General features: G+C 48.3%; 48 protein-coding genes, 2 tRNA genes and 4 pseudogenes (1 of these 54 running past the window's edge). 34 read left to right on the forward strand and 20 right to left on the reverse strand.

Annotated features, from left to right (window positions below; all coding sequences use genetic code 11):
- Positions 1-2037 (forward strand): invasin domain 3-containing protein (locus AC2A06_RS16215; RefSeq protein ID WP_484380953.1); only part of this gene is annotated, 2037 nt, incomplete at its 5' end.
- A 182-nt stretch (positions 2038-2219) separates the two neighbouring features.
- Here the strand turns inward: AC2A06_RS16215 and AC2A06_RS16220 are convergent.
- Positions 2220-4094: a beta-L-arabinofuranosidase domain-containing protein gene (locus tag AC2A06_RS16220; RefSeq protein ID WP_484380954.1), complete on the reverse strand. Its 1875-nt coding sequence runs from the start codon at positions 4092-4094 to the stop codon at positions 2220-2222.
- Positions 4094-5356, reverse strand: a complete 1263-nt coding sequence (locus tag AC2A06_RS16225; RefSeq protein ID WP_484380955.1) for an MFS transporter — start codon at positions 5354-5356, stop codon at positions 4094-4096. Before AC2A06_RS16225 ends, AC2A06_RS16220 begins: the two co-directional genes overlap by 1 nt.
- A gap of 1120 nt (positions 5357-6476) precedes the next feature.
- Between AC2A06_RS16225 and AC2A06_RS16230 the strand changes: the two genes are divergently transcribed.
- Complete coding sequence (locus tag AC2A06_RS16230; protein WP_484380956.1) at positions 6477-7121, forward strand: acyl-homoserine-lactone synthase; 645 nt, start codon at positions 6477-6479, stop codon at positions 7119-7121.
- On the opposite strand, the gene AC2A06_RS16235 is transcribed toward AC2A06_RS16230, so the two are convergent.
- Positions 7122-7838 carry a helix-turn-helix transcriptional regulator gene (locus tag AC2A06_RS16235; RefSeq protein ID WP_484380957.1) on the reverse strand — a complete coding sequence of 239 codons (717 nt, stop codon included), beginning with the start codon at positions 7836-7838 and terminating at the stop codon, positions 7122-7124.
- A gap of 801 nt (positions 7839-8639) precedes the next feature.
- Here AC2A06_RS16235 and AC2A06_RS16240 point away from each other — a divergent pair.
- From AC2A06_RS16240 to AC2A06_RS16260, 5 genes and pseudogenes are all read left to right on the forward strand, one after another.
- Positions 8640-8713 (forward strand) — tRNA-Cys (locus AC2A06_RS16240).
- A gap of 7 nt (positions 8714-8720) precedes the next feature.
- Positions 8721-8807: transfer RNA gene (locus AC2A06_RS16245), tRNA-Leu, on the forward strand.
- A gap of 381 nt (positions 8808-9188) precedes the next feature.
- The gene (locus AC2A06_RS16250; protein ID WP_484380958.1) at positions 9189-10295 is read left to right on the forward strand and encodes an AAA family ATPase; all 1107 of its coding nucleotides are present in this window, start codon (positions 9189-9191) and stop codon (positions 10293-10295) included.
- Entirely contained in the window at positions 10292-10936 is a 645-nt protein-coding gene (locus AC2A06_RS16255; RefSeq protein ID WP_484380959.1) for a DUF4276 family protein, read from the forward strand. The genes AC2A06_RS16250 and AC2A06_RS16255 overlap by 4 nt, the downstream gene beginning before the upstream one ends.
- A 465-nt stretch (positions 10937-11401) precedes the next feature.
- Positions 11402-11686 (forward strand): annotated as a pseudogene (locus tag AC2A06_RS16260) (SIS domain-containing protein); the annotation flags it as partial.
- On the opposite strand, the pseudogene AC2A06_RS16265 reads toward AC2A06_RS16260, so the two are convergent.
- Positions 11672-12061: pseudogene (locus AC2A06_RS16265) on the reverse strand (acyl-CoA thioesterase domain-containing protein); the annotation flags it as partial. The pseudogenes AC2A06_RS16260 and AC2A06_RS16265 sit on opposite strands and share 15 nt — an antisense overlap.
- Before the next feature lie 293 nt (positions 12062-12354).
- Here AC2A06_RS16265 and AC2A06_RS16270 point away from each other — a divergent pair.
- Both AC2A06_RS16270 and uhpC read left to right on the forward strand, forming a co-directional pair.
- Entirely contained in the window at positions 12355-13164 is an 810-nt protein-coding gene (locus AC2A06_RS16270) for an inositol monophosphatase family protein (protein ID WP_484380960.1), read from the forward strand.
- A gap of 35 nt (positions 13165-13199) precedes the next feature.
- Positions 13200-14546: an MFS transporter family glucose-6-phosphate receptor UhpC gene (gene uhpC / locus AC2A06_RS16275; RefSeq protein ID WP_484380961.1), complete on the forward strand. Its 1347-nt coding sequence runs from the start codon at positions 13200-13202 to the stop codon at positions 14544-14546.
- Between the two features lie 193 nt (positions 14547-14739).
- Here uhpC and speD read toward each other — a convergent pair.
- Together speD and AC2A06_RS16285 are read right to left on the reverse strand one after the other, a co-directional pair.
- Positions 14740-15331 (reverse strand): annotated as a pseudogene (speD, locus tag AC2A06_RS16280) (adenosylmethionine decarboxylase); the annotation flags it as partial.
- A pseudogene (locus AC2A06_RS16285) lies at positions 15329-15502 on the reverse strand (spermine/spermidine synthase domain-containing protein); the annotation flags it as partial. The pseudogenes AC2A06_RS16285 and speD, both read right to left, overlap by 3 nt.
- A 390-nt stretch (positions 15503-15892) precedes the next feature.
- On the opposite strand from AC2A06_RS16285, the gene AC2A06_RS16290 reads away from it, so the two are divergent.
- The 3 genes from AC2A06_RS16290 to AC2A06_RS16300 all read left to right on the forward strand — a co-directional run bounded on the left by AC2A06_RS16290 (position 15893) and on the right by AC2A06_RS16300 (position 19551).
- Complete coding sequence (locus AC2A06_RS16290; RefSeq protein ID WP_484380962.1) at positions 15893-18094, forward strand: DUF4401 domain-containing protein; 2202 nt, start codon at positions 15893-15895, stop codon at positions 18092-18094.
- On the forward strand, positions 18084-18623 hold the full coding sequence (locus AC2A06_RS16295) for a GDYXXLXY domain-containing protein (protein WP_484380963.1): 540 nt from the start codon (positions 18084-18086) through the stop codon (positions 18621-18623). The genes AC2A06_RS16290 and AC2A06_RS16295 overlap by 11 nt, the downstream gene beginning before the upstream one ends.
- A gap of 430 nt (positions 18624-19053) precedes the next feature.
- The gene (locus tag AC2A06_RS16300; protein WP_473197577.1) at positions 19054-19551 is read left to right on the forward strand and encodes a hypothetical protein; all 498 of its coding nucleotides are present in this window, start codon (positions 19054-19056) and stop codon (positions 19549-19551) included.
- A 211-nt stretch (positions 19552-19762) separates the two neighbouring features.
- Here the strand turns inward: AC2A06_RS16300 and AC2A06_RS16305 are convergent, their stop codons facing one another.
- The 8 genes from AC2A06_RS16305 to AC2A06_RS16340 all read right to left on the reverse strand — a co-directional run bounded on the left by AC2A06_RS16305 (position 19763) and on the right by AC2A06_RS16340 (position 29587).
- Positions 19763-21223 carry a TrkH family potassium uptake protein gene (locus AC2A06_RS16305; RefSeq protein ID WP_484380964.1) on the reverse strand — a complete coding sequence of 487 codons (1461 nt, stop codon included), beginning with the start codon at positions 21221-21223 and terminating at the stop codon, positions 19763-19765.
- Positions 21224-21514: 291 nt separating this feature from the next.
- Positions 21515-23236 carry a potassium/proton antiporter gene (locus AC2A06_RS16310; protein ID WP_023490747.1) on the reverse strand — a complete coding sequence of 574 codons (1722 nt, stop codon included), beginning with the start codon at positions 23234-23236 and terminating at the stop codon, positions 21515-21517.
- A gap of 338 nt (positions 23237-23574) precedes the next feature.
- Entirely contained in the window at positions 23575-25128 is a 1554-nt protein-coding gene (locus AC2A06_RS16315; protein ID WP_484380965.1) for a peptide MFS transporter, read from the reverse strand.
- A 227-nt stretch (positions 25129-25355) separates the two neighbouring features.
- Positions 25356-25640: a YciI family protein gene (locus AC2A06_RS16320; protein ID WP_023492576.1), complete on the reverse strand. Its 285-nt coding sequence runs from the start codon at positions 25638-25640 to the stop codon at positions 25356-25358.
- A 22-nt stretch (positions 25641-25662) separates the two neighbouring features.
- Entirely contained in the window at positions 25663-26586 is a 924-nt protein-coding gene (locus AC2A06_RS16325; protein ID WP_484380966.1) for a Kdo(2)-lipid IV(A) acyltransferase, read from the reverse strand.
- A 510-nt stretch (positions 26587-27096) separates the two neighbouring features.
- Complete coding sequence (locus tag AC2A06_RS16330) at positions 27097-28191, reverse strand: NADH:flavin oxidoreductase/NADH oxidase (RefSeq protein ID WP_484380967.1); 1095 nt, start codon at positions 28189-28191, stop codon at positions 27097-27099.
- A 232-nt stretch (positions 28192-28423) separates the two neighbouring features.
- Positions 28424-29008 carry a YceI family protein gene (locus tag AC2A06_RS16335; protein WP_484380968.1) on the reverse strand — a complete coding sequence of 195 codons (585 nt, stop codon included), beginning with the start codon at positions 29006-29008 and terminating at the stop codon, positions 28424-28426.
- Between the two features lie 24 nt (positions 29009-29032).
- A complete protein-coding gene (locus tag AC2A06_RS16340) occupies positions 29033-29587 on the reverse strand; it encodes a cytochrome b (protein ID WP_484380969.1) in 555 nt (184 codons plus the stop codon).
- Between the two features lie 775 nt (positions 29588-30362).
- On the opposite strand from AC2A06_RS16340, the gene AC2A06_RS16345 reads away from it, so the two are divergent.
- Positions 30363-31421 carry an AI-2E family transporter gene (locus AC2A06_RS16345; protein WP_023492570.1) on the forward strand — a complete coding sequence of 353 codons (1059 nt, stop codon included), beginning with the start codon at positions 30363-30365 and terminating at the stop codon, positions 31419-31421.
- A gap of 10 nt (positions 31422-31431) precedes the next feature.
- On the opposite strand, the gene AC2A06_RS16350 is transcribed toward AC2A06_RS16345, so the two are convergent.
- From AC2A06_RS16350 to rne, 5 genes are all read right to left on the reverse strand, one after another.
- Positions 31432-32055, reverse strand: coding sequence for a LuxR C-terminal-related transcriptional regulator (locus AC2A06_RS16350; protein WP_484380970.1), 624 nt, complete (start codon positions 32053-32055; stop codon positions 31432-31434).
- A gap of 478 nt (positions 32056-32533) precedes the next feature.
- Positions 32534-32788 carry a biofilm formation regulator BssS gene (gene bssS / locus AC2A06_RS16355; RefSeq protein WP_037386300.1) on the reverse strand — a complete coding sequence of 85 codons (255 nt, stop codon included), beginning with the start codon at positions 32786-32788 and terminating at the stop codon, positions 32534-32536.
- 257 nt (positions 32789-33045) lie between these two features.
- Entirely contained in the window at positions 33046-33285 is a 240-nt protein-coding gene (dinI, locus tag AC2A06_RS16360; protein WP_023492207.1) for a DNA damage-inducible protein I, read from the reverse strand.
- 79 nt (positions 33286-33364) lie between these two features.
- Positions 33365-34417, reverse strand: a complete 1053-nt coding sequence (gene pyrC / locus AC2A06_RS16365) for a dihydroorotase (RefSeq protein WP_484380971.1) — start codon at positions 34415-34417, stop codon at positions 33365-33367.
- A 240-nt stretch (positions 34418-34657) separates the two neighbouring features.
- The gene (gene rne / locus AC2A06_RS16370) at positions 34658-37939 is read right to left on the reverse strand and encodes a ribonuclease E (RefSeq protein WP_484380972.1); all 3282 of its coding nucleotides are present in this window, start codon (positions 37937-37939) and stop codon (positions 34658-34660) included.
- Positions 37940-38554: 615 nt separating this feature from the next.
- Between rne and rluC the strand changes: the two genes are divergently transcribed.
- The gene (gene rluC, locus AC2A06_RS16375; protein WP_484380973.1) at positions 38555-39517 is read left to right on the forward strand and encodes a 23S rRNA pseudouridine(955/2504/2580) synthase RluC; all 963 of its coding nucleotides are present in this window, start codon (positions 38555-38557) and stop codon (positions 39515-39517) included.
- A 3-nt stretch (positions 39518-39520) separates the two neighbouring features.
- On the opposite strand, the gene AC2A06_RS16380 is transcribed toward rluC, so the two are convergent.
- Positions 39521-40102 carry a Maf family protein gene (locus tag AC2A06_RS16380; RefSeq protein ID WP_484380974.1) on the reverse strand — a complete coding sequence of 194 codons (582 nt, stop codon included), beginning with the start codon at positions 40100-40102 and terminating at the stop codon, positions 39521-39523.
- Positions 40103-40243: 141 nt separating this feature from the next.
- Here AC2A06_RS16380 and yceD point away from each other — a divergent pair, with 141 nt between their 5' ends.
- From yceD to AC2A06_RS16480, 20 genes are all read left to right on the forward strand, one after another.
- Complete coding sequence (yceD, locus tag AC2A06_RS16385; protein ID WP_484380975.1) at positions 40244-40765, forward strand: 23S rRNA accumulation protein YceD; 522 nt, start codon at positions 40244-40246, stop codon at positions 40763-40765.
- Between the two features lie 16 nt (positions 40766-40781).
- Positions 40782-40949: a 50S ribosomal protein L32 gene (rpmF, locus tag AC2A06_RS16390; RefSeq protein WP_004943042.1), complete on the forward strand. Its 168-nt coding sequence runs from the start codon at positions 40782-40784 to the stop codon at positions 40947-40949.
- A gap of 12 nt (positions 40950-40961) precedes the next feature.
- Complete coding sequence (plsX, locus tag AC2A06_RS16395) at positions 40962-41996, forward strand: phosphate acyltransferase PlsX (RefSeq protein ID WP_484380976.1); 1035 nt, start codon at positions 40962-40964, stop codon at positions 41994-41996.
- 6 nt (positions 41997-42002) lie between these two features.
- Complete coding sequence (locus AC2A06_RS16400; RefSeq protein WP_484380977.1) at positions 42003-42956, forward strand: beta-ketoacyl-ACP synthase III; 954 nt, start codon at positions 42003-42005, stop codon at positions 42954-42956.
- An 18-nt stretch (positions 42957-42974) separates the two neighbouring features.
- A complete protein-coding gene (fabD, locus tag AC2A06_RS16405) occupies positions 42975-43904 on the forward strand; it encodes an ACP S-malonyltransferase (RefSeq protein ID WP_484380978.1) in 930 nt (309 codons plus the stop codon).
- Between the two features lie 16 nt (positions 43905-43920).
- On the forward strand, positions 43921-44655 hold the full coding sequence (gene fabG / locus AC2A06_RS16410) for a 3-oxoacyl-ACP reductase FabG (protein WP_023492218.1): 735 nt from the start codon (positions 43921-43923) through the stop codon (positions 44653-44655).
- A gap of 154 nt (positions 44656-44809) precedes the next feature.
- Positions 44810-45046, forward strand: coding sequence for an acyl carrier protein (gene acpP / locus AC2A06_RS16415; protein ID WP_004719003.1), 237 nt, complete (start codon positions 44810-44812; stop codon positions 45044-45046).
- An 80-nt stretch (positions 45047-45126) separates the two neighbouring features.
- Positions 45127-46368 (forward strand): beta-ketoacyl-ACP synthase II, encoded by a 1242-nt coding sequence (gene fabF, locus AC2A06_RS16420; protein ID WP_023492220.1) that lies wholly within the window; start codon positions 45127-45129, stop codon positions 46366-46368.
- A 105-nt stretch (positions 46369-46473) separates the two neighbouring features.
- A complete protein-coding gene (gene pabC, locus AC2A06_RS16425; RefSeq protein WP_484380979.1) occupies positions 46474-47274 on the forward strand; it encodes an aminodeoxychorismate lyase in 801 nt (266 codons plus the stop codon).
- A gap of 10 nt (positions 47275-47284) precedes the next feature.
- On the forward strand, positions 47285-48313 hold the full coding sequence (mltG, locus tag AC2A06_RS16430; protein WP_484380980.1) for an endolytic transglycosylase MltG: 1029 nt from the start codon (positions 47285-47287) through the stop codon (positions 48311-48313).
- A complete protein-coding gene (gene tmk / locus AC2A06_RS16435) occupies positions 48303-48941 on the forward strand; it encodes a dTMP kinase (protein WP_484380981.1) in 639 nt (212 codons plus the stop codon). Before mltG ends, tmk begins: the two co-directional genes overlap by 11 nt.
- Positions 48941-49921, forward strand: a complete 981-nt coding sequence (holB, locus tag AC2A06_RS16440; protein WP_484380982.1) for a DNA polymerase III subunit delta' — start codon at positions 48941-48943, stop codon at positions 49919-49921. The genes tmk and holB overlap by 1 nt, the downstream gene beginning before the upstream one ends.
- A 250-nt stretch (positions 49922-50171) precedes the next feature.
- Positions 50172-50960 carry a metal-dependent hydrolase gene (locus AC2A06_RS16445; RefSeq protein WP_023492228.1) on the forward strand — a complete coding sequence of 263 codons (789 nt, stop codon included), beginning with the start codon at positions 50172-50174 and terminating at the stop codon, positions 50958-50960.
- Between the two features lie 394 nt (positions 50961-51354).
- Positions 51355-52788, forward strand: a complete 1434-nt coding sequence (gene ptsG / locus AC2A06_RS16450) for a PTS glucose transporter subunit IIBC (protein WP_023492229.1) — start codon at positions 51355-51357, stop codon at positions 52786-52788.
- Positions 52789-52950: 162 nt separating this feature from the next.
- Positions 52951-53301: a purine nucleoside phosphoramidase gene (gene hinT, locus AC2A06_RS16455; protein ID WP_023492230.1), complete on the forward strand. Its 351-nt coding sequence runs from the start codon at positions 52951-52953 to the stop codon at positions 53299-53301.
- Positions 53302-53345: 44 nt separating this feature from the next.
- Positions 53346-53924 (forward strand): penicillin-binding protein activator LpoB, encoded by a 579-nt coding sequence (lpoB, locus tag AC2A06_RS16460; protein ID WP_023492231.1) that lies wholly within the window; start codon positions 53346-53348, stop codon positions 53922-53924.
- Entirely contained in the window at positions 53905-54774 is an 870-nt protein-coding gene (locus AC2A06_RS16465) for a phosphotransferase (RefSeq protein ID WP_484380987.1), read from the forward strand. The genes lpoB and AC2A06_RS16465 overlap by 20 nt, the downstream gene beginning before the upstream one ends.
- Positions 54775-54793: 19 nt before the next feature.
- Positions 54794-55822 (forward strand): beta-N-acetylhexosaminidase, encoded by a 1029-nt coding sequence (gene nagZ / locus AC2A06_RS16470; protein WP_473197599.1) that lies wholly within the window; start codon positions 54794-54796, stop codon positions 55820-55822.
- Positions 55823-55888: 66 nt separating this feature from the next.
- A complete protein-coding gene (gene ycfP / locus AC2A06_RS16475) occupies positions 55889-56431 on the forward strand; it encodes an alpha/beta hydrolase YcfP (RefSeq protein ID WP_023492237.1) in 543 nt (180 codons plus the stop codon).
- Positions 56432-56827: 396 nt separating this feature from the next.
- Positions 56828-57671, forward strand: the 5' portion of a protein-coding gene (locus AC2A06_RS16480; RefSeq protein ID WP_484380983.1) for an NAD(P)/FAD-dependent oxidoreductase. Its footprint extends 461 nt past the window's final position; 844 of the gene's 1305 nt are visible here — the first part of the coding sequence; it begins with the start codon at positions 56828-56830; the stop codon falls past the right edge of the window.

The following is a 57671-nucleotide window of genomic DNA, read 5'->3' on the forward strand; positions in this document are numbered from 1 at the left end:
TTGACCCTGAGAGACGTCAACAACAATACGGTGAGTGGTCAAACCGTGACTTTCGCAACCTCGTTGGGGGCTATAAACACCGCGACAGAAACGGTGGCAGGTTCCGGTATTTATACGGCCACTCTGACTGCGGGTACGCAGGCGGGTACAGCGAATATCACCGTTAAGGTGAATAGCAATCCGCTGAGTAATACCGCGACGGTGACGTTGAACGGTGATAGCAGCAAGCTTGACCCAGCCAAGTCTACCTTGATCGCTAACCCGGTGAGTATCGTAGCGAATGGGACGGCGACCTCGGTGGTGACCTTGACCTTGAAAGATGTCAACGACAATACGGTGAGTGGTCAAACGGTGACTTTCGCAACCTCGTTGGGGGCTATAAACACCGCGACAGAAACGGTGGCAGGCTCCGGTATTTATACGGCCACCCTGACCGCCGGTACGCTTGCCGGTAAGGCTAACATCACCGTTAAGGTGAATGGCAATTCCCTGAGCAACACTGCGACGGTGACGTTGAACGGTGACAGCAGCAAACTTGACCCAGCCAAGTCTACCTTGACTGCTAACCCGGTGAGTATCGTAGCGAATGGGACGGCGACCTCCGTGGTGACTTTGACCCTGAAAGACGTCAACGACAATACGGTGAGTGGTCAAACCGTGACCTTCGCAACCTCGTTGGGGGCTATAAACACCGCGACAGAAACGGTGGCAGGCTCCGGTATTTATACGGCCACCCTGACCGCGGGTACGCTTGCTGGTAAGGCTAACATCACCGTCAAGGTGAATGGCAATTCCCTGAGCAACACTGCGACGGTGACGTTGAACGGTGACAGCAGCAAACTTGACCCAGCCAAGTCTACTTTGACTGCTAACCCGGTGAGTATCGTAGCGAATGGGACGGCGACCTCCGTAGTGACCTTGACGCTGAAAGACGTCAACAACAATACGGTGAGTGGTCAAACCGTGACCTTCGCAACCTCGTTGGGGGCTATAGATACGGCGACAGAAACGGTGGCAGGCTCCGGTATCTATACGGCGACCCTGACTGCCGGTACGTTGGCGGGTACGGCGAATATCTCCGTCAAGGTGAATGGTAATACCCTGAGCAAAACCGCGACGGTGACGTTGACTGCCGATCCATCTACTGCTGCAATCACCGCTTTGACTTCTACTGTACCTAAGGTTGCGGTGGCAGTAGTCACGGATAGTGGTAACAACCCAGTTCAAGGTATGACAGTCACATTCAGTGTGCCGGGTGGCAGTGGCGTATCTTTTGTCTCGGGTAATACCGCAGTCACTGATGCAACGGGTAGCGCTTCGATCAACTTTACTACTACCGATGCTGGTGCTGTTACTACGCTTACCGCGACGGTGACGAATAGCAGTAATCAAGTAAGCAGTAAAACTTTGAATATTGAGGTAGCGCCAAACTTTGCTAAAGCAACGGTGGATACCCAATTGAACTCTTCACCGTCACTGTTTGGTATCGCAAGTGGTTTCCCGACAACAGGGTTTACCAATGCGACCTTCCAGTTGGCACCACATGGTAGTACTGCGCAAAACAGTAATTATACCTGGACGAGTAGTCAGTCATCTGCCGTGTCAGTGTCTAATACTGGGGCCGTGACAATGGCTTCACAACCTAGTGGTGAGGTGACGATTACTGCTGAATGGAAGAGTGATACGTCAGTGGTCTTTACCTATAAGTTCACGGTTAAAACATGGATTTCCTATGTTTACAATGGGATATCCTCAGGTTCGGCGGATATTGCTACCCTCAACTGTATTAACAGTGGTTATGCAAGGATACCGACGATGAATGAAATGTTACTAACCACACCAGCCAGTGGTAATGGGCAAAGAGGGCTCGGCGCTGTTTGGGCTGAATGGGGTAATCTGGCGAACTATCCTGGTTCAGGTTTCCCGGGGGCCCAACAGCGGATCTGGGTAAAAACAGATTCAGGATCAGGTCAAGTTATGGTGACAACAGGAAATGTCTCCACAGCAATTCCTGCGATCTTGGCCTGTATGAAGTAACAGGATTGACGATGTTTAGCCGCCCTTACCAGGGCGGCTAATACTGAATATCAACAAAATTAGGGTATTGGAAATAAGCAGGCGAACTTACTAAGTTCGCCTGTTTTTGTAATCAAGACTCTAAACTGCTACTCCATTGAACTTGGGTATAGTCACCAAAGAACCCTTGGGGTCACTTCAGCTTACAATTTCTGGTACCAAGGCAATTCGCCCATACGCAGATGAGTACAGCCGAACGGGATCATAATAAGTTCGGTTTCCTCTCCTTGCACAGATAGCGGGCTCTGTGGTGGTGCGCTGGCGAGACAAGGTACGGCAGACTGCCAGTTGGGCAATTGAGTACCTTTGATCCGCATGGTGGATGGCGGGTTCTCTCGGCTAAAGGGGATGGCCCCCGGTATCGCCAAGGTGACCTCGACACTGCTGGGGTCGATTGCCCAGTTCCACGCTGAGGTGGGTGTCACGCTGTAGTCACAGTGCGGAAACTCACGGTACGGCTTATCGCTATTGATGCGTTGCCATTCCTCTTCCAGCGGCAGGGCATAGACCAATGGACCATAGCTGAGGGCCAGCGCCCCTTGCTCACGAGATTCTTGCTGTAACTGGAAGTCGAACTCGATGTCGATTTGATGGCAGCCTTGCCAGTTGCGCTGTATCACTACCTCTTGCCGCGCTCCGCTACTGAAAACGGCACCATCTAGCCGGATAACTGTCCGTTCTGACCAAGACGGAATGCGCAGGCGCACGGCAAAGTCAGCATCGTTATCGCACTCGAGTGTGATGCACACACGGTTTGCGAAGGGGTAGTGGCTGTTATTGATGACCTTGACCGCTTGCCCTTTGAGCTGGGTGGTGAACTCGAGGGGGATATAAGAGACCGCGACCAATTCCTCTGCACTTTGTAACCAGGCATGGGTAGCAAATTTGGGCAACCCCTGATGATAGTTTGAGGTACAGCAGCCGAAGTGCGGCATCAAACCGTAGGTATTGGCATCAGGGTCATTGGTATTCCATGGCATATCGGGGTCAACCACGCAGGCAACCTGGTTGACCTGCTGGTTATACTGGTGCGCCCACATATCCCGGGTGAAATAGCCCGGCAAAGCGTTAAAGGCGATCTTCTCAAGACGATCGGCAAAACTGAGATCCCCATAGATGGTGATCAGTTGCTCCAGCGAGTACATATACTCTACGGCGGCACAAAGCTCGGTACCGCGTAATGGGCTCTTACCTGCCAGGCATTCGTCACCGGTGAAGGTCCCCACAGCGGTACCATGGTGGCGATCCAGTTGGTTGATAAAGTCATAAGGTGTTTGCCGATCACGCGCTTCACCGGTCAATTTCCACACCAAAGCATAAGCCTTGACAGCCATGGCATTGTTGACCACATGGCTCATAAAGTTCCACGCCCCTTTGGGTGTGGCTTCAGTACAGGGCCAGGCAGCAATGAAGCGCTGCCAGTTGAACCCTTGTGCCTCCAGCTTGACACAGAGGTCCAACAGCCAAGGAGCCGGTTGGCGTTCATAGAGCCAGAAGATGGCAATAAAGGACTCGAACCAGCGGGCTTGACCCCAGTCGAACAGTGGGGTCCAGTTGATAGCGCCCTCTATCTTGCGCAGGGCCCGTTCCACGGCAGCTTCAACCCGCGCATCTTCGGTGAAGGCGTGGTATTCGATCAGCATTTTAACTGCCAGAAACTGAGCCCAGATATCGTATCCTTCTTTGGCTTCTGGATTGACCGTGTTGGCGTTCTTTGGGCCAAGCCAGCCATCTTCCTGCTGATGGTTGAGGATATAATCGACATAGCCAGTGATACGTGCGATTAGCCCCTCATCACCGCTCAACCAGGCAAGCGGAATGCTACCGTCGAGCCAATAGGGCGCACGTTCCCACCCTTCGGAATCGCCCCCGAACCAGGCGCTATCTTGTACATCGGGCCAGAATTGGTCGAGATGACCACTCATGCCGTTGCACTGGATGGCTAATTGGTCACGTAGCCAACCGAGCGGCTGTAATTGATGCAATGGAATACGACTATAGGCGTTCGCTGTAATCATCAGGATGCACCTTTGATATCTGACGGGCCCGATGGGGATTTACCAGACACTGAGCCCTTGAAGAACAGCATAAAGCTTACAGCTACTAGCAAGTTGAATGCGGCAAAGGCGATCATAATGCTACGCCAGTCACGAATGCCATCATGAGTAAAGAATGCGTCGATCATCCAACCACTGGCGAAGCCGCCGAGTGTTCCGCCGACACCGATAATCATCACCTGGAGCAGGCCTTGTGCCGTGGCCTTCATGCCGTTATCAACGTTGGTTTCGAGAAATAGGGAACCAGCCAGGTTGAAGAAATCGAAGGCGACGCCCCAAACCAGCATGGAGAGGATGATCATCCACCACAGCTCGCCGGGGTTACCAAAGCCGAGCAGCAACCAGCGGGCAACCCAAGCCAGCATACTGATGAGCATCACGGTTTTCACGCTGTAGCGAGTCAGGAAATATGGCACGAGCAACACAAAGAACATCTCTGACATCTGGCCGATAGAGACGATCACCGCTGGGAAGCGGATCATGATGCTGTCGCTGTAAAGAGGATTACTGGAAAAATCATGCAAAAAGGTACCGGCATAGGCATTGGACAACTGCATGCTAACCCCGAGCAAGCCGGAGAAGATAAAGAAGGCACCAAACCGTTTGTCGGCAAATAGCTTACCGAAGCTGAGGAATTGTTGTGCGACCGAGCCGGCAGTCGAACCGCTTGGGCGACACTGCGGCATGCTCATGGCGAGCACCGCTACAGCCAACGAAGAGGCTGCTGAAATATAAAACTGAAGGGGAGAGGTCTCTAACCCGGAGAGGCTGGTCAGCCACATGCCGCTGGCAAAGCCCAGGGTACCAAATACCCTAAGGGGCGGATATTCCTTGACGATATTCATGCCAGCTTGGGTCATGACACTGAAGGAGACCGAAAATGCAAGGGAGATGGTCGGGATATAACAGAGCATGTTAACCAGCATCAGCCAGAAGAGCTGTTGTGGCGTTTCCATTTGGGGGACCATAACCATGCTTGCGGCACAACCGAGTTGCAGTATGGCGTAGAGGCGTTCAGCGTTAATCCATTTGTCGGCCACGATCCCTGCCAGCGTAGGCATAAAAAGGGCGGCAATACCAATGGTGGCGAAGATGCTGCCAAATTCAGAAGCACTCCACTGTTTGGTGTGCAGGCAGTATGCACCGACTGATATCAGCCAGCTTCCCCAGGCCAGAAATTGTAAAAATTGCAGCCCTGCAATCTTGATTTTTAGTGGTTTCATATAATGTTACTCATATTATGTATGTGGCTGGGTTGATTGTTTCAGTCTACTTATGACCTGACTCTCTGTTTGTTCCCTGAAAAATGGCCCCAAAGGCATCTATAAGCGGCTAAGCCGGGCTTGGCCTGGGGCAGGCAGTAACGAAGGTGATGGTGGAGATCATCAAGAAAATGCCTAGGAAAATTTTACCTGAGGGATGGTAACTAAACTGTGATGTTGTTTGCAAAAGAGATGTAAGCGATTACAATTTATTGTTAGCCCCTTCCTTTATACCTGCCATTCGCCTCTTTTTATTCTGATTATTACTTTACAAACAGCATGATCACCTAGTATTAATTTAATAAAAACAAGTGGATATATTTTATTGTGCCGAGCATTCACAAAAAGGCTTATATCATAAATGACTTTGGTAACGATACCACCAAGTAAGCGTGATGATAAAACAGACGATGCCATGTTGGTGATGACTTGGGCGTTCACTGAATCCCCGGCGTTTTATCCAGTGAGATGAGTTTTAATGCTCAGCCCAGTAGGGCGAATAGATTGGCTGCCATACCCTGGCATTATCGTAGATACTCGCTGCCATCACCTATGCGCTTATTTCAATATGGTTTGAGCGAATATTCTGGCGGGTTGCGTAAAATTGCGTGGCGAATAGCTCTGTCCGCAGCAGAAAATGCAGCGCCTAGTGCAAGCGCAACCATGGATTCGCCAGTTTTATTGGCTGTAATAGGCGGATAGCGCGGAAACTGATACACAAAATTAGCCAAAGCAGACTAAAAAGATTTATCATCCCTATAGCTCGGCATGCTATTACTGAAACTTCACTGATTTTGTCAAATAAACTTATTTTTATCCATGTTTATTCAAGCTGCAGGAGGATAGTAATAGAGTGGTAAGTTGAATGGTCTGAAAGATCGGTTAATCACCGGTTTGAATATTACAATGTTACATCATTAGGGTAAATTAACAGGGAAGTGATTCCTGGCCTATTTAAAAACCACTTTCACTACTAACGAGTACGAGGCTAATTAATCCAATAACTTGATAGGGAATACTAGACTCACAAGTACACCTGCAACTTGATATATAACGGATATATACATATACAGGTGACACTATGTTTAATATTTATAGTACTAACTATCTATCCCTAAGTAATGAGGTGTTCGAAGACTTATCTATGTTAAGAAAGACCACATTTAAAGATAGATTGCAATGGGCAGTGACTTGCTCAGAAGACAAAGAAATTGATCAGTTTGATAATGAAAGGGCGAACTATATCTTTGGGGTTGAACAGGATATGGTTATATGCGGAACCAGGATTATTGATATGAAAGATAGCAATATGTTAGACAGTACATTTTCATCGTTTTTTAATAATGTAACAATCCCAGAAGGAAGTTATATTGAATCCACACGATTCTTCGTCGATAAAAAAAGAAGCCGCACCCTGTTAGGGAGTCACTTTCCTGTTACTATGGTGCTGTTCCTATCGCTGATTAATTATGCCCGGCTACATCATTATGATGGCATTATTGCCGTTGCAAGTCATTCAATGATGCAAATCATCAAAAGTTCAGGTTGGGATGTTACCGTGTTAGCGACCGGCATGTCTGAAAAGGATGAGCCTGTTTATCTATTACTGGGCAATGTCGATATTAACAGTCAACATAACATAAAGGAAAAAATCAACAGCCGGTATATCATGCCGGATGAAAAAATACTAAGCGATTGGCCGCTGTCATTTGAGCCTTCAATCTAATTAATCAACTGGTTTAATCAGTTGAAGTTCCATCCCTAGACGTATTGCATGCCGAGCATTCGTCACTCCCATTTTCTTAACGATGTTTGCCATATGAAATTTAACTGTAGACATCTTTATACCCAGGATAATCCCGGTCTCTTGATAGGTTTTCCCCATGCTTGACCAATAAAGGATCTCATTTTCCCTCGTGGTGAATTGATACCTGGTTTCACTGTCAGAGAGCTTTTTTTCTGATAACGAGGTTAATGCAAGATACATCTCATGTACTGAGGCTAATAATATTGAAATATCTCCTTTATTTTTGATTAAGGCTTGTGTGACTTCAGCACTGCGCTCTGGCGCAATAATAAAGGATAAAGTAACCAGATTGTTGTTAAAGTCATGTAATACAAAGGTATAGCCATTGGTTACAGAAAATTCACGGGACTTATTAAAGATTTCATGGGATTGATGCCCTGGAGCAATGGGCAGATTTTCATCCCATGAGAATGGAGTCAACCGGTTAAGCGCAGTGATGACAACGGGGTCAGTATATTGCAAGCCTTTTTCTTTATAATGGTTGACCCAATCGCTAGGGTAGTTGGTTACTCCATAGATACAGGACATATCCCTTTTAGATAAAACCACATAGGCCCAGACAAACTCACCAATAGCATTTAATGCTTCTTCAAGGTGCTGTCGAATAATACTACTGACATTATTTTCCTGTTCCATCAATAACTCCCAACTCGTCAAATAGCCCTATGTATACTTGCCTCACCCTCGCTGGACAAGGGCGGAGTGACAAGAAATTTCAGTCGCATCACTCATGTACTTCTAAAGAAAAAGACTTGGAGATAGGTGGCATTCCCCACTAAGGGTATAAAAAACAGTGGATTGTGTCGAGCCCTGACCACTAAAAAGTCAATATCGATTGCCTAAAGCACCGTCTCATAAAAATACATCGTCTATTTTTCCACAACAATAAAAGATAAGCCCTGTATGCGGTCACTAATTGGAATTGCATCTCGAGCACAAGTCAAAAAAACGCTCAAAAAACAAGCATAAACCGAACCGGTACCGATGCAATAAGTACGACGAGTATAGTAGGTTATATTGAAGAGAGATCAATTTTATCCCAAATAGAGCAAAACACTGCATTGCTGCACCGGTTCCAAGGGTGGCTGCCATCCAGTGATACCACCACCTTATTGCAAGTGGCAAGTTTCCTGCCATAGACAAATGTTCAAGAATGCATCTTTGTGAACGGAAAATATGCATTCAGAATGTCTGAGCGCGCTTTATTGAGAATAGGGGGTTGCTAAGGGAAAACTATTGGTACATAATGCAGACCGTGTTGACAGCCAATGTTGTTAAATAACGTTGAGTATCAACAAGTTGAACCAGAGTGTGGAAACCTTTCCTGCTTGTGGTTTCAAGTTAAAACAGATAATTATCAGCTTTAACTTGAAAAAGCAGATGTTTGAAAAAACAAATGCTTGAAGAAGAAATGTTTGAAGAAGTAAAGAGTACCAAGGCGCGTTAACAAAGCGGTTATGTAGCGGATTGCAAATCCGTCTAGTCCGGTTCGACTCCGGAACGCGCCTCCAATTTTCAGCCCGGGTGGTGAAATCGGTATACACAAGGGATTTAAAATCCCTCGGCGGCAACGCCATGCGGGTTCAAGTCCCGCCCCGGGCACCATTTCGAAATCATAGACGCAAAAAGCGTCTATTTTTTTGTCTCAACCTTCTGTTTTTACTCGTTTTCTACGCATCACTAACTCTCCGTAATTCAATACAGTTCAACCTACGTCAAGTTGTTTATGAGTACACATTTGAGTGTATACTCAAGTTCAATGTAGTTGCTTGACAAAACGCAGGGCGTAGTGAACAGCGTTTGTGCTTGCCCGAAGGGTGAAGCGGCGAATAACTGTAGCCAGCAGGGCTACAGCTTCATTGGTGATGGGCGATACGCTGATTCTGTCATTGGAGACAGTTGAGCTCAACAATCCACGGAACCCCATGTGGAAGAGTGAGCTGCGGTAACACGGTAAATGGTTGCTGACGAATGTGAGGCTACGGCATGAAGGACGTTACCAATAGTGACCAATTGAGCCGTATTGTGATTAACGGCTATAAATCGATTGCTAAATGTGACCTGGAAATGGGTTGTTTAAATGTGTTAATCGGAGCTAATGGAGCGGGGAAGTCAAATTTTATCAGTTACTTGTCTTTCTTATCGGAACAACTCTCCTCTCGTTTGGCGCTTAGGGTTGCTCAGGCTGGTGGGCCTGATGCTATATTGCATTATGGGCGAAATGTTACTGAGAGACTGAGTACTGAAATTCATATCAATGGTTTTTGCTACGAGTCAGTATTAGTTGCATCGAATGACAATCGCTTTTTTTTTGAAAATGAAAGTGTTTTTTCAACAGAATCAGAACATTCAGTAGGAACATTGGGACATCATGAAACAGCCGTAAATCAATTTTACTCACATGGTACAGGGTCTAATAAATTAGACACTGTAATTGATAGCATTCGCTCATGGTGTATTTATCATTTCCAAGACACCAGTCCAAAAGCTAAGGTCAAGCAGATACACCGTATCAACGATAACGACTATTTACGAGAAGATGGTGCTAATTTGGCAGCCTTCTTGTTCCGATTACAGAAAAATCATCCTAGCCACTATCTGCGGATAATTCGTACTATTCGCATGGTAGCGCCTTATTTCGGTGGTTTTTACCTGCGCGCGACACCTGATAACCAAGACAGTATCCAACTTGAATGGACCGAAGAAGGTCACGATATTCCGTTCAAAGCCAGTGAGCTATCGGATGGCACTCTGCGTTTTATTTTGCTGGCAACGGTGCTGTTGCAACCAGAAAAGTTTATTCCCAGTGTCATCATCGTGGATGAGCCTGAACTGGGGCTACACCCTTACGCTATCAACGTATTGGCCGAATTGATAAAAAGCGCCAGCCATAAGCATCAGATGATTATTTCGACACAATCCGTCGAGCTAGTTAATCAGTTTGATGCCGAGGATTTGATCGTTGTAGATAAACACAATGGATCCTCAACCTTTAAACGTTTCGATACTGCGTTATTAAGTGACTGGTTAGAAGATTACAGTCTTGGGGATTTGTGGAAGAAAAACCTGCTGGGCGGGAGACCACAATCATGAGCCGAATATTGGTCTTTGTTGAAGGGCAGACGGAAGAAACGTTTGTGCGTGATCTGTTGGTGCCCTATTTTTCCCTTGTTCGTATTTATCTCACCCCAATCTTGGCACAGACTAGCCCCGGGCATAAGGGCGGGATTGTCAGTTATGGTAAGGTTAAGCATCAAGTAACACGCTTGTGCCGAAAAAATAAAACGGCTTATGTCACTACATTGATGGACTACTACGGCTTGCCTACGGATTTCCCTATGCCAAGCAACCCAGCGCCGAATGCTCATGGTCACGTAGTACAGCTGGAGCAAGCTTTACAGCAAGATATCGATGAGCCTAATTTTATCCCGAATCTACTCTTGCATGAGTTTGAAGCACTGCTCTTTTCTGCACCTGACAAGTTTGGCGCATGGTTGGACGATGACGCTCCAGTGGCGCAACTAAAGAAAATTAGCGCTGAGTTTGCTTCACCTGAGCACATCAATAACAGGCCGCAAACTGCGCCATCCAAGCGGATCATGGCATTAGTGCCAAAATACCAAAAAACGCTGCATGGCCCGTTGATTGCCGAAGATATTGGCTTGGATACCATCCGGGCGCAATGTTCGCACTTCAACAACTGGATAGAGCGTCTTCTGGCGTTAGCTCATTAATCATTTTGGCAATAGGGTGTTTTAACACCCATAAACCACTTCAATTTTACTCCCAAAGCTGCTGCTGGAAATCCCTGAACTTAGCCGGGCTGGAACCTCCCGCAGGCCGGTGGTGTCAGATTTCTATTTAGCCGCCTGCGTGTCAGCCTTGTCCAGCAGAGCCGGAAATAACTCAGTTACTACAGCGAGCGAGCCCCGAGAAAATAAAAAGGTGATAAAGGCTATATTCAAGTTAAATAGTTAGCAGACTGGGGTTGCGTCACGGTAAGTGAGATACGGGCTGTTGGGATAGATGCGTGAGGTGTTGATGGTATATACCCATCAACGATGAAACTTCGGCAGCGGTGTGGATTGCGGTTACTCGTCTCATCCATGAGACTCGCCCCTGACGGGACTACCGCCAGCGGCGTTCAAATCCGCTCGATGCGGATTTGTCGTTCACCCGAATCTTTTACCGCTGTAATCTTTTTGGGGCGGCAGGACATTATTATCCTGATCTCCCGTGGCGGTAATTCCGACAAGTTGACCCGTTTGTTACCGACGCTGCAACGTAAGCAGGTGAAGATTATCAGTGTGACGGAGAATGATCAGTCAGCTATCGCGCAGGTTTCTGCTTTAGTGCTAAAAACACATGTGCAGCAAGAAATCGACTCGCTAAATATGTTAGCAACGACATCCATCGTGTTAGTGCTGGCACTGTTTGATGCCATCTGTGTCTGCCTAATGGCACGGCGTGGTTTTAGCAAAGAGGCATTCCGGGGGCAAAACGTCTGGCATGGTGCTCTGGTGTTCAAAACCGGATTCTGGGTGTTGGAAAGAAGCGGTCATGTAGAAAATAGGTTTACCGTGCTGAATAGCACTGACGCGGCGAGCGCTGAAGCTATTACCATCACGTAAGTTTTCGACATCGTAGATAATGGGTTTGCTGCTATCCCCCGGGCGCAAGAAATAACTGTGGAATGAGTGAATGCCACGCTCGCTAGGGAGGGTCTGCTTGGCAGCATAGAGTGCCTGGCCAACAACTTGTCCGCCAAAGACCTGGCGCAACCCTAAATCTTCGCTTTGGCCGCGAAATAAACCCTCTTCAAGTTTTTCTAATTCCAGCAGGTTGAGCAGATTTTGCAATGCCTACCTCATAGGGTAACAACCTTTTTCATCATCGTTTAAGCAGTGTGTTCAACAGAGGCGCAATTTAAATATAACGCCAGATATTGTTCAGTTTACGCAGTCATAGGTAGCATTGAAGCCATCATTATTCTCCCATCAACTGGTTATTATGCCAATTTCGCCCCCTTAACTAAAGAAATCCCTCAAGTATAGAAACCTTTTTGGCGCGACCCTCATTGCTTGCTGTAACAAAAGTGAAACATAAACTTCACATAGGTTCTCTTGCATCACTGTTTGGGAGTTATGGAGATATGCAGACACAACAACTACAACACTTCGCGCAGATAGCTGAGTCTATCACTGATCAGACCCGCCAGCTGCTTAAACAGGAGCGCCAGCGTTATCTCTACGGTGGGCGGGAATTTGTCACTAAAGATGATCTTAGCCCGGTGACGGTGATTGATCAGCAAGTCGAGCAACTGATACGTGAGCAATTAACCCAGGCTTTTCCTGGCCACGGCATCCTGGGTGAAGAGTATGGCGCTGAGGCTCAGAATGAAGAGTGGGTGTGGGTGATTGACCCGATTGATGGCACTAAGCAGTTTATTGCCGGGGTACCCGTCTACGGCACCTTATTGGCGTTATGCCACCATGGTCGCCCAGTGATAGGGATCATCGATATTCCGGCAGTGGAGGAGCGTTGGGTGGGCATTGCCGGGCAACCCAGTACCTTGAATGGCCACCCGATCCGCACCCGCTCTTGTCAACAACTGGCTGATGCTTTGATGTCTACCAGCAATACTGAGCCAGTTCTTGCCGAACATCGTCCAGGCTACAACCACCTGTTGAGTGCCAGCAAATGGCGGATCTACGGTGTTGCTTGCTATGCCTACGGTTGCCTTGCCTCGGGGCGTATCGATCTGAGTGTCGATAGTGGCGGTATGCGTGAAGTCGATTACTGCGCCATGGTACCCATCATCGAAGGGGCTGGCGGCAAAATTACCGACTGGTATGGCGAACCTTTGACCATGTATTCCCAATCGACGGTTGTCGCCGCCGGCGATCCGCAGCTCCATGCACAGGTACTGGATGTGCTCGCTAGCTACCCAGCATCTTTCTAATCCTGGCGTCTGCGCCTTAATGATGGGTGAATATAATGATTAAATGGATAAAGTCAGCACCGGAACAAGCGGCAGCCCTAGACAGTGAGCAGGTCAACCGTACTTATCGCTACTGGCGTATTCATATCATGTTGGGTATGTATGTAGGCTATGCGGTGTACTATTTTACGCGCAAGAGTTTTACTTATGTTATGCCGGATATGTTGGCGGATCTTGGGTTGACCAAAGCGGATGTGGGTTTAATGGGCACCCTGTTTTACTTTATGTACGGTGCCTCGCGCTTTATTTCTGGCGTGATGAGTGATGCCTCTAACCCACGTTACTTTATGGGCATTGGCCTGATCCTGACCGGTGTGATCAACATTCTGTTTGGTTTCAGCTCCTCGCTGTTGGCATTAACGTTGTTCTGGCTGTGTAACGCCTTTTTCCAGGGCTGGGGCTGGGCACCTTGTTCCAAACTACTGACAACCTGGTACTCACGTAATGAGCGGGGCTTCTGGTGGGCTATCTGTAATACTTCCCATAATGTGGGGGGAGCGATTATTCCACTACTGGCAGGGGTGCTGGCGGTTAATTATGGTTGGCGTTACGGCATGATAGTGCCAGGGGTGATCGCCATTCTGGTGGGGTTTTTTATCTGCTTTCGTTTGCGTGATCGCCCTGCTTCAATGGGATTACCCACCGTAGGCCACTGGCGTGCGGATGCATTGGAGCTAGAGCAGGAACATAAAAGTGAGCGATTACCGATCTGGGAAATCTTAAAACGTTATATCTTTACCAATAAATATATCTGGTTATTGGCCATCTCTTATGTCTTTGTTTATGTGGTACGCATCGGTATCAATGACTGGGGTAATCTCTATCTGGTAGAGACCCATAACTATCAGTTAGTGAAAGCAAACTCTGCTTTGACCATGCTGGAGATTGGTGGTTTTCTCGGTACCCTCGTTGCCGGTTGGGGATCGGATAAGTTATTTGCAGGTAATCGCGTACCGATGAATATCATTTTTATGATTGGCATCTTCGTCAGTGTTGCCTTGTTGTGGTTGTTGAGTGTCGACAGCTATTTCCTCAATGCCGCCTGTTTCTTCTTTATCGGCTTTTTTATCTTTGGGCCACAGATGTTGATTGGCATGGCAGCCGCAGAGGCAGCGCATAAAGATTCTGCTGGTGCCGCCACTGGATTCGTTGGCGTCTTTGGCTATCTGGGGGCGGGGCTTTCTGGCTGGCCGTTGGCGAAAGTGATGGAAACCTGGAGCTGGGACGGCTTCTTTACTGTGCTATCAGCCACAACCTTGCTGTCTGCGCTACTGTTGCTGCCCTTGGTGGTTAAGCCCAAAGCGTATACCAAGCGTTCCCCGGCAAGTTCATTGAACAGCTGAGCAGTAAACCCTCTTGTGTATTGGCAGGAGGGGGTTATGTTTGCCGCATGAAGCTGGCAAAAATCCGTTGGGTTATGAAGGAAAGCAGAGCCAAGCATTGGCGATGAATTTTTTCTTAATATGGTGTAAAAATGTTTTATAGCATGGGGTTGTGCCATCAGCCCCTTGCGATTGTCATCACTGTGACTTCGTATCACTTGTTATTAGAGTGCGGGGTATTCCGATCGTAATAAATTTCATGCATCTCTTTCCAAAGCATGTTGGTGATTTTTTGTTGTTCCTCTGCACTCAGCTCATCGGGTTGTGCGTTGAACAGATAGTGTTTCAGATCAAAATTTTTCAACAACATTTTGGTGTGAAACATGTTCTGCTGATACACATTCACATCCGTCATATGATAGAGCTCTTTAATATCCTCAGACATAAAGTTTTGGATAGAATTAATCTCATGATCGATATAATGCTTTACCCCGTTTACATCGCAGGTAAAACCACGAACAAGATAATCGATGGTGACAATATCGGAATCTAACTGGTGGATCAGATAGTTCAAGGCCTTAAGGGGGGAAATAACGCCACAGGTAGAAACCTCAATATCGGCGCGAAATGTACACCCCCCCTTCTGGATGGCTTTCCGGATAAGTGTGTATGCAAATATGGCTCTTATCTAAATGAGCGACCAGGGCATTGGGGAGTGGTCCCGGGTGCTCCGAGGTATCCATATCTTTGGGATCTACGGGTTCTTCACTGACCAGAATAGTTACACTGGCACCTTGTGGATCAAAAAGAGTTTCACCAGGCCCGATAGGGTCGGTGCAGTCAGAAATAATGACATCAAATTTCTCATTGGTTTGATTGACAAAATTGACTCCGTCATCGATAACCAGTTTGAAACGTGGGTCATCATAAGATCCCGCATGGTGATTAGGTAAGTACTGGCGGCAAAACTCTACTACCCTTACTGGCGGTACATCCCGGCGGGAATGTGGGCATAGAATTACGCAAGCAGTCATAAGCGGCATAGGGCAACCAAAAAATGCATTAAGGTGTAATGCCGACCATTTAAGGTTCAGTTGCACGCTCCTTGCACGGTGAGAAGATCCGGAACAGATTTCGTTTCCGGGTTTTTTATGCATAGTGCCTTCCCAAGCATTTGACCTTATTTCTCAATTCAACCTGGCAGAAAATTCTTTGCCTGCTAAAACAATGACGCTCACGGTGCTAAGGTGATTAGTTGGTGCTTCATAAGGGGGCTGAAGCAGTGGGTGGTGATTTTGCCACCCTGCGCGCTTATCCGTACAATACAGCCCCTGATGAGTTAAACCTAAAATTGCAAGGATGTCGGTATGGAACTATCGTCACAGCACCAAGGGGTTATACCTTCAAGGGCCGCAGAGCATCTGTGTCGAACCCTCCCGGTATTAATGAACGCCTCATCAGAAAGCAGCAGGCTGTCGCCAACTGCGTACCAGCAAATCCTCATCTATTGTGGCGTGCGGCCGGATATTATAGGTTGGCGCCGCTTTCTTAGCGTGTTTCTCGCCTTGCTTGGGCTTTTGGCTCTGGTGGCTGGGGCGATATTTTTCATCGCCTGGAATTGGGTCGCCATGCCGAAAATGGCAAAATTTGCCCTGATTGAATTACTGATTTTAGCGCTGGCGGTGGTGGTCTGGTGGCGCTGGTATGATGCCTTATCTCAGATGGCATTACTCGCCGTGGGGCTGAGTTTTGGCGGGTTATTTGCGCTGTATGGGCAAGTCTATCAAACCGGCGCCGACAGCTGGGAGTTGTTCCGCGCTTGGGCTTTTGTGCTGTTGCCACTGGCACTGATTGGCCGGCAAAATGGCTTGTGGCTCTGTACTTGGGCCATCGCTAATCTGGCATTTCAACTTTACCACTCCAGCCAGACAACGCCCCTTTTTGACTATTGGATGGCCGATTTCACCCTGCCTGGCTACCTCGCTGTGCAGGGGTTATGCCTGATGGTGCGTGAAGCATTGGCTGAATATGCCAGTAAGAAAGAGCCGACTAGCTGGTTGGCCAGTCGCTGGCTGCCCCGGGTGATAATGGGCTACCTGCTGCTAAACATAACCCCGCTGATTAATCAGGCACTTTGGAACTGGCAAGGCTCCTACACCGCTATAATGGTGCTCATTCTGTGGGGAGCCACGCTACTGGCTGGCTATTTCTATTACCGATATCGTCGTCCAGATCTCTGCATGCTGACATTGGGTGTTATTAGCTTGATGGTCGTTGGCTGCGTATTGCTGACGCAAATGTTCGACAGTAGATGGGATATCGGCACGCTGTTTGCGATAGGTCTCCTGATGGCGCTATGGCTGGTTGCAGGGGGCGCACTATTATTGCATTGGCGGCGTGAGTTGTATCACCGCCACGAAGTGGATGTCGCACAAAACGAAGTCGCCAGCTTGTTGCAGGAACTCCGCCAGCAGCAATTGTTAAATGATGATCAGCTTGCCGAGGTGGGGCAAATCGATCATTCGCATCATTTGCCGTGGTATTTACGTGCTGCGTTGGCAGTCGGTGGCTGGTTTGCTGCGATAATCATTCTTTTTCTGTTGGCATTACTACTGTTTGTCACCGACATGCTTGATTCGTTAAGTGGCGGCGGGCTGATTATCTGTTCATTAATTATCGCCATCCCGGCGGTGGCGCTGTTACGGGCTCCGGATATTGGCAAGCACCAGATCGGCCTGGCATGGGCTATTGCCGCAACCTTTGGATTATGCTTCGGTGTTTCTTTACTACTGGATGATTTAGGTTGGAACAGCAACCTTATGATTAGTTTGCTGGGGTGTCTGCCAATACTGGCCGTAATGGCATGGGTCATGCCGGATGCAATGTATCGTTTTATGGCCGTTGCCGCTTTCATCGTCACGTTGATCTTGCCTTTGAGTGTCCTGGCCAGTACGCATTTACCGCAAGAGATCGCCATTGGGATTATTGCTTTGTTGATCGCCGGGGTGGTGGCAATCTGGCTGTGGGTGATCGCGCGGCAAAATATCTGGCAAGCAGCCCACAATCAGCAAACGGCAGCAATTGCGCCACTGTTGTATGGTATTCCTGCCGGCATGATGTTGTTGTGCTTTAGCAGCATTAACTACTCTCTTGTTGATGATCTTTTCTGGCATTCATTCTTTCATGCCTCTTTGCCGCTGATGGTAGGTATCGGTATCGCTGCTGGTTTAATCAGCGCGGCATTGCTTCAGGTCTTCAGATTCCCATCATCAGCCTCGGTAGTTTATCTCTCTGCCGCACTGTTTTGTGGTGCTATCGCCATTTTTTCCCCAGGGATTGGCTTCGGGCTGGCATTATTGTTGGCAGCACGCTACCAGGGCAGTAAAGGATTGTTGGTGGTTACCGGGTGTTTCTTTATGCTTTATCTTATCGGCTGGTATTACTTTCTCGGTGTCACATTGCTGCAAAAATCACTGTTGCTGTTAGTCAGTGGTCTGCTTTTACTGGGGCTGGCCTTGGCCGCGAAAAAGTTACTACAGGTTAAAACCGGAGAGAGTCATGCAAACTAAAAGCGTGATGAAGTGGCTAATGGCCGGCATAGTCCTGCTGGTGCTGATTATCGTCAACCTGTCTATTTATCAAAAAGAACGGTTACTGAAACATGGCACGGTGGTGATATTAGAGTTGGCCCCGGTAGATCCACGTTCGCTGATGCAGGGCGATTATATGGCACTGAATTATGCGTTAAGCCGCCAGCTTCTGCATGATGGGGTGCAGCAGAGCCTAGATTGTCAAAATGACGCCACCCTCTGCACTGAACCGGTAAACCGTGAGAAAATTGTGGTTGAGCTTGATGCTCAACATCGGGCGGTTAACGCCAGTTTCTACCGGGGTCAACCGCTGAAAGCCCAAGAGGTGCTGATGAAATATCACCTGTCTAATGGTTGGTTGAATATTGGCACGCCAAGTTACTTTTTTCAGGAAGGGGATGGCGAACGTTTTGCCGATGCCCGTTATGGCGAATTTCGCGTAGGCCAGGATGGCACCGCAATATTAACCTATTTGCTCGATGCTCAGGGAAAGCGCATTCTTCCTTGATTAGCCGTGTTTACCGTTTAGTTGAGCTTTAATTTTACGCTTTAAGCACAGGTACAGTGTTCACTACCATGCATATAGTGCCTTGATGAATGCTGCGGTTCGTCAGGTCATGATACACCAGGGGTTTGGCTATCGCTTATCGTACTCTAGCCGGGTGGGCAAATAGCGCGTAAGGTTAGAAATATAACAGAACCGACTAGCGCTGATAGGTGCAGTATTCTATATTCATTTAACTTTATGATATATGCGGTAGTTCTCTGCTAAACCTGTGCTAAAATCTTTATAGCTGACAGCGTGTTATGCAGTCATGCCACTCGATAAAGCAAAATTCGCCCAGAGGAGTCAGATTCTGGTCTGAAAGCGGTAGGGCCCCACCTTGTTAAGGGGGGATATCAATCCTGTATAAGAATTAAATTGTGTGGAGATAGGTATGGAGACGAAATTTAACGATTTAAAGGCGAAGCATTTACAATTGGTTACTGCTCAGCTGCAGCTTCGGAATAACTTGCAGGAGAAAGCATCTGTACTTGTACAGGAGTATTTTAAGTCGTTGTCTTTGCCAGCAGATCGTTGGTTTATCGCGCAAAATGAACCACGGGCTTATGTGGAAATTGGTGTCTTGAATGCGAAGGGGGAGTTTGAGTCTGCCTATCTACCAAGATTACAATTAGACAATAATTATCGACTGAATTTTCTCATCGTCACTACGTTAGATGATACCCCAATAACCGGTGGCTATCGCCATGGTGTCAGTATTTCACTTTATTATGAAGGTCCTAAGCTGTATGCGGTGGTGGGCGTTGGTGATGATGCTTCTACTTGCGAAGTAGCGTCAGTACCAGAAGACTTTGCAGAAGTTTGTGAAGCGATTAAATCGCTGATTATCTCCGGTATTGAGAAATCGATGCCAAAAGCTGTTTTAGAGTAAATAGACCTCAGTTCATTCAGGTTGCAGATCGTTGGCGAAGTGTACTGAGCTAACTTTTCTGCAGCTTGAATGGCGTTAATATTTAGTTTTTGTTTTTCATATTTTGCCTCAAGTAACTCACTGTACGCTGCTAACTCACTCCGGCAGCACCGCTACCAGGAATGAGCTCAGTTTCACAAACGCATGTTGCTGAAGATTCCAGTGAGGTTATTCAGGAGCGCCAGAACGTGCGTGAGCACAAAATAAGAATAGGATAAATTTCCAAACGGCCAAAGAGCATAGTTGCACACATCAACCATTTTGCTGGTGAACTTAAGACCCCAAAGCCAGCGGCCGTTTCACCGATTCCCAATCCCATATTGTTAATACAAGCCGCGACGGTGCCAAAAGAGGTCATCAAGTCGTAGCCCATCGAGTTTAACGCCCATATAAAGAAACAACTGAAAAAGATATAGAGAAAGAAAAAACTCCATACTGAACGTAATACGCGATCGGGTATCGGGGAACTGCCCACTTTGATGATATGAACTGCATTGGGATGTAATAACTGATGGAGTTCACGCCGACTTTGTTTGTACATGATCAAGAAGCGCAGAGCCTTGATTCCGCCACAAGTCGAACCGACGCAACCACCAAAGAAACTGGCTGCCAGTAGTAAAATCACTGTGTTGGAGGGGAGGGTGGCATAATCCCCGGTTGCCAAGCCATTGTCGGTCATCATTGAGGCGGTAAGAAGAAAACCATGGACGACGGCTTCTAGTGATGGGTACCTGTCTGAATTCACTAACTGAGTGCAGACAATCACGGCAATCGTCGTAAAGATAAATAAAAAGAAACGTAATTCAGTGTTTTTAAATAATGGCATCAAGCTGCGGCGTTGGGCGGCCACAAAGTAAAGCGTAAAGTTGACTGCTGAAAGTAGGGAGAAGACGCCCGCCACTATCTCTACTGGCGCACTGCTAAAATAGCCCAAGCTCTCGTTGCGGGTGGAAAACCCCCCCAGTGAAATCGTAGAAAGGGCATGGCACAAAGCGTCAAACCATGGCATACCTGCAATACGGAATGACAAGGCACAAAGCAAGGCAAGCAGCATATAGGTTGACCACAGGGTTTTAGCCGTATCGGTCAGCCTTGGCGTGAGCCGTTCTTCTTTAAATGGGCCGGGCATTTCAGATTGGTATAGCTTACTGCCCCCTATCCCCAGCAGCGGTAATATTGCCACAGCTAAGACGATAACCCCCAAACCACCGATAAAATTGAGTTGAGCACGGTAATAAAGAATAGATTTCGGGACCTTATTCAGGTCACTGAGAACTGAGGCACCGGTGGTGGTGATACCAGAGACACCCTCAAACATCGCATCAGTAAGGCTGATATTTAGTGTGTTATCTATCCACAATGGCAGCGCACTTATCAGAGAGAAGAATACCCAGAACAGTACAATGATTAAAAAACCATCTTGGGTATGCAATTGAACTTTTTTCTGGCGCGTTATCTGCCAGCATAGCCCGCCGACCAAACTGGAGATGATCAACGTATAAAAAAATGAAAACAGGCTCTTCTCTTTATAAATGAGAGCAATGAGCATCGGCGGGATCATGGAAAGGCTATAGAGCAAAACTAAAAAACTGCATAAGTTAATAACGATTAATGTTTGCTTTTTATTGACCATAGTTTTATGCGTATTACGTCAGTGGCAGTTGAACACCATTTATGAGCCTTGCGCTGAAGGATAATGCAACTGATGTGAAAAGTATAAAGATTTAGAGGTTCAGAGCGAAACATCCACCATTCGCTCATTGTTATCAGTGGCGGTTGTTAATCTGGCGGGGTGATGTTGCGGGCAGATGTTGCTGGCAATGTCGGCAGCCAAGCTGCAGGGAATAGGCTTTAACGAAACCCCCTGCAGTTGGCGGTATAACCCATATATCGTCATAGTCAGGTCATGGTGAGCAAGCCGTTGCTAGTCAGTGGTAATTTTCACCCCAACTCTGCTGATTTGGTTGGCGTCCATCTCTGCGATGGTCCAGGTTAAACCCGACCATTCCACCTGATCACCGATGACCGCTTCCCCGCCGATCTGTTGGGCAATAAACTGCCCAAGTGTTTGCTGTTCGTCGATCTCCGCTGGAAAACTAAGGCCGTAGATCTGCGATATATTACTCAGCAGGGCATCAGATTGTAGAACAAAGTCACCAAAGAAACGGTCATCAAGGGTGACACTCGGCGCCTGACTGAATAGTTTACCCAGTGCAGGTAAATTGTGTTCGTGGCCAATGACACACAACACATCACCTTGCTGCAAGCGGGTACTGCCGGTTGGATGCAGCCATTCATTATCACGAAATAATACCGCGATATGCGTCCCCTGGGGCATTTTCAGTTCACGTACTGCCGCCCCAATGCACCAGTTTTCGGCGGTTAAGTGGTAAATAAATTGTTCCCATTGGTTTTCGAGATCAATATCCAGCCCGACGCGGGAAGAAGGCGCCAATGTAGGGGGAATAACCACTTTAGCTTTTTTAGCGGCTAAGGAGAGTGTAGAGCCTTGCAACAGTAGCGAAACCAATACCACAAAGAAAGCGACGTTAAAGAATAGGCTGGCGTTGGGCAGGCCAGCCATCATAGGGAAGACCGCCAGGATCACGGGAACGGCGCCACGCAGCCCTACCCAAGAGATAAACAGGCGCTCACGCAGGTTAAAGTTGCGAAACGGCAGTAAACCGGTAAACACCGAAATGGGGCGGGCAAACAGGATCATCCACAACGAGAGAAGCAGCGCCGGGAGGGCAATGGGCAGCAGCTCCCGTGGATTAAGGAGTAACCCCAAGACCAGGAACATACCAATCTGGCTTAGCCAGGCCAAGCCATCGAATGTTTGCATAATGCCGTGATAGTTGCGAATCGGTCGGTTGCCGAGCATTAAGCCACACAAATAGACAGCCAGAATACCACTACCATTGAGTGCGGTGGTCAACGCAAAGATCAAGATGCCGCCACTCACCGCCAGCAGGGGATATAGCCCTTCAGCGAGTTTGATGTGATTGATTAACGTCAGCAATAACCAGCCACCACCGAGCCCGAATATCACCCCCAGAGCGAACTGCTGCAATAATTGAACCAGGAATAGCCAGCTAAACGAGGTTTCTCCGGCAGAAATCATGGCGATGAGTGCGATGGTGAGAAACACTGCCATAGGATCGTTGCTGCCAGACTCAATTTCCAATGTTGCATTGACGCGTTCGTTCAGTCCTTTGCCATCTAACATGGAAAATACGGCGGCGGCATCGGTAGAGCCAATAATGGTGCCAATCAATAACCCTTGGATCAGGTCGATATTAAACAACCAGGCTGCAGCCAGACCTGTGAGCCCGGCTGTGATCAGAACCCCCACTGTCGCTAATGACAAGGCGGGCCACAGTGCCACACGGAATGAACTGACACGAGTGCGCATACCGCCATTAAGCATTATGACGGCTAATGCCAGGTTACTGACCAGGTAGGCAATAGGATAATTGTCAAAAATGATGCCACCAGGGCCATCAACGCCAGCTAGCATGCCAATTGCCAAAAAGATTACCAGGATCGGGATGCCTAAACGAGATGAGAAAGAGCTAAGAAGAATGCTTGCGCCCACCAACACTGCACCGATGATGAACAAACTGTTGATTGTACTCGCATCCAAGATAATATTCTCCTGCAAAAAGGACTAAGAGAGGGGGCTAATAGAGCAGCATAATAGCCTGTTTTACCAGTAAAGTGCCAAGGATGATTGTAAAAATTAGGTGTATTTATTGCCTATTTACCTATTATTTTATTTGAAAAGCATAAAATGAGCATGTTTATTATTTTTATCAATAATTATCAATTGGATATATTTACATGAGTGTATGGATTCAAGCGGCATTGAGAGGCGATAAACGAACTTGAATCGAGACCAATATCGGTGGAATTGAGTTACGCGACTCATCAATGAGCCGCGTAACGGCAAGCGCTAGCTTGAATAGGTCTGACTATCAGCAATCAAGCATCAGTGGTTGAATTAGGGTCACTATTACTTTGTGTATTCGCTAGCATCCGGCGAATTGGTACGATGAGCAGCATAAGAACCGCAGCACAAATAACCAGAGCAATGGAGCAACGAGCAAACAGGGTAGGCAACAGGTCTAATTGGTCGGCTTTCACATGGCCACCAATCAGGCCAGCGGCTAGGTTGCCAAGTGCACTGGCACAAAACCACAGGCCCATCATTTGGCCACGCATTCTTTCTGGTGCCAGTAATGTCATGGTTGCTAACCCAATCGGGCTTAAACAGAGCTCGCCTAACGTCAGTAATAGAATACTGCTTACCAGCCACAGTGGGGATACACCAGCGCCTTCATGACTGAGTACTTGTTGTGCCGCCAGCATCATCACCCCAAAGCCTGCCGCAGCAAATAAAATGCCGATAACAAACTTGGTAATGCTGCTAGGGCGAATCATGTTGCGTGCCAATGCTGGCCATAGCCAACTGAACACCGGGGCCAGCAAAATAATAAACAGTGCATTAATAGACTGGAACCAGACCGCTGGAATTTCGAAATCACCGATCATTCGCTGGGTATAATCTTGGGCGAATAGATTGAATGAAGTTGGCTTCTGTTCAAAAGCAGACCAGAAAAAAGCCGCAGAGAGCAGCAGGATAAAACAGACCAGCAGCCGCGCCCGCTCGCTACGGTTCATATTGGCAAAGAAAAAAAGATAGATAAAATATAATGTTACCGAGGAAGCAATCACATAAACCAAGGTGCTGGCAATGGTCACCGGGTTAATGGTGATGATGCCTTGTGCCAGTAGTGTGGCGACCAATGCGATAGCGGCGGCGAATACCACAATCCAGCGGCCGACACCGCGTTTTTTTGTTACTGGCTGATTCCAGGTTGAGTCCAGACCACCTTCACTGTCATAACGCTTCATAGCAGGTACGGCAAATAGGCGGAAGATAACCAACGCAACCAACATGCCAATACCGCCAATACCAAAGCCCCAGTGCCAACCGTGTGAGCGAAGTAACCAGCCTGTCATCAACGGGGCAATAAAAGAGCCGATATTAATACCCATATAAAAGAGAGAAAAACCACCGTCACGGCGGGCATCCCCTTGTTTGTAGAGGGTACCGACCATCACCGAAATACAGGTTTTGAACAAGCCGGAACCGAGCACGATAAACATCAAGCCGATGAAGAACAGGTCATTACCCATAATGGCTGACAAGGCAATGGAGAGATGCCCCAGTGCGATTAGAATCGAACCATACCAGACCGCTTTTTGCTGGCCGAGCCAGTTATCGGCCAACCAACCGCCCGGTAATGCGGCCAGATACATGCTGCCAGCGAAGATACCGACAATTGCCGAAGCATTTTCTCGTGCTAACCCCATCCCACCGTCATAAACGGTGGCGGCCATAAACAGGATCAGTAGTGGGCGAATGCCATAAAAAGAGAATCGTTCCCACATCTCGGTGAAAAAAAGCGAACGGAGTGGATAGGGGTGGCCGAAAAAGGTTCGGCTTTGTTGTTGATTAACAGAGGATTGCATAACGTTATTCCAGGGTAATGTATTGCACAAGGGAAGCGAATATTGTTGTAAATCTGTTGGTGCTCAAGTTATAGCATAGGCGACGGTATGGCGAATTTCACCTCGCCATTGGCCGGATGTTCGATATAGGTGATTATTTGTTGATACTTCACGTAGGGAAGTTACTACTACAGACGGTGCTACTACAGGCTATGTCACTACAGACTATACCTCTACAGACTATACCTCTACAGACAAGACAAGGCCTCAAACCCAGCAGATGTGGTAGTGATAGCCACATGAGTCACTTCATAATGGGCTACCGCATTAAATGGATCTTCTGCCAGTATTTTATCCAACTGTGCTCGCTCAATCTCTTTAACCAGGATCACACCACCGGTACGGGGATTTTTACGACCCGAAGCCATAAAGATCCCTTGCGCAAAATAGCGTTTTAACCAAGCGACATGCTGTTCAAGGTACCCGTCAACTTCTTCAATTGGGCGGTGGTAGGTCAGGCTGATGATGTACATGGTGTTTCCTTTTGTCAGGTTGTTAGTTGTAAAGAGAAGGCTCACCCGCTGGGCGGGTCTTAAAACGGCGATGTAACCACATATATTGGTCTGGTGCCAACAGGATCTCTTTTTCAACCACCTTGTTCATAAAGGCGGCAGCATCAAGTTCGTTATCCAGCGGAAAGTTTTCTACCGCAGGTTGAATGATAAGTTCATAACCTTGGCCGTGGGGTAGACGCCGTGGAGTAAAGGGAATAATTGCCGGTTTACCCATACGTGCCAGCATGTAGCTACCGGAGGTGGTCGCGGCATTGTCTACAGCAAACAGGGGAACAAAGACACTGCTGCGTGGGCCGTAGTCATGATCGGGGGCGTACCAGATAATCTCGCCTTGTTTCAGGGCGCGGATCATCCCTTTAATATCTTTACGATCCAGCATGGATTTATTGGAGCGCATACGTCCCCAGGTTTGTAGCCAATCTATCAGTTTGTTGTCATGGGGGCGATAGACACCTATTCCTGGATTATAAATACCAAAGGTACGTGCGCCCAATTCCAACGTCAGAAAATGCAGGCCGATCAGCAGAACACCTTGCTGGTTATCCCGCGCTTTTTGTATCTGTTCCAGGCCCGTGACAGTAAACCAGCGCTCGATACGCCAATTGGGCCAGAACCAGGCCATACCGGTTTCAAGTAATCCCATTCCGACGGATTCAAAGTTTTTCCTGACTAATGCGTCACGCTCAACGCTTGTCATCTGCGGAAAACAGAGCTCAAGGTTACGCTGTGTGATTGCTACTCGGCGCTTGAGAAAATGCATGGAGAAGCGACCTAGCCCCGTCCCCAATTGATAGAGGAGCGGGTAGGGAAGCATAACCAGCAGGTAAAGCAAACCAATGCCAAACCAAGTGAGCCAATAGCGCAGATGGAGTAACGAACGATTGAAGGTAGGAACTTGCGTCATAGTTTCTCAGCTTAGAAGCAATCAGTTAACACTTATTGCAGAGAAATCGTATACACCTGGCCATTTTCTAATACGGGGGCACTCATTGCCCCAGGTTTACTTGATCCACCTTTGAGCTTGGCCCTGGTCACCAGTTTATTGTGTTCGGTTGCTTTTTGGGCAACGTCATCAATCAGGCTATAGACCGGTTACTTTGCTAAAGGAACAACAAAATCCATCACGTAGAAAGGATTCGGTGTATATGATGATTCGTCTGCTATTTATCCTCTATATTGTGACATTTTTTCTCTGTAACGGGAAAAACAACAGCATTACTCAGCCTGTTTGTTGGAAAAAAAAGGATTAAGTAATGTTTTATTAAGATAGGCAATATAAATTGTCGAGAGCGCCATGAACTGGCGATTGGCTATGGTGTTTAATGCTGCGTGGCTGTCGTAAGGGTAGCAACCGGTCATCCTTCTTACAGGTGGGCACTGAGGAGCTGAGAACTCAATGCCCAATTCACAGTCGCTACTCTTTAAATAATCCTTTCACCGCTTGTGGCTCTGAGCGCCAGTATTGGGGCGGTGCTTTTACATTGGCCCCTAATTTTGCTGCGGCATGCCATGGCCAACGCGGGTTATAAAGAATACCACGGCCTAGTGCCACCATATCCGCCTGCCCGGTGGCGACAATCGCTTCCGCCTGTTCAGCTTCGGTGATCAGCCCAACAGCGATGGTGGGCATACCAACTTTCTGCTTGATAGTTTCAGCAAAGGGGACCTGATAGTTCGGCCCGATAGGGATCTGTTGCTGAGGGGAAAGTCCACCGCTGGAAATATGGATATAGTCACATCCCAGTTGTTTTAATGCGGCTGTTAATTCAACAGACTGCGGCTCATCCCAGCCGCCATCAACCCAGTCACTGGCTGAAATTCTTACACCAAGCACTTTATGTGCTGGGAGTACCTGGCGTACTTCGCTGAATATTTCCAGTAGTAGACGCATCCGGTTTGCTAAACCACCGCCGTATTGGTCTGTACGCTGGTTGCTCAGTGGTGACAGGAATTGATGGAGCAAGTAACCGTGCGCGGCATGTACTTCGATGAGGTCAAAACCAATACCATCAGCACGTTGTGCGGCGGCGACAAATTGCGCCTTTAATTGCTGGATTTGTTCCAGGCTCATGGCTTGCGGAATTTGATCCTGGCTATTAAAGGGCAGGGCGGAAGCAGAAAGCGTTTGCCAACCTCCTTCAGTTGCCGAAATTTGTCCCCCACCTTGCCAAGGGACAGCACATGAGGCTTTACGACCAGCATGGCCTAATTGAATACCCAGTGGCATGCGGCTGTATTTTTTTACCGCTGTTACCACATCCGCCAGTGCCTGCGTGGTTGTTTCATCCCATAGGCCGAGATCTCTGTCGGAAATGCGCCCTTCTGGCGCAACTGCCGTGGCTTCAACAATCAGCAAACCCGCACCAGAGTGGGACAGATTTCCCAGGTGAATAGTGTGCCATGGAGTGGCTTTGCCATTATCGGCAGAATATTGGCACATAGGGGCGATAATGATGCGGTTAGGTAGCGGTAAGGCGCCTAGGGTAATGGGGGTAAAAAGTTGGCTCATAATGTCCTTGTGATTGGTCAAAACCGTGATTTTGGTTAACAGGCGGTATGCTCTAATTACACCTGAGTGGGCGGGGGGTCAATGAATATTGCTGGTACTTGCTGCGGTGCAAGTTGCAAGAAGGGCACTGATGCCAGTCATCGGTTTTACTTAATGCCGATGCTTGCTGGTGTTGTCCTACTTGCAACTTGATTAAACGTGACTAGATACGCTTTTTTGAGCCGTTGCCTGATTACTGTTTCTCGCGCACACCTTCAACGGAGATGATCAGTTCAACTTCCTGCGAGGCTGGGCCGAGGTCAGTGGTGATGGCAAAATCTTTCAGTTTGATTTTCCCTGCTGCTTCAAAGCCAGCACGGTAGCCGCCCCATGGATCGTTACCTTGACCCGTCAATTTGGCATTGAGGGTGACTGGCTTGGTGACGCCATTCAGTGTCAGGTTGCCGGTGATGATATAGTCTTCACCTTGTTTCTTCACCTCAGTGGACTCAAAAGTGGCTTTCTGGTGTTTCTCTGTGTTAAGGAATTCACCACTACGTAGGTGTTTGTCTCGCTCTGCGTGGTTAGTATCTACACTGGCGGTATTGATGGTGACATTAACTTTATCTTGAGCGGGATCTTTTTCATCAAAAGTGAAGCTACCATCAAAGTCTTTGAAGGATCCGTAGAGCCAGCTATAGCCTAAGTGTTGAATACGGAATTCAATAAATGCGTGTTGACCCTGCTTATCTATTTTGTAGTTGGCTGCCAAGGCCGAGCCTGTGTTTAATAACAGGGCTGCAGTGACAAGGCCCAATAATTTTTTCTTTAACAACATAACAATCTCCAAATAGCCAAGAGGTTAATCGGCGCTGTGACCCAGCATCCGTTTTAAAGTGACATCACGATCGATAAAGTGATGTTTAATTGCTGCCAAAGCGTGTAGTACCGAAAGTACGACAACGGCCCAGGCAAGATAAAGATGGACTGTTCCTGCAGTATCTGCTTGCTGCGGTAAATTGGTCAGCAGTGCCGGTAGATTAAACCAGCCAAAAACACTAATCGGCTGGCCATCACTGGTGGAAATAAGGTAGCCGCTGATCAAAATAGCAAACAGAATAATGTATAGCGCAATATGAGTTAGGGTGGCACTGATGCGGGTAAAACGGCTATAGCTATCAAGTGGTTTCGGTGGTGGTGAAATCCAACGCCAAATTACTCGAATGGCCAGAACAATAAACAGTATAACACCGATACTTTTGTGGATTTCTGGTGCTTGGTGGTACCAGTTATCGTAATAACCGAGTGTTACCATCCAGAGGCCTAAAGCAAACATGCCATACAGGCTAAGGGCTACCGACCAATGAAGCAGAATAGAAATGAACCCAAAGCGATGGGCAGTATTTCTCCAAAGCATAATAATTCCTTTTGGTGTCAACAGTTGCTGGCTAATAGTTATATATGAATGAAAGGTAATGCAATAATTAAATGTGTTTTATTGACTTTTAAATTTTCTTATTCAGTTTATTTGCCCAAGTCATGGTTAAGTTGGTCAAATAAATGTGGTAATGGGTTGTTTTTAGGCGGAGCCTATAAGGGGGTTGTTTTTTGAGATCGGCTCGATCTTTGTCTGAATTATTCATTTTATAAATTTTCCACCGGTTTATTATAAGCGGGATGATACAGGACGGCCGAATGTGTTTTATTGTCATATTTTGTTTTTTTAAGTAAATGTTACTGTGCACGCTAATTAATAAGTGGTTAATTAAATCGGTGTTGAACGAGAACCAAAGGAAACAGGGTGGTAAGGTTAATATCTCTGTAGTCACTCAAGGAATTAGATTTTTTATTAGGTTAAAAATTAACAGCTGTCCATTTTATTCATTCTATAACCTAAATAATTCGAGTTGCTTGTAGGTAGCAACTGAGCGACAAATCGGTCAGGACTGATTTGTACAACGCTTGCGTTGGCCCCATTAGCGGCGAGTCGCATGGATGAGACGAGTAACCGCAGCCAGTACCTAAGCAGCTTGAAGTATGGCGAGTATAGATAATTTGCCTCAAGTTACCACTTAACGTCACTCGAGTGACTTTGTCAGGGCGAGTAATGCAGTCAATCCCTCACAATGTGAATGTGATGTGTATAATAGACGAGCTCTTGAATCTGCAGGCCTTTGACGCAAGGAAATCAAATGAATAACGTTGAGTTTAATGATCGTAAACTTCGTTTGCTGATAATGCTGGCGATGTTGGTGGTGATCCTTGCTGGAATAAAGGCGGCTGCAGATATCGTCGTACCGTTCTTGCTAGCGGTATTCCTGGCGATTGTGCTGAATCCGTTAGTCGCTTTGTTGGAACGCTGGCGGGTACCCAGAGGATTAGGGGTGATGCTGATAGTGATGGCGATAGTGGTGATATTGTTTACATTCATCAGTATGCTTGCCTCATCACTGAATGAGTTTGCACGGACATTGCCACAATACCGCGGGATAATGCTGGAAAAGTTGCATGATCTGCAATATTACGCTGAACGTTTCAATATCGACCTGACTTTTTCGGCTGATGCGATAATTAAGTTGGTTGATCCTGGCACCACGATGAATCTGGTGACCCGGTTGTTAAGCCAACTTTCCGGGGTGATGACCAGTGTTTTCCTGCTAATGATGACCGTGGTTTTTATGCTGTTTGAAGTCAAGGTGTTGCCCTTCAAACTCCAGCAGGCATTGGATAAACCTAAAGAAGGAATGGTTACCATCAAACGTGCCCTGAAAGGGGTTACACATTACTTGGTGATCAAAACTATGTTCAGCTTGGTGACAGGGCTGATTGTCTGGGGCTTTCTGAGTTGGATTGGGGTACGCTTTGCCTTTATCTGGGGCATGATGGCCGTTATGTTCAACTACATTCCTAATATTGGTTCTGTCATTGCGGCTATCCCACCGCTGATTCAGGCGCTGTTATTTAATGGATTTGCTGATGCACTGGCGGTAGCTGGGGGATATATCCTGATTAACCTGATTATCGGTAATATTGTGGAGCCGCGTATTATGGGACGTGGGCTCGGGCTTTCTACATTGGTGGTGTTTCTTTCGCTGATTTTTTGGGGCTGGTTGATGGGGCCAGTGGGTATGTTGCTATCGGTGCCACTGACTATGATTGCCCGCATCTCGTTGGAAACGATGGACGGGGGCTATAAAGTAGCGGTGATCCTGGGGGATGGGCAGGTAAAAAAAGAAACAGCGGCAGAATAAGTTGCCGTGATTACACGGCTAACAATTCCATCGCAGGCTGGGTTAACGTGGCGGTTGATGGATAAAAATAACGTAACACATTATACAGTGAGTAAAATTCTAACCGGTTACGAACATTGACCTTTTCGGTGATATGACGTTTATGTACATATACAGTATGGGTGCTGATATCCAGCTTTTTGGCAATGCGATAGTTGGGTATTTCAGACATCCAATATCTCATTACCGCGAGTTCTTGTGGGCTGAAGAGTGAATAGTACCCATTGTTCATTAAGCTAACCGGTCTATCACGCAATAAACTCAATACGTCAAGCATCGCCGCCTTATTGAACATAAAGGTGTTATCGGCAATTCGCATTGGCATATCGCTGTAGGGATAAGGTGCATCAAGGTAGATATACAGTGTTGATTGCCGGGCTGCGTTGAAAAAGGTCTGAATCAGCGGGTTATTTTCACTATACCGGCAGTAATCGGTTAAGTTCACCAGGATATGGGTAGGTTTGATGTTGGCTAATAGCAACAGCGCAGATTGAATGTCTTGGCAACAGGTCACAGAAGCGAAGACATGATCAGTAAAGCAGTTGGCGACCCCCAAACGAGTGAAGCCACATTCATCCATAACGAGCAGTTTCATACTGACATCCTTGTTAGTAGTATATTTTTATTACATGTAAGTCGCTGGTGAGTGCCAACCAGCATAAACCTGCAGATTATACAGGTTTAGATCACTCCCTATGCAGCAGTATGTTCAATCCTGAATCCTGATGCGATAGCTGGGTATCCTGACGGCAGACTATACTACAAATAATTTGCGTTACAAGATGGAGACGCTACTCAATTCTAGGTTATTTTCGAATTAGGTTTTCCCAGATATCGATATGATGAGGTACTGACCTGGTAGACATACCTAGTCTATTCAAGTGGCTGCATTGTATTAGCTGCTAAAATGCCTAACTCCTACCTGTTACTCTATTACGTGCAGTTATTCCGCCCTGTAATTTTACTGGCTTTTAGCAGCGATTCAAGGTGCAAGAGCAAACAATCTAGTGAGCGCCATTTAGGCGCTCTTACTGGATTACTACTACCTGCAACTTGAATGACGCTGGGGCAAATTAATGTTTTCTTCGGTCAAGATCTTGGTAATCGGTTGATTCAATTTTGGCGATGCCAGCCTCAAGGATATTGATTAATTGGCGGGCAACATCCGTGGTTAGCCAAAGCGTCCGGTCAACTTGTGCCTCTTCGGCTGATTGGTCTTGTGAAGATAGGTAATGAAGGCGAATCATCATGGCATTATAAACATCGACTGTGCTGATATCCCAGCCAACCAGTGGATGTGTTTGTATTACTTCATCATTTCTGCCCATAGAGACCCCTTATCAAGTAGTGACAAGCATAGGTTAGTTACGAGGAGCAGTGCATATCATCGTTGAGATGAGTTATTACAGTATAAGCGTCAATATTCAGGTGTGGATCTTTTTATACTCGTCATTCTTCAAACTGCTTGGGTGTGAGCGGACTTGCCACCTACAAACAACTCGAATTATTTAGAGTATAGGGCGAATTAGAGAAAATAAAAAAGCCGAAGAGCGACCTCCGGCAAAACAACGACTACATGGCAGAATTACTCTGCAGTAAACCAATCGTCGGCACTTTCCCAGGTTTCCTGAAGTATTTCCGCGATCAGCTCTTTCTCTGTTTTATTACCGCCCAACACCGAGAGCCCGTTAGCACTGGCATAGCGAATTTGTACTGCGGCGTCAGGAAATTGACGATTCACCCGCTTACTGAATTCGTTTGTCAGGGCTTCAATTGCTCCTGGTGGCAGTGGTTTGGTTTTATCAATAGTGATTTCAACACGCATGGTAACCCCCAGCATTCAAGACTGTTTATTTATACAGTATATGAATGATGGAGGCAAGTATAAATCAAGATGAAAAATATTAGCAATCAACCACTGACCAATTAATGTTCTCACCAGCCAGAAAAGGCACAATCGCTTCTTTATTATCTAAAGTAATTTCCTCTGGTTGGCTAACGGGTAGCCGCTGTAACACGATGAAATCCTCGTTGACGGGTAAGTCATAGAAGCGCGGGCCATTGAGAGAACTAAAGGCTTCCAGATGCTCCAATGCGCCCAGTTGTTCAAAGATCGTCGCGTATACAGCAATGGCATTCGGTGCGTTAAAAACACCAGCACAACCACAACTTGATTCTTTGCGATGCTTTGCATGAGGAGCAGAATCCGTTCCCAGAAAGAATCTGTCTGACCCGCTGCTAATAGCCTGGCATAACGCATCTTGGTGAATGTTACGCTTGAGGATTGGGAGACAAAACAGGTGAGGGCGAATACCACCAACCAGCATATGGTTACGGTTGAACATCAGGTGCTGCGGGGTGATGGTTGCTCCCAGAAATCGGTCGCCTGCCAATACGTATTGCGCCGCTTCTTTAGTGGTAATATGCTCGAAAACGATTTTCAATTCAGGGAATTGGCGGCGAATAGGTTCCATTACTTGATCGATAAAATAGGCTTCTCGGTCAAAAATATCGACATGTTTATCAGTCACTTCACCATGGATTAGCAGTGGCATCCCCATTTTCTGCATTTGCTCGAATAAAGGATAAATCCCTTTAACGTCACTGACACCATGGCTGGAGTTGGTGGTCGCATTGGCAGGATAGAGTTTAGCTGCAGTAAACACACCCTGTTCGAAACCCTTTGCCAATTCCTCCGCTGTCAGTGAATTAGTCAAATAGCAAGTCATCAAGGGCTTGAAATGATGATTCACCGGGATGGCGGCCATAATTCGTTCCCGATAACTTAATGCTGCGGCAACACTAGTGATGGGGGGGGCCAGGTTTGGCATCACAATTGCCCGGCCAAATACTTGACTAGTATAGGGTAGAACCGTTTTCAGCATGTCATCATCACGTAGATGGAGGTGCCAATCATCAGGACGGCGGATTTTCAGGGTTTGAGGTTGTGCTGTCATAGGGTGGGGCTCCGGCAGTTAAAAGGCTGAATAGAAGCGCGTAACTGTGGGTTATTTACGCCGGGGTGTAAGGATAAGCGGAAATGGCTTGCGATGCATCTATTTGTTGATAATGGGTTCTTAGCGACATAGATGAGAGCGGTCTGTGTCGGTAGATATAAAAACCCGCCCTGACCAGACTGGTTCAGGGCGGGTTAAGGTCATTTGCCGTTAAACGGCTATGCGAGCACGCCGTATAACTTAATCATTAATCGGCTGTGGCTTGGTAGCCGGTGCAATCGCTTTATTGACAGCTGCATGCCCACCAGCGGCACCTTTACCTGTAAAGTCAAAGGCAGGACGTTGCCAGTCACTCGCGGGTACCACTTCCGCTTGGTAAGCCGGTGCCGGTGCTTTAGTCACTGGCGCGGTTGCTATGTGCTTATACAGCACTGGTTGTGCATTAATAACCGGTGTTGGCGCTATTTGCTCAACCACAACAGGCATTGCTTGTTCTGGCAGTACTTGTTCTGGCAACGCAATAACTTCGCTTACTGTTGTTGCTTCTGGTTCAGTAGTCACTACTGTAACCTCTGCTTCGACGGGTTGCGATGTTGTCATGGCAACCGGTGTTTCAACCAGCACGTTTTCACTCGGTACTTCAGCGATGACTTCTACCGATGCTGTTTCTATCACTACTGATTCAGTCACTACTGATTCAGTGGCTGCAGGCAGAAGGACTTCCTCCACAACTGGCTGGATCTCAACGGTATCGACAACAGGTTGTTGCACGGAGACCATTTCAACCATGACCGGTAAAGTGGTTAGTGATTCTGTTACCACTGCTGCGTTTTCGGTTGTGGCTTCAGTCTGAACTTCAGCCGATGGCACCGATTGTACGATTGGATAGCTTACCCAGACCTTACCTGAAGCTAATTCCGGTGAGGCAAACCCGCCAGCCAGTGGCATTGGTGCGTGGGTTGGATAGCGCTCGTCACGATAGCGACGACGACGCTGACCACTGACGCGCAAATGACGCGGCGAACGACGAGAGCGGCGCGGCATACCATTTTCAGCATTATTGCGATCACGGTGATCGGCTGGTGCATTAGCGGTAGACGGCTCTGCGATTGCCTGTGGCAGCAGCTTCACACTATCTTCTTGCACCGGAAGGTGTTTTTCTTCTGCCGGAACCTGAGGCGCTTTAGGTGCCAGTAACTCTTCTGCTGCACGGTGCAGCTCTTCCTCTACCGACAGAACGCGAACTTTCTGCGTGAGCTGACGGCGTTGGCGGCGCTGTGATGGCTGCTGGTAACGATCTTCTTGCTCTTCGTCATTAGCGATGATCACCACATCTGCACTTTCGATCGCTTTGACTTCTTGCGGGGATTGGCGTTTTTCGTCCTGACGGCGGCGTTGACGTTCAGGGCGTTGTTCACGACGCTGTTGTTGGTCATCCCGTTGCGGTTTCGCTGCTTCTTCAGTAGGTTGAACCTCACTGTTGACGGTAGCTTGCGCATTCTGCTGGCTGTTACGGCGATTATTTCTACGCTGTTCGTCACGATTGTCACGATTGTCACGATTGTCACGATTGTCACGATTGTCACGCGATTCACGGTTATCGCGACCTTCGCCACGATTGCGATCACCGCGCTCACCTTTATTATTACGGCCAAGGCCTTGGCGTCGTTGACCACGGCGGTCTTGACGACGGTTGTCGCTCTCTTCCTGGGCCGGACTTTCTGCCGGTTTGTCTGCACTTGGCGCATCAACACCCGAGAACATCGATTTAAGGCCACCAAACAGGCGGCTTAACAACCCAGGTTTGTCAGTAGTTGTTGCGGACACCGTTGTTTGAACCGTTGTTTTAACGGTTGTTTTAACCGTTGCTGCTGGTTCACTGATAACAGGGTCGTCAGTTGATGGTGGTGCCTCGGCTGCCAGTGTAAAGGAGGCTAATGCCGGTTGTTCCGGGCGTTTGCGCTCCATCGGCGCATCTTCTTGCGGCTGTGCCATCTCTTCTTCATACAACTTCGGTAAGAGATAACTCAGTGTTGGGGTATCTTCACCCTTACGCACACGGAGCACTGAATAATGCGGTGTTTGCATTTGATCATTAGGCACGATGATCGCTTTCACACCACCTTGGCGTTTTTCAATCGCACTGACAGCATCACGTTTTTCATTCAACAGGTAAGATGCCACTTGAACTGGAACGATAGCGTGGACTTCTTTGGTATTCTCTTTCAGTGCTTCTTCTTCGATCAGACGAAGAATAGAGAGAGCCAGGGATTCGTTATCACGAATAGTGCCGGTGCCAGTACAACGTGGGCACACATGATGGCTGGACTCACCTAATGATGGGCTGAGGCGCTGGCGAGACATCTCCAACAGGCCAAAGCGGGAAATACGCCCAATCTGAATACGGGCACGGTCCTGACGCACCGCGTCACGCAGGCGGTTTTCTACTTCACGTTGATGACGAACCGGTGTCATATCGATAAAGTCGATAACGATCAGGCCACCCAAGTCACGCAGGCGCAATTGGCGCGCAATTTCATCTGCAGACTCCAGGTTGGTATTGAAAGCGGTTTCTTCAATATCACCACCGCGAGTGGCTCGGGCAGAGTTGATATCAATGGCGGTCAAGGCTTCAGTGGTATCGATAACGATGGAACCACCAGAAGGCAAGCGCACTTCACGCTGGAAGGCCGACTCGATTTGCGACTCAATCTGATAATGGCTGAACAGTGGGATCTCACCACTATAAAGCTTGATCTTGCTAGTGAAATCCGGGCGACCCAGTGCAGCAATATGCTCTTTGGCCAGATCGAGAACTTTAGGGTTGTCGATCAGAATTTCACCGATGTCTGGGCGCAGATAGTCACGGAACGCGCGGACTATCACATTGCTTTCCTGATGGATCAGGAAAGGGGCCTGGCGGCCTTCAGCCGCTTTTTTGATGGCTTCCCAGTGTTTGAGACGGAACGACAGGTCCCATTGCAATGCATCGGCAGATTTACCCACACCTGCAGTGCGCACAATCAACCCCATGCCGTCTGGTAGTTGTAGCGAAGAGAGTGCTTCTTTAAGTTCGGTACGGTCGTCACCTTCAATGCGGCGTGAAATGCCCCCAGCGCGTGGGTTGTTAGGCATCAGAACAAGGTAACTACCTGCCAGGCTGATAAAGGTCGTTAAAGCGGCCCCTTTGTTGCCACGTTCTTCTTTATCAACCTGAACGATGACTTCCTGACCTTCACGCAATACATCTTTGATGTTTGGGCGGCCATGAGAGGAGTAATTATTGGGAAAGTATTCGCGAGCGATTTCTTTCAGAGGGAGGAAACCATGTCGTTCTGCGCCGTAATCGACAAACGCGGCTTCAAGACTGGGTTCAATACGGGTGATTTTTCCTTTGTAAATGTTTGCTTTTTTTTGCTCGTGGCCAGGGCTTTCAATATCCAGGTCATACAGCCGCTGTCCATCTACAAGGGCAACACGCAACTCTTCCTGCTGAGTTGCGTTAATCAACATTCTTTTCATCTTAACTTACTCATTATTTTTACATTATCGACAAAGCTGCGGGCACAATCACTTCATGGCCGTGTTCAACCGAAAACCCCGTGTCATCTCGCAAAGTCGTCAACCTCACGGTTGTCGCTTGCATAGGGGCGCATAATTTCGGCAAGCCTGAATTTCTTTTTGAAAAACAGCGCTTTTTAACTTTGGGAATAGCCTCTGACTTATGTTGACAGATCTGATTCCATCTAGCGGCCAAGCTGCAACCCGCAGCCCGCTAATTGTTTGATTTCACATTGCGTCTTACGCCATTGCTGCGCTTTTGTGCTATCAGACAAACTATATAATTCCACAATTTTCCCCATGTTAATGGGAATCAGCACGGAAAGTTCCTGCATTATTCCATTGCTGGTACTGCTATAGCAAGATGACTTTTCCTTATGACGCCGACAACCTTACAATTGACGGGGTCTTGTAGTATCCAAATGACCTGTAGCTTGTATGAAGCTTGGGTCTCTACCTGCCACTTTTCAAACTGCTTCATGTTGACAACAAGCTGAACAAAGCAAGGTATAGATTGTAGTTAAGCACATAAAAAGAGGTGGCGCTATTCACTGGCTCTATTTAGAATCTCGCACCATGAAAACGACCAATCCGACAGTACAGTTAATCACGATTTCTGATGATGAAGCCGGTCAGCGAATCGACAATTTTTTGCTTGCACGCTTGAAAGGTGTGCCTAAGAGCATGATTTATCGCATTGTGCGAAAAGGCGAGGTGCGGGTCAATAAAGGGCGCATTAAGGCTGAATATAAATTGGTGGCGGGTGATGTGGTGCGTATTCCACCGGTACGTGTTGCCGAACGTGAAGATGCCCCGGTTTCTGCCAAGCTGGATAAAGTAGCCGCGTTGGCGGACTGCATCCTTTATGAAGATGACCATCTGTTGTTGTTGAATAAACCTTCCGGCACCGCAGTTCATGGCGGCAGTGGCTTGAGTTTTGGTGTGATTGAAGGGTTGCGTGCATTACGTCCTGAAGCCCGCTTTCTTGAATTGGTGCATCGGCTGGACCGTGATACCTCTGGCGTATTGATGGTGGCCAAGAAAAGGTCAGCGTTGCGTTCCCTTCATGAACAATTACGTTTAAAAGGAATGCAGAAAGATTATCTGGCGCTGGTGCGGGGGGAGTGGCAATCCCATTGCAAGGTGGTACAGGCACCGTTGCTGAAAAATATTTTGCAAAGTGGTGAACGCATTGTGCGGGTTAACAGTGAAGGTAAACCGTCGGAAACCCGTTTTAAGGTTGAAGAGCGCTTTGGCCATGCCACCTTGGTAAAGGCCAGCCCAATCACGGGGCGCACACATCAGATTCGTGTGCACAGCTTGCATGCTGGACATCCTATCGCGTTTGATGATCGCTATGGCGACCGGGAATTTGACCGTCAGTTGGCGGCTACAGGCCTGAAACGCTTGTTCTTGCATGCGGCCATGCTGCGTTTTGAACATCCTGCCAGTGGTGAAACTGTTCGTATCGAAGCACCAATGGATAACGAATTACGTCATTGCTTACAAGTGTTGCGCGCGCAGGCCGCTAAAAAATAATCTTTATGCCAGCGGGTTGATGCCTTCGACCCGTAGCATGGCCAATAATGCAATCAGCGGCAGGCCAATCAGTGTATTTGGGTCGCGGCCTTCGAGTTGTTGAAATAACGCAATGCCTAATCCTTCACTTTTGAAGCTACCCGCACAGTTGAGCGGTTGTTCCCGTTCAACATAGGTAGCAATTTCACTGGCAGTTAATTCACGAAAATGGACATGGAAAGGCTCGCATAGGGTTTGTAATTGTCTGCTGCGGCTGTTGTAAAGCGCTAACCCAGTGTAGAAGGTCACCCGTTGACCGCTAGCATGGTGTAATTGTTTGCAGGCATTGTCGACGGTATGGGGTTTGCCGGTGATTTTGCCGTTGATAACGCAAACCTGATCAGAGCCGATAATCAGATGATCCGGGTAGCTCAAGGCCAAAGACTGCGCCTTTGCTGCGGCAAGACGTAATACCAGCGCTTCTGCATTTTCCCCCGCAAGCGGGGTTTCATCAGTCTGCGGGGCGGCACAAATAAAAGGCAGGTGCAATTTTTCCAGCAGTTGTTGGCGATATATTGAGGTTGAAGCCAGTAAGATGGGTTGCATTATTTTTTCCACAAACCATAGCGCAAAGAGGTCACACATTTTAAACTGTCTGCCGCTCTGGAAGCGAATATTGGTGAAAGGTGCCATTTTATGGCCTTTTTCTTTGACTCTAAGTCGTTACAAAGTTAATATGCGCGCCCTATGCAAAAGGTAAAATTACCCTTGACCATTGATGCGGTACGTACCGCTCAGAAGCGCCTGGATTATGCAGGTGTTTATACTCCTGAGCAGGTGACACGTATTGCCGATTCTGTGGTCAGTGTGGATTGTGATGTCGAAGTCGAGTTGTCGTTTAATATCGACAACCAACGTCTAGCGGTGATAACAGGGCATGCGGATGTCGCGGTAACGTTGATGTGCCAGCGCTGTGGTGTGCCGTTTGCACATCAGGTCCACACAACATATTGTTTTAGCCCGGTCGTCAATGATGAACAGGCTGAGGCATTACCGGAAGCGTACGAGCCGATCGAAGTTGACGAATTTGGTGAAGTCGATCTGCTGGCAATGATTGAAGATGAAATCATTCTTTCACTGCCTGTCGTTCCGTTACATGAATCTGAACACTGTGAAGTGTCCGAAGCGGACATGGTATTTGGCAAGCTGCCTGCAGAGGCGGAGAAACCTAATCCATTTGCCGTATTAGCCAGTTTAAAGCGTAAGTAATCAAGGAGTAAGGTCCATGGCCGTACAACAAAACAAACCAACCCGTTCCAAGCGTGGTATGCGTCGTTCACATGATGCCCTGACCACAACCACATTGTCTGTCGATGCGACTTCTGGCGAAACTCATCGTCGCCATCACATCACTGCCGACGGTTTCTACCGCGGTCGCAAGGTTATCGGCTAAGTAAGCGATATCTTGGCTCGTCTAACCCTGGCGTTAGATGCAATGGGCGGGGATTTCGGTCCCTGCGTTACGGTGCCTGCTTCACTGCAGGCACTGGCTTCTAATTTACAGCTTCATCTTCTTTTGGTCGGTGATCCCGACGCTATCTCTCCGTTACTCACCACCGTTGACCCGTTATTACTGAAGCGTTTGCAGGTTATTTCTGCCGAATCGGTGATTGCTGGTGATGCTAAACCGTCACAAGCGATCCGTGCCAGCCGTGGGACTTCGATGCGAGTTGCGCTGGAGCTGATTAACAGCGGAGATGCACAGGCTTGTGTCAGTGCGGGTAACACGGGTGCGTTGATGGGCTTGGCTAAATTATTGATCAAGCCGCTCGATGGTATTGAACGACCCGCTTTGATGACGGTGTTACCTAACCAGCAGCACGGTAAAACCGTGTTGTTGGATCTGGGAGCCAACGTGGAATGCGACAGTACCATGTTGGTGCAATTTGCCGTGATGGGTTCGGTGATGGCGGAGGCGGTATTGGGTATTGCGCAACCACGTGTTGCTTTGCTCAATATTGGTGAGGAAGAGACCAAAGGCCTGGATCATATCCGCAAAGCGGCAAGCGTGCTAAAAAGTACGCCAGCAATCAACTATATTGGTTACCTGGAAGGGAATGAATTGCTCACCGGTAAAACCGATGTCATGGTTTGCGATGGATTTGTCGGTAATGTCACCCTGAAAACCATGGAGGGCGTGATAAGAGTGTTATTGTCACTCTTAAAGTCATCCTCCGAAGGGGGGAAGACGTCATGGTGGTTGAAATTGTTAGGCCAATGGCTGCAAAGAAAGGTGGCAAAACGTTTCGGTCATCTGAACCCAGACCAGTATAATGGCGCATGTCTGTTAGGATTACGGGGAACTGTAATCAAGAGCCACGGTGCAGCGAATCAACGCGCATTTGCCGTTGCTATTGAGCAGGCGGCACAAGCGGTGCAGCGGCAAGTTCCAGACAGGATTGCTGCGCGCCTTGAAACTGTATTACCCAAGAGTGACTGATCGTACATGTATACTAAGATTCTCGGTACGGGGAGTTATCTCCCGGTACAAGTACGCACCAATGCCGATTTAGAAAAAATGGTGGATACCACTGACGAGTGGATTGTCACCCGTACTGGTATTCGTGAGCGTCGTATTGCTGCTCCAGACGAAACAGTGGCAACCATGAGTTTCCATGCCGCATCTAAGGCATTGGAAATGGCCGGTGTGGCTAAAGAAGATATCGGTTTGATCGTGGTGGCAACCACCAGTTCAAGCCATGCGTTCCCCAGTGCGGCTTGCCAAGTGCAGCAGTTATTGGGGATCCAGGATTGTGCAGCCTTCGATATTGCAGCCGCTTGTGCTGGTTTTACCTATGCGTTGAGTGTAGCCGATCAGTATGTGAAAAATGGTGCGGTGAAACATGCACTGGTGATCGGTTCTGATATGTTGTCACGGACACTCGACCCAGAAGATCGTGGCACCCTGATCCTGTTTGGTGATGGGGCGGGTGCGGTGGTATTGGGGCGCTCTGAAGAGCCGGGTATTATCTCTACTCATCTGCATGCGGATGGTCGCTATGGCAACCTGCTAACCTTACCGTATCATGATCGCCAGGACCCGGAAAAACCGGCCTATCTAACCATGGCGGGGAATGAAGTCTTTAAGGTCGCGGTGACGGAATTAGCGCATATTGTCGATGAAACACTGGCGGCTAACCAGCTTGAACGTAGTGAACTGGATTGGTTGGTTCCGCACCAGGCAAATCTACGTATTATCAGCGCGACGGCAAAAAAACTGGGCATGGGAATGGATAAGGTTGTGGTGACGCTTGATCGTCATGGCAATACGTCAGCGGCTTCCGTTCCTGCAGCGCTCGATGAAGCAGTACGTGACGGGCGGATACAACGTGGGCAACTGGTGTTGTTGGAAGCCTTCGGCGGCGGCTTTACCTGGGGTTCGGCGCTGGTTCGTTTTTGATTTGACAGGAAGATAGATATGTCGCAATTTGCTTTTGTTTTCCCAGGCCAAGGGTCACAAACCGTTGGTATGTTAGCTGATTTGGCTACGCAGTACCCCATTGTGGAACAGACGTTCAGTGAAGCTTCAGCCGCGTTGGGGTATGATCTATGGCAATTGGTGCAACAGGGCCCGGTGGAAGAGCTAAATAAAACCTGGCAGACACAGCCAGCGTTGTTGGCTGCCAGTGTGGCTATTTTCCGTGTCTGGCAACAGCAGGGCGGTAACATGCCTGCCATGATGGCCGGGCATAGCTTGGGTGAGTATTCAGCCCTGGTATGTGCTGGGGTGTTGGATTTTACCGCTGCTATCCGCTTGGTGGAGTTGCGTGGTAAGTTGATGCAGGAAGCGGTGCCTGAAGGTACTGGCGCCATGTATGCCATTATTGGCTTGGATAACGAATCTATTGCCAAAGCCTGTGAAGAGTTGGCTCAAGGGCAGGTGGTTTCACCGGTAAACTTCAATTCACCAGGTCAGGTGGTGATCGCTGGGGAGAAAGAGGCAGTAGAACGTGCAGGGGCAGCGTGTAAGGCTGCTGGTGCAAAACGTGCCTTACCACTTCCTGTGAGCGTTCCTTCCCACTGTGCATTGATGAAACCAGCGGCTGATAAACTGGCGGTAGCGTTACAAGCGGTGACGTTCAGTGCACCTCAGGTGCCCGTCGTCAATAACGTTGATGTGCGCATCGAGACTTCACCAGACGCTATTCGTAATGCGTTGGTGCGGCAGTTATATAACCCGGTACGCTGGACTGAAAGCGTACAATTTATGGCCGCAGATGGGGTAACTCTGCTGCTGGAAGTGGGTCCAGGTAAGGTGCTGACAGGGTTAACCAAACGCATTGTTGACACTCTGGCAGCCGCTGCGGTAAATGATACTGCCAGCCTGGCTGCAGCACTAGGCCAATAAAGAAAAGAGGAAAATGATGAGCTTCGAAGGAAAAATTGTTCTGGTTACGGGGGCAAGCCGTGGTATTGGGCGGGCCATTGCCGAATTATTTGTTGAGCGTGGCGCTAAAGTTATTGGCACTGCAACCAGCGAGAGTGGTGCTGAAGCGATCAGTAACTATTTGGGCAACAACGGCAAAGGGTATATGCTCAATGTTGTGGATGCACAATCTATCGACCATGTGTTGGCCTCAATTCGTGAAGAATTTGGCGAAATCGACATTTTAGTCAACAATGCCGGTATTACCCGTGATAATCTATTGATGCGCATGAAGGATGAAGAGTGGCAGGAGATTATTGACACTAATCTGACTTCAGTATTCCGTCTGTCAAAAGCGGTAATGCGCGCAATGATGAAAAAACGCTTTGGTCGTATTATTTCCATTGGTTCCGTTGTGGGGACGATGGGTAACGCTGGGCAAGCCAACTATGCGGCAGCCAAAGCGGGTTTGATAGGGTTTAGTAAATCTTTGGCACGTGAGATCGCTTCACGTGGTATTACGGTCAACGTCGTGGCGCCAGGTTTTATTGAAACAGACATGACGCGGGCATTGACAGAAGATCAACGTGCTGGCATTTTGACACAGGTTCCGGCTAGCCGACTTGGGGATGCTAAAGAGATCGCCAGCGCCGTTGCATTTTTAGCCTCTGACGAGGCGAGTTACATCACCGGTGAAACGTTACATGTCAATGGCGGCATGTACATGATTTAAAAAATGTGAAAACTATTTGCGTTATTTGCGGGAAAAACCGCAAAATAGCGTAAAATCATGGTTTGAGCAGCCGGGTTTTAGTTGCATCTTTTTTAACTTTTTATAAACTACGAAAACCATCGCGAAAGCGAGTTTTGATAGGAAATTTAAGAGTATGAGCACTATCGAAGAACGCGTTAAGAAAATCATTGTTGAGCAACTGGGTGTTAAGCAGGAAGAAGTTTTGAATAATGCTTCTTTTGTCGAAGACTTAGGTGCTGATTCTCTTGACACCGTTGAACTGGTAATGGCATTGGAAGAAGAATTCGACACTGAGATTCCAGACGAAGAAGCTGAGAAGATCACTACTGTTCAAGCTGCAATTGATTTTATCAACGCTAGCCAACAGTAAGCGAACATATCTAGGCGGTCACTCGACCGCCTAAGTTTTTTCAATTCCTAGTGTTATTTTTCCCTCCTTGGAGGACAAACGTGTCTAAGCGTCGAGTAGTTGTGACCGGACTGGGCATGTTGTCTCCTGTCGGCAATACGGTAGAGTCCACGTGGAGTGCTCTTCTTGCCGGTCAGAGTGGCATCAGCCTGATCGACCATTTCGATACTACTGCCTATGCAACGCGTTTTGCGGGCTTGGTAAAGAATTTTAATGCTGAAGATTTCATTTCGCGCAAAGATGCGCGGAAAATGGATATCTTCATTCAATACGGTATCGCTGCTGGCATACAAGCCATGCAAGATGCTGGGCTGGATATCAACGAAACAAATGCTGGCCGTATTGGTGCCGCTATTGGTTCTGGTATCGGTGGGCTAGGGTTGATTGAAGAAAACCATAGCGCACTGATGAATGGTGGCCCGCGCAAAATCAGCCCGTTCTTTGTACCGTCAACCATTGTGAACATGATCGCAGGTCATCTGACGATTATGTATGGTATGCGTGGCCCGAGTATTTCTATTGCCACTGCCTGTACATCAGGGGTGCATAACATAGGTCATGCTGCGCGTATCATTGCTTATAATGATGCCGATGTGATGTTGGCGGGTGGTGCAGAAAAGGCCAGTACGCCTTTGGGCGTGGGTGGCTTTGGTGCCGCGCGCGCACTATCTACGCGTAATGATAACCCTCAGGCAGCTAGCCGTCCTTGGGACAAAGACCGTGATGGTTTTGTTTTGGGTGATGGTGCAGGGATGTTGGTACTGGAAGAGTACGAGCATGCTAAGAAGCGTGGTGCCAAAATTTACGCAGAAATTGTCGGCTTTGGTATGAGCAGTGATGCTTATCATATGACATCGCCACCAGAAGATGGTGCCGGTGCAGCCTTGGCAATGGAAAATGCGTTAATTGATGCGGGTATAACTACTTCACAAATCGGTTATATCAACGCGCACGGTACCTCGACCCCTGCGGGTGATAAAGCAGAAGCGCAAGCAGTGAAATCGGTGTTTGGCAGTGATGCCAGCCGGGTATGGGTCAGTTCTACCAAATCGATGACCGGGCATCTTTTAGGTGCAGCAGGGGCGATTGAGTCGATCTTTACCGTATTAGCACTGCGTGATCAGGTTGTTCCTCCAACTATCAACCTGGATAACCCAGATGATGGTCTCGACCTGGACTTCGTGCCGCATGAAGCACGTCAAACCAAAGATCTGGAGTTTACACTCTGTAATTCCTTTGGTTTTGGTGGTACTAACGGTTCGTTGATTTTCCGTCGGATATAACGCCGGCTATCTGCCGTTGATAAGAAGCCTGGTTTGTTTTGTGACCGGGCTTTTTTTATGGTGCTGTTATAGTGTTGCAATGAACACAGCGGAGAGGAAATGACCATGTACTGGGTCAATGGACACCAACAGGATGCTCTGGCACTCAGCGACCGTGGCTTGCAATTTGGTGATGGTTGCTTCACAACGGCCAGGGTGGTTAATGGGGAAATTGACCTGTTACCGTGGCATCTTGAACGCATGCAACAGGCGGCGCAGCGCTTGCTGTTGCCAACCGTAGATTGGCGGGCATTAGAGTGTGAGATGCAGCATGCCGCAGAAGCCATTTCGCTGGGGGTGATCAAAGCGATATTGACCCGAGGCAGCGGGGGGCGGGGATATAGTCCGCACGGCTGTGGGCAGCCAACGCGCATTGTCTCTCGTAGCATCTATCCTGCACATTATTTACCATGGCGTGATCAGGGGATCACCTTGGAGTTGAGCTCGGTTCGTTTGGCTCGTAACCCGCAACTAGCCGGGTTGAAACATCTCAATCGCCTGGAGCAAGTGCTGATCCGTGCGCATCTGGACCGGGGGGCTGCCCAGGAAGCGCTGGTGCTTGACACCAGTGGCATACTGGTGGAATGCTGTGCGGCTAATTTATTCTGGCGTAAAGGGATGCGTGTCTTCACGCCGAATCTTGATCAGGCGGGTGTAGCCGGCGTGATGCGCCGTCGGCTAATCGAGCTGCTGGCGGAGAGTGAATACTCATTGCATGAAGTCAGTGAACCACTAGAGACGCTGGCCAGTGCTGATGAAGTTTTGGTATGCAATGCGTTAATGCCGTTGCTGCCAGTGAATGCAGCGCAAGCGTGGCATTATCGCTCACGCCAACTGTATGATTTTTTGCGACCATACTGCGAATGACGACGAATTAATGAATAGAAAAAGAAAACTTAGTATTGCCTTACTGATAGTGATTGTGGCGTTGTCGCTTCTCTATTGGTGCCATCAGCGGATTGAACATTTTGCTGATAAGCCGTTGAACATTGAGCAGGAGACACTGTTCAAACTCCCTGCTGGGACTGGGCGTGTGGGGCTGGAAGAGCTGCTGGTACGGGATAAACTGATCTATAGCGGCAGGTGGTTCCCTTGGCTGTTGCGTCTGGAGCCTGAATTGGCCGGGTTCAAAGCCGGGACTTACCGTTTTACGCCAGGTATGACGGTACGCCAAATGTTGAAATTGTTGGCCAGCGGTAAAGAAGCCCAACTCAGTGCACGTTTTATTGAGGGCTCACGTCTGCGTGATTGGCTACAGCAGTTGCAGGAAGCGAAATATGTCAAACAGACCCTGACCGGCAAGAGTGAAGCAGAACTGGTTTTGGCATTGGGTTTACCCGAAGGGAGCAGCCTGGAAGGGCGTTTCTACCCGGATACCTATCTCTATACCGCAGGCACCAGTGACTTGGCATTATTGAAGCGTGCTCATGCGCGGATGGACAAAATATTGCAGGAGGTTTGGCTCGCACGGGATGTCAGCCTGCTCTATAAAACCCCCGAGCAGTTATTGATCATGGCATCAATTGTTGAGAAAGAGACAGGGGTAGCTGAAGAACGCACCAAAGTCGCTTCAGTATTTATCAACCGCTTGCGTTTGGGGATGCGGTTGCAGACAGACCCGACGGTGATTTACGGCATGGGTGAGAGCTACACGGGTAATATCAGCCGTAAAGATCTGGAAACCGCAACGCCTTATAACACCTATGTGATTAGCGGATTGCCGCCAACACCGATAGCCATGCCGGGCCGGGCCTCACTGGAGGCGGCGGCCAACCCGGCAAAAACCGATTATCTTTATTTCGTTGCAGATGGTAATGGGGGGCATACCTTCACCACCAATCTAACCAGCCATAATCAGGCGGTGCGCACCTATCGCCAGGTGCAAAAGGAAAAGAATGAAAAGTAAATTTGTGGTGATTGAAGGGTTGGAAGGTGCAGGTAAAACCACGGCACGTAATACCATTGTTAGTGTACTGAATCAGCATGGTATCACTGATATTGTGTTTACCCGTGAACCCGGTGGTACCCCGCTGGCTGAGAAGTTGCGTGCGCTGTTTAAACATGGCACTGAGGGGGAGTTGCCCACCGTTAAGGCCGAAGTATTAATGCTCTATGCCGCACGTGTTCAACTGGTTGAAACGGTAATTAAGCCCGCGCTCGAGCGGGGGGCATGGGTGGTTGGCGATCGGCATGATCTTTCATCCCAGGCTTATCAGGGTGGGGGGCGAGGGATTGACCCGCAATTGATGACCACTCTGCGCGATACGGTGCTGGGTAATTTCCGGCCAGATTTAACGCTGTACCTTGACCTTCCGCCGTTGATCGGCTTGCAACGGGCAAGAACACGGGGTGAGTTGGACCGTATTGAGCAAGAGACATTGCCCTTTTTCGAACGTACTCGCGCACGTTATCTGGAATTAGCCGCCCAGGATCAGCGCATTATCACCGTAGATGCCGCACAATCGTTGGAGCAAGTGACGAGTGATATCCAACAGGTCCTTACGCACTGGCTGCAACAGCAGGAAGTGGCGTAATGGAATGGTACCCGTGGCTTAACGGTAGCTACCGCCATTTGGTGGGGCAATATAGTGCGGGGCGCGGTCACCATGCCTTGTTGCTACATGCTGCCCCAGGCAACGGTGATGCAGCGTTGCTATATGCGTTAAGCCGCTGGTTAATCTGCCAACAGCGCAATGGTGAAAAAAGTTGTGGTGAATGCCACAGTTGCCGTCTGATGCTGGCGGGGCATCATCCTGATTATCATGTACTGGCACCAGAAAAAGGTAAAAACAGTTTGGGGATAGAGCCCATTCGCCAGGTGATCGAGACTTTGTACTCCCATGCCCAGCAGGGGGGGGCAAAAGTGGTGTGGCTTCCCCAAGCTGAATTGCTGACCGAGGCGGCAGCCAATGCACTATTAAAAACGTTGGAAGAGCCGCCAGGCAAAACCTACTTTCTATTAGGCTGCCGCGATCCTTCACGCCTATTGGCGACACTACGCAGCCGCTGTTTCTACTGGCATCTTGCCAGCCCAGATGAACAGTTTAGCCTGCAGTGGTTGAACCGCCACGGGGAGGGGGATGCAACGCATCGTCTTACCGCTTTGCGCTTGAATGATGGTGCACCCATCGCCGCCGAACAGTTATTGGAACCTGAACGTTGGCAACAACGTGTGACATTATGCAGTACACTGGCGTCGTGCTTAATTCAGCGCGATATGTTGCTGCTATTAGCGGTACTTAATCATGATGACGTGGCGGAACGGTTACATTGGCTCTGTACATTGCTGGTGGATGCCATGAAATGGCAACAGGGTGCCGCGCATTATGTATTGAATCAGGACCAACTGCCGCTGGTACAGCAATTGGCCGAGCAGTTTAGTGCGTTCTCACTGCAAAAAACGCTGCAGTCCTGGCTCAATTGTCGTCATCAGTTACTGAATATTGTCGCGGTTAATCGTGAACTATTGTTAACAGAACAACTACTCGCTTGGGAGCAAGGGGCAGGCACCTGATATCATCGGATGAATGGCAAGTCGTCAGCAAAAGAAGTACCCAAGTTCAGTCAAGCTGCAGGTAGGCGGCAAACGAGTAAGTCCCCGGGAGCATAGCCTACTATGTGACCGGGGCGAGCGAGTGTAACCAACACCGCTGCTGCTTGAATGGCGACGGGTATAAAACGAATTTAACAGCTATCACGGCGGGCGCTAATCCTCCCGCTATTGTTATCCCCTTAATCACCTGGTTGTAAAAGAGCTTATTATTATGTTGTTAGTAGATTCCCACTGCCATCTTGATAGTCTTGATTTTGAAAATGTGCATCACAGCGTAGATGATGCCTTGCTCAAGGCCAAAATGCAGGATGTGGGTTTTGTTCTGGCGGTGGCCACGACGTTGCCCGGTTATCAGGCTATGGTGCAACAAATTGGTCAGCGTAAAGACGTTGCCTTCTCTTGTGGTGTCCATCCGCTGAATCTGGATGGTGGCTATGATTATGCCGAATTGCATACCCTGGCGACAGCAGCGCAGGTTGTCGCATTGGGTGAAACCGGGCTGGATTACTTCTATCAGCAGGACAATATACCGTTACAGCAGGAATCGTTTCGCCAGCATATCCGCATTGCCCGGCAACTCGGTAAACCGGTGATTGTACATACCCGTGATGCCCGTGAAGACACCTTGGCCATTTTGCGTGAAGAGAACGCGCAAGCATGTGGCGGGGTACTCCATTGTTTCACCGAGGATCTCCCTACCGCACAGGCGTTACTGGATCTGGGTTTCTATATTTCATTTTCTGGTATTGTCACTTTTCGCAATGCCGAATCATTACGTGAAGTTGCGCGCTATGTGCCACTGGACCGGATGTTGATAGAAACCGATTCCCCTTATTTGGCACCAGTACCTCATCGAGGTAAAGAAAACCAGCCAGCTTATGTACGTGATATCGCGGAGTATCTTGCTGTTTTGAAAGGAGTCAGCCTGGACCAACTGGCAGAAGCGACAACAGCCAATTTTTTACGTCTATTTCATATCGAACCCGGCACTCTAGCCTGATTATACCCCGTCACCGGTGAAGGGCTGAAACAAGCGCCCTTCATCCAAGTCACATCTCAGCAGCGACCCCTTCAGAGCCTGCATGGCAGTGGATAATTATTTTTTTTCAGCTCGTAATTAATCTCACTAATGAGGTATATTCCCCGCGGTTCTACGCAGGTGGGTGGCTTCTTTTTCATCGTCTATTACAAAAAATAGACAAATAATGAAAACAAAATGCTTCATTTATCGAAACGTGACACCCGTCAAACATTGTTTTGGGTATTTATTTTACCCTGCGTAAAAATTAAAGGGGTGCTCAGACACCCTTAAATACAGAGGTCTATATCCCCCTCTGTAACGCGAAGATTCGCAACCAGCAGCAAAGCACTATTACTCAGGAGTTCTTTCAACTATGTTCAAAAACGCATTTGCCAACCTACAAAAAGTAGGTAAATCGCTAATGCTACCGGTTTCCGTATTGCCTATTGCAGGTATCCTGCTTGGCGTCGGTTCCGCTAACTTTAGCTGGCTGCCTATGGTGGTCTCCCATGTGATGGCGGAGGCGGGCGGCTCTGTATTCGCTAATATGCCACTGATTTTTGCCATCGGTGTTGCTTTGGGTTTCACCAATAACGATGGTGTTTCTGCATTGGCTGCCGTGGTGGCCTACGGCATTATGGTCAAAACCATGGCTGTGGTTGCGCCGTTGGTGCTGCACCTTCCACCAGAAGAAATTGCCGCTAAACACTTGGCAGATACCGGTGTGCTCGGGGGGATTATTTCCGGTGCCATTGCTGCCTACATGTTCAACCGCTTTTTCCGCATTCAATTGCCAGAATATCTGGGCTTCTTTGCCGGTAAGCGTTTTGTGCCGATTATTTCCGGGCTGGCTGCCATTTTTACCGGTGTGGTCCTGTCCTTTATTTGGCCTCCTATCGGTACCGCTATCCAAACCTTTTCACAATGGGCCGCTTATCAGAACCCGGTAGTGGCTTTTGGTATCTACGGTGTTGTTGAGCGTGCGCTGGTACCATTTGGTCTGCACCATATCTGGAACGTGCCATTCCAGATGCAGATTGGTGAATACACCAATGCAGCGGGCCAAGTGTTCCATGGCGATATTCCACGCTATATGGCGGGTGACCCAACGGCAGGTATGTTATCAGGTGGGTTCCTGTTCAAAATGTATGGTCTGCCTGCTGCGGCAATTGCCATTTGGCACTCTGCCAAGCCTGAGAACAGGGCTAAAGTCGGCGGTATCATGATCTCCGCAGCACTGACCTCGTTTCTGACCGGTATTACTGAGCCGATCGAGTTCTCTTTCATGTTTGTTGCGCCGATCCTCTATGTTATCCATGCGCTCCTGGCTGGCTTGGCATTCCCCATCTGTATTCTGTTGGGTATGCGTGACGGTACCAGTTTCTCACACGGGTTGATTGACTTTATCGTACTTAGCGGTAATAGCAGTAAAATCTGGTTATTCCCGATCGTCGGTATTATCTATGGCTTGGTGTACTACACAATTTTCCGTGTGTTGATCACCAAACTGAATCTGAAAACACCGGGTCGTGAAGATAACAGCGCGGAATCTTCGGCTCAGAGTGGCACAGAAATGTCTGCTGCCTTGGTTAAGGCGTTCGGTGGTAAAGAGAATATTACCAACCTGGATGCTTGTATCACTCGTCTGCGCGTCAGTGTGGCGGACATCGGCAAAGTTGACCAGGCGGGTCTGAAAAAACTGGGTGCGGCGGGTGTCGTGGTGGCCGGTTCCGGTGTTCAGGCCATCTTTGGTACCAAATCTGATAACCTGAAAACTGATATGGATGAATATATCCGTAACAGCTGATTTAGGCAGGTGAGTTGATCAAGGGGGCGAAAGCCCCTTTTTTTATCTGATTTTTTGCATAATTCCGCATCATTCAACATGGAGAGTGCGTAATCAGGTTGAAAGCAGTAGAATTTTTCACTCATACTGCATAAGTCTTTTACGCTGAACAAGGAGAACCCAATGGCTGAAGAAACGATTTTCAGTAAAATTATCCGCCGTGAAATTCCTGCTGATGTGGTTTATCAGGACGAGTTGGTCACAGCATTTCGTGATATTTCTCCACAAGCACCGACCCATATCCTGATTGTGCCCAACATCCTGATCCCAACGGTGAATGATGTTACCGTGGAGCATGAAGCCGCGTTGGGGCGGATGATTACCGTTGCGGCTAAAATTGCTGCACAAGAGGGGATTGCTGATGATGGCTATCGTCTGATTATCAATTGCAATCGCCATGGGGGGCAGGAGGTTTATCACATCCACATGCATCTCGTTGGTGGGCGCGTGTTAGGCCCAATGTTGTCACGTTAAGGCAAATCCGATTTACTGATAATAGGTTCCGCTGGAGAAAGGTAATGAAAAAGTATCTATTGGTGGCGTTTGCCGCGTTGGTGTTAACCGGTTGTCCGTCACATCCACCAGAACCTGTTGCGCCACCGGTGACGGTTGTCCCTGAGCCGCAACCCGAGCCTGAACCTGTGCCGCCGCCTCCTGAGCCCGTACCCCAACCACCAAAGATACAACAACTTGATTGGCCAGGTAGCTTGCAGCCGCTGATTGATCAGATGCTGAAAGTGGAAGGTGTCACACCTGGCAGTGTGTTGTTGTTGGACACGGTTAAAAACAGTACCAATGGGTCATTACAGATAACCCAGGCGACTTCGGCGTTGTATCAAGCGTTAGCCTCTAACCAAGTCTTTGCGTTGGTGCCAGAAGCACAGTTGACCAGTGCTAAACAGACATTAGGTCTGTCAGCAGAAGATAGCTTGGGCTTACGTAGCAAAGCGATAGGCTTGGCGCGTATGGTTAATGCGCAATATGTGCTGTATAGCGACGTGAGTGGTGATGTGAACGCTCCCCAGTTGGAGATGCAATTGATGCTGGTGCAAACCGGTGAAATTATCTGGTCAGGTAATAGTGACGTCAAACAGTGAGGCCCAGCTACGGCAATTACTCAAGACCTGGAAGCCGGGGCTAAAGAGTACCGGTTGTAATTTCATACCGGTACAAGGGCTGACAGGTGAAAGCTGGCGTATTGAAAGTGACCATCTGCACCTATTGGCTCGCCAACAAACAGCAGAAAAGCGCGCGTTGGGGGTGAGCTGCCGGCGTGAGGCGGCGGTGTTAAACCGAGTAGGGCAAGGCATTGGGCCAAAGGTGTTGTTGCGGCAGGCTAATTGGCTGATTGTCGAATGGCTTGAAGGTGACAGCCTGGATATAACCACTTTTGCTGCCTTGAACCGCAGTGGTGAGTTGCCAAGGCTGGTTGCCGGGTTACATCAGCGCAAATGCAGCGGTTACCCACTGGCGTTACAGCAGCAGTTGGCCCGCTATTGGCAGCAGGTTGACCGTCAACGTTTGACGCCCACCTGGTCGCACTGGCAGCGTTATTTTATGCAACATAAGATGCCAAGACCACTGATGTTGGCCCCGCTGCATATGGATATCCATGCTGGCAATCTGCTCCGGCAAGGGGAGCGGTTAAGGCTGATCGATTGGGAATATGCCGCGGATGGTGATATCGCCCTGGAACTGGCGGCACTGTTTCGCTTTAATCAATTTTCACCCGCTGCCCAACAGCAATTTTTAAGTCACTATATCCAGCAGGGTTACACCGATTTGCCGCAGCTAACAAGGCAGATACAGCGTTGGTTACCTTGGGTGGATTACCTGATGTTGATGTGGTTTGAAGTGCGGTGGAACCAGTGTCGTGACCCGGCATTTTTGCTTTGGGGAGCGGAATTATATCAACGGTTCTGTTTAGCATCATCAAATCATCCATAGATATACAAGTGAGGTGGCCGTGGGCCCAGTAATGCTAGATGTGGTCGGCTATGAGCTGGATGCAGAAGAACGCGAGATTTTAAAACATCCATTGGTAGGTGGCTTGATCCTGTTTACCCGCAATTTCCACGATGTGGAGCAACTTGGTGAATTGGTGCGCCAGATCCGCGCTGCTTCCCATAGCCGGTTGGTGGTGGCGGTGGATCAGGAAGGGGGGCGGGTACAACGTTTCCATCAAGGTTTTACCCGTTTGCCCGCAGCACAATCCTTTGCTGCGTTAAATGATCGTCCAGAAGGTGAGCGTTTAGCTCGGGAAGCCGGTTGGCTGATGGCATCGGAAATGATTGCCCAGGATATTGATATCAGTTTTGCACCGGTGCTGGATATTGGTCACGTCAGTACGGCAATTGGTGAGCGCTCTTTCCATAGCGATCCTCCACTGGCATTGGCGATGGCCGAGAAATTTATTCAGGGAATGCACAGTGCAGGTATGAGAACCACCGGCAAGCATTTTCCAGGGCATGGTGCGGTCAGTGCGGACTCGCATAAAGAGACCCCGCGGGATCCGCGTCCATTGGCGGAAATCCGTGGGCGTGATATGACTATATTCCGTGAATTGATCCAACGTGGTTTACTGGATGCCATCATGCCTGCTCATGTCATCTATACTGAAGCAGACCCGCGTCCAGCCAGTGGTTCGCCCTATTGGTTGAAACAGATTTTGCGTCAAGAGTTGGCGTTTGACGGTATTATTTTCTCTGACGATTTATCGATGGCAGGGGCAGCCATTATGGGCAGCTATGCCGAGCGTGGGCAGGCGGCGTTAGATGCGGGTTGTGACATGATTTTGGTGTGCAATAATCGCCAAGGGGCGGTCAGCGTGTTGGATAACTTGTCGCCGCTCAAAGTGGATAAGTTACAGCGGTTATATCATCGTGGGCAGTTTACCCGCCAGGAGCTAAGAAACTCCGAACGCTGGCAACAGGCGCATAAGGCGCTAAGTAATTTGAGTGAACGCTGGGAAGAGCACAAGCGTTTAATAGGGTGATGTGCCGTCAGACGGCGTTAATGATGGGGGCGGAGATCTTGGTCCCTGCTTGTTGTGAGGTTTCAGATGATTATCTATTTGCATGGCTTTGATTCTACCAGTCCCGGCAATCATGAAAAGATTATGCAGTTACAGTTCATCGATCCGGATGTCAATTTTATCAGTTATAGCACTTTGCATCCGCGCCATGATATGCAGCATTTATTGAAAGAGGTGGATAAAGCGGTTAATCAAGGGGGAGACAGCAACCCATTGATTTGTGGTGTCGGATTAGGGGGTTTTTGGGCTGAGCGGGTTGGTTTCTTGTGCGGGATACGTCAGGTGATATTTAACCCCAATCTGTATCCAGAAGAGCATATGCAAGGCAAGATTGATCGCCCCGAAGAGTATCGTGACATTGTCACTAAATGTATCGAGGACTTTCGCGAGAAGAACCGTGATCGTTGCTTGGTGATGCTTTCTCGCCATGATGAAGTGTTGGATAACCAACGTAGTGCTGAATTACTGCATAAATATTATGAAATTGTCTGGGATGAGCAGCAGACACATAAGTTCAAAAACATCTCCCCCCATTTGCAACGCATTAAGGCCTTCAAGACGTTGCCTTAATCAACACATGCAATATGTCCCGATAAGCCACGATGAGGTGGATGAGGGACAAATCTGCTGGCGCTCTGATGTTATCCTCCTGATTCCCTCTTTACCCTGATATTACGATGAGTCTTCATCGCTTGCGGGCGTCGGTTTTTGCCTGTTCATCATGGCGCTAGCAAGATAATCCCCAGTCGGTTTGACGGCTAATTCATTGAGTTGAAATCGTAAAAAATCACCCTGTCTATTGTTTGTTCATTGAAACTTGATGTATGTCAATTTCTGGTATGACCAAATAACCTGTCGTGTTATTCTTAACCTAGATGATTGCATTGATTTAAGTGAACGTACTGTATTCTAAGAAGATTATTTTTAACGCTTAGAGAACAATTGGTTCACATTTTGGAGGTTATTTTGACAACACCAAGCAAGAAAATTGTTATTGTTGGGGGCGGCGCGGGTGGATTAGAACTCGCCACCAGTCTGGGACACAAACTGGGCCGTAAGAACAAAGCGGAGATCACGCTGGTTGATCGCAATCATAGTCATTTATGGAAACCGTTGTTGCATGAAGTGGCTACCGGTTCTCTGGATGACGGTGTGGATGCATTGAGTTATTTAGCCCATGCGCGTAACCATTACTTCAACTTCCAACTCGGTGCTCTGGTCAATATTGACCGCGAGAATAAGACGTTACAGTTGGAGCAAATTTGCGATGAACACGGTGAAGAACTGGTTCCGGCACGTGAATTACATTACGACATTTTGGTGATGGCATTAGGCAGCACCTCGAACGACTTTGGTACGCCAGGGGTGAAAGATCATTGCATCTTCCTGGATAATCCGCATCAGGCACACCGTTTTCATAATGAGATGTTAAACCTGTTCCTTAAGTTTTCAGCCAAACCCGGGGATAAAGCTCGGGTTAATATTGCCATTGTCGGCGGTGGGGCTACCGGCGTTGAACTCTCTGCGGAGTTACATAATGCGGTTAAACAGCTTCATAGCTATGGCTTTGAAGGGATCGATAGTAGCGCATTGAATGTCACGCTGGTGGAGGCGGGTGAACGTATTCTCCCTGCGTTACCTGCGCGCATTTCCAGTGCAGCGCATCAAGAGTTGAGCAAACTTGGGGTGCGAGTATTGACCAATACCATGGTGACTTGCGCTGATGAGAAGGGCTTGAGCACCAAAGGTGGCGAATTTATCAATGCCGACCTGATGGTTTGGGCGGCGGGTATCAAAGCACCTGATTTTA

It is taken from the genome of Serratia sp. HNCC26DJ244 (assembly GCF_057180565.1).

What these genes read in the sequence shown, in the direction of transcription:
- AC2A06_RS16220 (WP_484380954.1), bottom strand. Translation starts at nt 4,094, where the DNA reads ATGATTACAGCGAACGCCTATAGTCGTATTCCATTGCATCAATTACAG.
- AC2A06_RS16225 (WP_484380955.1), bottom strand. Translation starts at nt 5,356, where the DNA reads ATGAAACCACTAAAAATCAAGATTGCAGGGCTGCAATTTTTACAATTT.
- AC2A06_RS16230 (WP_484380956.1), top strand. Translation starts at nt 6,477, where the DNA reads ATGTTTAATATTTATAGTACTAACTATCTATCCCTAAGTAATGAGGTG.
- AC2A06_RS16235 (WP_484380957.1), bottom strand. Translation starts at nt 7,838, where the DNA reads ATGGAACAGGAAAATAATGTCAGTAGTATTATTCGACAGCACCTTGAA.
- AC2A06_RS16250 (WP_484380958.1), top strand. Translation starts at nt 9,189, where the DNA reads ATGAAGGACGTTACCAATAGTGACCAATTGAGCCGTATTGTGATTAAC.
- AC2A06_RS16255 (WP_484380959.1), top strand. Translation starts at nt 10,292, where the DNA reads ATGAGCCGAATATTGGTCTTTGTTGAAGGGCAGACGGAAGAAACGTTT.
- AC2A06_RS16270 (WP_484380960.1), top strand. Translation starts at nt 12,355, where the DNA reads ATGCAGACACAACAACTACAACACTTCGCGCAGATAGCTGAGTCTATC.
- uhpC (WP_484380961.1), top strand. Translation starts at nt 13,200, where the DNA reads ATGATTAAATGGATAAAGTCAGCACCGGAACAAGCGGCAGCCCTAGAC.
- AC2A06_RS16290 (WP_484380962.1), top strand. Translation starts at nt 15,893, where the DNA reads ATGGAACTATCGTCACAGCACCAAGGGGTTATACCTTCAAGGGCCGCA.
- AC2A06_RS16295 (WP_484380963.1), top strand. Translation starts at nt 18,084, where the DNA reads ATGCAAACTAAAAGCGTGATGAAGTGGCTAATGGCCGGCATAGTCCTG.
- AC2A06_RS16300 (WP_473197577.1), top strand. Translation starts at nt 19,054, where the DNA reads ATGGAGACGAAATTTAACGATTTAAAGGCGAAGCATTTACAATTGGTT.
- AC2A06_RS16305 (WP_484380964.1), bottom strand. Translation starts at nt 21,223, where the DNA reads ATGGTCAATAAAAAGCAAACATTAATCGTTATTAACTTATGCAGTTTT.
- AC2A06_RS16315 (WP_484380965.1), bottom strand. Translation starts at nt 25,128, where the DNA reads ATGCAATCCTCTGTTAATCAACAACAAAGCCGAACCTTTTTCGGCCAC.
- AC2A06_RS16320 (WP_023492576.1), bottom strand. Translation starts at nt 25,640, where the DNA reads ATGTACATCATCAGCCTGACCTACCACCGCCCAATTGAAGAAGTTGAC.
- AC2A06_RS16325 (WP_484380966.1), bottom strand. Translation starts at nt 26,586, where the DNA reads ATGACGCAAGTTCCTACCTTCAATCGTTCGTTACTCCATCTGCGCTAT.
- AC2A06_RS16330 (WP_484380967.1), bottom strand. Translation starts at nt 28,191, where the DNA reads ATGAGCCAACTTTTTACCCCCATTACCCTAGGCGCCTTACCGCTACCT.
- AC2A06_RS16335 (WP_484380968.1), bottom strand. Translation starts at nt 29,008, where the DNA reads ATGTTGTTAAAGAAAAAATTATTGGGCCTTGTCACTGCAGCCCTGTTA.
- AC2A06_RS16340 (WP_484380969.1), bottom strand. Translation starts at nt 29,587, where the DNA reads ATGCTTTGGAGAAATACTGCCCATCGCTTTGGGTTCATTTCTATTCTG.
- AC2A06_RS16345 (WP_023492570.1), top strand. Translation starts at nt 30,363, where the DNA reads ATGAATAACGTTGAGTTTAATGATCGTAAACTTCGTTTGCTGATAATG.
- AC2A06_RS16350 (WP_484380970.1), bottom strand. Translation starts at nt 32,055, where the DNA reads ATGAAACTGCTCGTTATGGATGAATGTGGCTTCACTCGTTTGGGGGTC.
- bssS (WP_037386300.1), bottom strand. Translation starts at nt 32,788, where the DNA reads ATGGGCAGAAATGATGAAGTAATACAAACACATCCACTGGTTGGCTGG.
- dinI (WP_023492207.1), bottom strand. Translation starts at nt 33,285, where the DNA reads ATGCGTGTTGAAATCACTATTGATAAAACCAAACCACTGCCACCAGGA.
- pyrC (WP_484380971.1), bottom strand. Translation starts at nt 34,417, where the DNA reads ATGACAGCACAACCTCAAACCCTGAAAATCCGCCGTCCTGATGATTGG.
- rne (WP_484380972.1), bottom strand. Translation starts at nt 37,939, where the DNA reads ATGAAAAGAATGTTGATTAACGCAACTCAGCAGGAAGAGTTGCGTGTT.
- rluC (WP_484380973.1), top strand. Translation starts at nt 38,555, where the DNA reads ATGAAAACGACCAATCCGACAGTACAGTTAATCACGATTTCTGATGAT.
- AC2A06_RS16380 (WP_484380974.1), bottom strand. Translation starts at nt 40,102, where the DNA reads ATGCAACCCATCTTACTGGCTTCAACCTCAATATATCGCCAACAACTG.
- yceD (WP_484380975.1), top strand. Translation starts at nt 40,244, where the DNA reads ATGCAAAAGGTAAAATTACCCTTGACCATTGATGCGGTACGTACCGCT.
- rpmF (WP_004943042.1), top strand. Translation starts at nt 40,782, where the DNA reads ATGGCCGTACAACAAAACAAACCAACCCGTTCCAAGCGTGGTATGCGT.
- AC2A06_RS16400 (WP_484380977.1), top strand. Translation starts at nt 42,003, where the DNA reads ATGTATACTAAGATTCTCGGTACGGGGAGTTATCTCCCGGTACAAGTA.
- fabD (WP_484380978.1), top strand. Translation starts at nt 42,975, where the DNA reads ATGTCGCAATTTGCTTTTGTTTTCCCAGGCCAAGGGTCACAAACCGTT.
- fabG (WP_023492218.1), top strand. Translation starts at nt 43,921, where the DNA reads ATGAGCTTCGAAGGAAAAATTGTTCTGGTTACGGGGGCAAGCCGTGGT.
- acpP (WP_004719003.1), top strand. Translation starts at nt 44,810, where the DNA reads ATGAGCACTATCGAAGAACGCGTTAAGAAAATCATTGTTGAGCAACTG.
- pabC (WP_484380979.1), top strand. Translation starts at nt 46,474, where the DNA reads ATGTACTGGGTCAATGGACACCAACAGGATGCTCTGGCACTCAGCGAC.
- mltG (WP_484380980.1), top strand. Translation starts at nt 47,285, where the DNA reads ATGAATAGAAAAAGAAAACTTAGTATTGCCTTACTGATAGTGATTGTG.
- tmk (WP_484380981.1), top strand. Translation starts at nt 48,303, where the DNA reads ATGAAAAGTAAATTTGTGGTGATTGAAGGGTTGGAAGGTGCAGGTAAA.
- holB (WP_484380982.1), top strand. Translation starts at nt 48,941, where the DNA reads ATGGAATGGTACCCGTGGCTTAACGGTAGCTACCGCCATTTGGTGGGG.
- AC2A06_RS16445 (WP_023492228.1), top strand. Translation starts at nt 50,172, where the DNA reads ATGTTGTTAGTAGATTCCCACTGCCATCTTGATAGTCTTGATTTTGAA.
- ptsG (WP_023492229.1), top strand. Translation starts at nt 51,355, where the DNA reads ATGTTCAAAAACGCATTTGCCAACCTACAAAAAGTAGGTAAATCGCTA.
- hinT (WP_023492230.1), top strand. Translation starts at nt 52,951, where the DNA reads ATGGCTGAAGAAACGATTTTCAGTAAAATTATCCGCCGTGAAATTCCT.
- lpoB (WP_023492231.1), top strand. Translation starts at nt 53,346, where the DNA reads ATGAAAAAGTATCTATTGGTGGCGTTTGCCGCGTTGGTGTTAACCGGT.
- ycfP (WP_023492237.1), top strand. Translation starts at nt 55,889, where the DNA reads ATGATTATCTATTTGCATGGCTTTGATTCTACCAGTCCCGGCAATCAT.